Genomic DNA, 41,681 nt, shown 5'->3' with positions numbered 1-41,681 from the left:
CTGCGGAGGGACCGTAAGTCCTGCCGCCTAGCGGAAGGCACGTCCCTGTGAAACAGGAACCCACCGGAGAGCCGCAAGGTTCAGGAGGAATCCCGACCCTTCAAGGTCGGGAGGATGTCAAGCGGGAGACGCTCGCGCAGTGGGTGGCTGCGGGATATGCGGTGGCGCAGACCGATTATCAGGGGCTCGGGACGCCGGTGGCGATGGGGCATTCGCAGGGCGGTCAGGCGGCGGTGTTCGCGAATGCGCGGGCGCAGCAATGGGTTCCGCAGTTGGAGTTGCTGGGGTCGGTGGCGTTGGCGCCCGCTTCGCATCTGGGACTAGTTGTGCAGGCGGGGGTTGTCAGCAAACGAACCGGCCTGGGCGCGAAGGTCGCGCCCGCGGGGTCGTTGTCGTTCATGCCGTTGTTCGTGCGTGGTGCCCAAACCGTCGCCGACATCGATCCGACGAAATTCCTTGCGCCCGAAGCAGCTTCGAAGATCGACCAGGCCGACGACCGCTGCATCGGCCAGCTGCGTGCCAAAGACTCCTGGGGTGATATCGGCGCGAACGAAGCCTTCTCCGCCGACGCCGATCCCAGCGCCCTGATCCGAGTCCTCGACGACAACGACCCCACCGGGCTGACCTTCACCGCCCCGCTGCTGGTGCTACAGGGCAAGGCAGACGTCGTGGTGATGCCGACCGGCACCGACGCCATGGTCGCCCAGCAACAGTTGACCGGTCGGCCCGTGGAATACCGCACCTATCCTGGTGTCGACCACCGCGGCGTGCTCGCGGCGGGCAACAACGACGCCCTCACCTGGGTGAACGCCCGATTCGGACGCTGATCAGTCGATCCCGTCGGGTCGGTCGACCTGGCGGGTATCGAGGTCGTGAATTATCGGGGTGCGAGATATCGCGCTGTTCGTGACTCGATCGACGGTCCCGCCACTGTCGGGTGCATTCATGAATGCCGAGACCACGTGGTCGCTGAGGTATTGACGTAATTCCAAACGCCATTCGATGGGGAGATCTCGGGGCACCATGTCGAGGGCGTCCTCGACCTCTTCCCATATTCGCGGAAACGGAATTCCGTCGCGTGAGCAGGATTCCACCGCGGTCATCAGTTGCACTGTCAGACAATCCAAATGGACGGTCGTTGTCACACTGAGTCCCGTGTCGTGGAGCAGGTCCAGATCGTCCATTGTTTTCCCCTTACCAGTTCGCACCCCTGCTGATGCGCTCAAGGTACTTGCGGATCGGGGGCACGGGAAATCGTGCAGGGGTTACTGGAGGTTCAGATATGTTTCGGCGGCTCGGTTGTGATCGGCACTGATCGGCCGGGTAGGTTGCAGCGATGATCTCCACGGCCCTGTACTGCGGCACGCGCTGGGACGAGCAGGGTCGATGGTGGTACGAGCTGCTGCGCGAAGACGGGACCACCGAGCGGCTGCCGGGCATCGGCACGCGGCTGGCGTTCCGGATCACCGATTCCCGGCGATACTGCCTGGGGTACAACGGGTTCGGGTCCGCCGGTCGCGGTCGTATCGCTTGCCCGCGCGGGGCTGCGGTCGACAGTGGACGGCAGTGCGAGCAGTGTCGGGTCAAGGAGGGCTGGTCGGTGGTGCACAGCCACCGCGGCCCGCTGTCGGCGCTGCCCGAACAGGTCCGCGACTACATGGCGCAACCGCATCACCTGTACATCGCGTATTTCGGTGACGGCATGACCAAGGTCGGCACGGCGTCGGCGTCGCGGCGGCATCGCCGGCTGTTCGAACAGGGTGCGCTGGTGGCGCGGTTCATCACCGATTCGCCCGACGGGCTGCATGTTCGGGATCTGGAACGCACGGTCACCGAGCGGGCCGGGATCGGGCAGATGGTCGCGGGTGTCACCAAGACCCGAATTCTGACCAAACCCTTGCGGCCGTGGGTGGCGCTGGAATCCGCGGTCGCCGACGCGGCCGAGCACGCGGCGAGCACGTTGCCCGCGGACATTACGCGCACCGACGTCGCGTGGTCGGGCGGGCGCGACTTCTACGCCACCATCCTCGAGCACGGCCGTTTCCCGGTCGCCACCGAAATCGCCGGGGAGCCAGGCGAATACATCATCGACGCGGTCACCGCGCACGGGCATACGATCGCGTGCCGTGACACCGCGGGCGCCAGTGAACTGGTGTTGGTCAACGACACTCGCCTGGTCGGCCGTCGCATCGAACTGGACTCCTCGATCGATGCCGTGGCCGAACCCGCGCAGACCAGCCTGTTCTGATCGGCGCGGGTCGGCGTGCTGTGTTCAGCAGCGGGTCGGGGCCGGTTCGTTGCGGAATCGGGCTTCGATGAAGTTCCAGGCTTCGGGCAGGCCCGCCACCGCGGTGGTCATGTGTTCGGCGATCTGGTAGCGGGAGAACGTGATCGGTGCGCCCGCCTCGCAGTAGCGGGCGGCGACGTCGGCGACGGCATCGTAGGGCGTGAGACCGTCGAAGACGCCCTGCCACAGCATGGTCGGGGTTTCGGGGATGCCGGGGTAGTGCCGCAAGCTGTTCTCCCGCAACACCGCTCGCGCTTCGGGGTTGTCCATCAGGGACTTGGTCGCCGCGAGCTGTTCGGCGCTGCGGACGATGCCGTGGAACAGCAGGAAGCGGCGGCATTCGTCGGCGGTGAAGTCCCGGTACCACAGTCCTTCGCTGTTGAGCTGCTCGGAAATGGGTAGGCGCTGCGGGTATTCGCGTTCCAGGCCCATGGCCGCTGCCCACGCGAGGCCGAAGCCGGGGTGGTGGCCGAAGCCGATGCCGAGGGCCATCTGTTCGAGGTCGGCGGGGATGCCGCCCGCCGCCACGCCCGCCAGCTTCAATTCGGGGGCGTAGGTGGGTTGCATGGCCGCGGCCCATGCGGTGGCCAGTCCGCCGCCGGAGTAGCCGGCCAACGCGATCTGGGACTGGCCCAGACCGAGTTCGGTGGCGCGTTGCAACGCTCGCACACTGTCGAGGGTGACCATGCCGCTGAGCTTGGCCGCGCCATAGGCGACGTTGGGGCCCAGGTAGTCGGGCAGGGCGACCGCCCAGCCGCGGCCCAGCGGCAGGACCGCGCCGAACGCGTCGGGGGTTTCGTCACTGAGCAGTGAATGGGACGGATTGCACTTGGTCCCAAGGGAATTGATCAGCGCCTGATACGACACCAGCGGCGGGTTGGCCACCCCCGCGGGGATCATGACCGTGGTCACGCCCATGATCGGGTCGCCGGCGGAATTGGTGGAGCGGAAGGCGACGTGCCAGATGTCGGTGCCCTGGTAGGGGCCGAGGTTGAACTTGCGTTTGCGGACTACATCACCGGGGGCGAAGTCGCCGATGTCGGCCGGTGCGGCGAAGAACGGGTCGGGATCGGGGGTCGGGTACTGCGGTTCGGAAGTTGCTGCGGGAGCGAACATTCCGACACTGATGGTGCATAACAGCACCGTCAGCGCGGCGGTCCAGATGCGGCGCATGGTGGATCCTTACTGGGGGAGGGTCAGCAGTTGCTCGGCGCGGGCTCGCCGCGGAAGCGGGCATCCAGCCACGCGACGGCAGACGGAAAACCCATGACCGCGGTGGCCAGGTGATCGGGGCTGGGATACAGCTCGGACTGCACCGGCGTCCCGGCCCGGCAGTAGCGCTGGTTGGTGCGCTCGACCGCGTCGACGGGGATGAGCGGGTCGATGGGCGTGTGCCATTCGAAGATCGGCATCGTGGGAACGGGTTCGAACAGTTCGAGGCTGTTCAAGTCGCCCACCTCCCACGCGCGCGGGTCGTCGATGAGCGAGACGGTAGAGGCGAGATCGGAGGCACTGTGCATGGCACCCGCGGCGATGAGTTCAACGGTGCAGCCGTTGGACATCGCGTCTCGCACGGCCAAGCCGGTGTTGTTGAGCTGCCCGGTGATCGGCAGGCGGTCGGGGTACTCGCGTTCGAGCCCGAGCGCCGCGGCCATGGCCAGCCCGAACATGGGATGCGGGGCGAAGCCGAGGGCGCGCGCCATGGTGGTGATGTTCATCGGCACACCGCCCTGCGCGGCCCCGACCAGCCGCAGTTCGGGCGCGTACTGCGGGGCCAGCGCGGCGGCCCAGCCGGTCGCCATGCCGCCGCCGGAGTAGCCGAGCATGGCCGACGGGCTGTCGGCGAGTCCCAGTTCCGCGACCCTGGTGGCGGCGCGGATGCCGTCGAGGGTGATCTGCCCGCCGAGTTTGGCCGCACCGTAGGCGGCGTTCGGGCCGAGGTGATCGGGCAGGGCGATGCTCCAACCGCGCAGCAGCATCGTATTCAGCAGTGGCACAGCACGATAGAGCAGATTCGGGTCGTAGGCGTAGAGGGCACGCGAGACCGCGCACTGGGTGCCGAGGCCGTTGATGATGTGCTGGTACGACAGCAGTGGCGCGCCGGGGCGGTGGTCTTTGGGGGTGAGGATCGTGGTGGTCGCTGCGATCGGGCGACCCTGGGAGTCGTTGGACCGGAACTTCACCAAAGTGACTGTGGCGGTGGGGAAGTAGGGCAGCGGTTCCTGCACGCGGACGGCGAGCACGGCGCCGGGTTCGTGCGCGGCGAGGTCGGCGGGCGCGGCGTAGAAGGGGTCGGGGTCCGGTGCGGGATAGACCGGGGACGCCGTGGCCGGCTGGGGGCCCGTGGCGGCGAGTAGCCCGACCATGACGGCGCAGGCGAGGGTGCGCAGACTAGTTCTCATGCATCACCGCCGCGGCGGGAAAGCGGACGCCGGTGGCGCGTTCGGACGCGGTCCACAACTGTTGCCACAGCGCCCGGTCCTGCGACAATGCGCTCGAGGGGCAGGCGCCGAGCGGGCCGCGGGTGTTGAACAGCTTGGTCGGACCCCAATAGGTGTCGGGGTCCGCGTCCGGTGCGGTGGCGGCGAACAAGATGGATTGTGCTGCGGCGGTGCGTGATTGGCCGATCAAACGGATGAACGGCTCGGAGACCCAGTCCAGTGGGGTCTGCGTCTTGGCGACGAGCCCGGTCGGTGCGACGCCGGGATGCACGGTGTAGGACCGCAGCGACGACCCTGAACCGTGCAGCCTGCGCTGGAGTTCGCGGCCGAACATCAGGGTTGCCAGTTTTGATTCCGGATAGGCGCTGTGTCGACTGTATCGACGTTTCTCGAAACGCAGATCGTCCAGCGGCAGCGTTTTCGTCCAGCCGTGCGAAATGCTCGACACCGAGATGACGCGATCCCTGATCCGGTCCAGGAGCAGGCCGGTCAGGGCGAAATGGCCGAGATGGTTGACACCGAATTGTGTTTCGAATCCGTCGACGGTGCGCGCGAACGGCACATTCATCAACCCGGCATTGTTGATGAGCACATCGAATTCGCCACAGGTTTGCGCGAATCGCCGCACAGCGGACAGATCGGCAAGATCCAGCGCCGCCACCGAAATATCGCCGGTGAGTCGATCGGCGACGGCCTGCCCGCGTTGCGGGTCGCGGCACGCCATGATCACTGTCGCGCCATGGGCGGCGAGGGTGCGGGTCACTTCCTCGCCCAGGCCGCCGTTGGCACCGGTGATAACGAATCGTCGGCCGTGCTGATCCGGTAGCGGATCGGGAGTCCTTGCCATGGCGCATGACCTTACGAATCGCGGCAACCCGGTGGCAATGCGTTTGGAAATTGTCAGGGACACCGCCGCGACGATTGGTCGTTTCCCAAACCGGTCCCGCCCGCACCGAATTCTGCGGTGCGCTGTCGTAGCGTGACGCCCATCAGTGTTGTCGAGTAGACCGTCGGGGCGAATACCCGACCCCGCCCCACTGCTCGCCTCCCCTTCGATTACCGCTGATGCAGGAGATGTTTGCCCTATGGCTCGCGAAGACGAACTACGCACTTACATGAAGAAGGCGATCCGGGAATTGCAGACCACCCGGGCACGTCTCGACGATGTGGAGGCGCGGGCCACCGAGCCCATCGCGATCGTCGGCATGGCATGCCGGTATCCGGGCGGGGTCACCTCGCCCGAGGAACTGTGGCAGGCGGCGGTGGACGGGCGCAGTCTGGTGTCGGAGTGGCCGGCCGATCGTGGCTGGGATATCGAGGGCCTGTTCGATCCGGAACCTGGTGTGCCCGGCAAGTCGTATGTGCGCACGGGCGGCTTTCTCGACGGCGCCACCCAGTTCGACGCGAACTTCTTCGGGATCAGTCCTCGCGAGGCGCAGGCGATGGATTCGCAGCAGCGGCTGGTGCTCGAGACCGCCTGGGAGGCGTTCGAGCGCGCGGGCATCGACCCCACGACCGTACGCGGCAGTGCCACCGGTGTTTTCGTCGGTTTGATGCCGGACTCCGAGGCTCCGTCCTCGCGTGATCTCGACGATCGGGTGCGCGAGACGATCGAGCACTTCCTGATGACCGGTCAGGCATCCAGCGTCGCCTCGGGGCGGGTGTCGTATGTGCTGGGTCTGGAAGGGCCGTCGGTCACCGTGGACACCGCGTGCTCGTCGTCGCTGGTCGCGATCCATCAGGCGGTGCGGTCGTTGCGCTCCGGCGAGTCGACCTTGGCGCTGGCCGGCGGTGTCACCGTGATGGCGACGCCCGCCGCGTTCGTCGCGTTCTCCACCCAGCGGGCCCTGGCGGCCGACGGTCGGTGCAAGTCCTTCGCCGCCGGCGCTGACGGCACCGCGTGGGGCGAAGGCGTGGGCATGTTGCTGCTCGAGCGCGTTTCCGAGGCTCGGCGCAACGGGCACAAGATCCTGGGTCTGGTGCGTGGGACCGCGGTGAACTCCGATGGGGCGTCCAACGGTTTGACCGCGCCGAACGGGCGGTCGCAGCAGCGCGTCATTCGGACCGCGCTGGCGGATGCCGGGTTGACCACGACCGATGTGGACGTGGTCGAGGCGCACGGCACCGGAACCCGGCTCGGTGATCCCATCGAGGCCCAGGCGCTGCTCGCGACCTATGGTGCCGAGCGCGACGGTGCGCAGGCGCTGCTGTTGGGGTCGCTCAAGTCGAATATGGGGCACACGCAGGCGGCCGCCGGGGTCGGTGGGCTGATCAAGATGGTGATGGCGATGCGGCACGGGGTGGTGCCGCCGACGCTGAATGTCGATGAGCCCACGCCGCATGTGGACTGGTCCGCGGGCACGGTTCGGTTGGTGACCCAGGCGCAGCCGTGGCCCGAGACCGGGCGTGCGCGGCGTGCGGCGGTGTCGTCGTTCGGGATCAGCGGCACGAACTCGCATGTTGTTGTCGAGCGGGGGGACGACGTGCCCGCGGATCGGCCCGAAGTTGTTGCGCCGGCGGTTATTCCGTGGGTGGTGACCGCTCGCTCCGCTGACTCGGTGACTGCTCAGGCCAGTGCCCTGCTCGACCGGGTCGATGCGGATCGTGAGGTCGAAGCGGTCGATATCGGTGCGTCCTTGTTGGAGACTCGCGCCCGGTTCGATCACCGTGCGGTGATCGTCGGGCACGATCTCGAGGAGCTGACCGAGGGGTTGCGTGCACTGGTGCAGGGGCGGTCGGTGCCGAATGTGGTGCGCGGCACCGTGACTGCGGCGGTGACGGCGGTGATGTTCCCCGGCCAGGGTGCGCAACGCGTCGGCATGGGGCGCGAACTGTACGACGGCTTTCCGGTGTATCGGGCAGCGTTCGACGAGATCTGCGCGGAGTTCGATCAGCACCTCGAAATCCCTTTGCGTGAACTGGTTTTCGCCGACGATCCGAGCGGGGATCTCGATCGCACCGAAATCACCCAGGTTGCTCTGTTCGCGACGGAGGTGGCGCTGTACCGGCTGGCCGAATCATGGGGCCTGCGACCGGCATTCGTGATGGGGCACTCGATCGGTGAGATCGTGGCGGCCCATGTGGCGGGGGTGTGGTCGCTCGCCGACGCGTGCACCCTGGTCGCGGCGCGTGGCCGGCTGATGCAGTCCGCGCCCGCCGGTGGTGCGATGGTCGCGGTCGCCACCGACGCGGCGACCGTCGCCGATCTGATCCGCCTCTACGACGATGTCAGCATCGCGGCCGTGAACGGGCCTGCGTCCGTGGTCATCTCGGGTGCGGCGAGTTCGGTCGAGGCCATCGCCGAGCAGTTGACGGCCGACGGCGTGCGGACCACCCGGTTGCGGGTGAGTCACGCCTTCCATTCGCCGCGGATGGACGCGGTGCTGACGGAATTCGGTGCCGTGTGCCGCGGTCTGACCTATCGCCCGCCGACGCTGCCGGTGATCTCGGCGCTCACCGGCAAGGTGGCCGAGGCGGCGCAACTGTGTTCGCCGGAGTACTGGGTGAGTCACCTGCGCGAACCTGTTCGCTACCTGGATGCGGTGCGGTGGGCGCGTGAACAGGGCGGGGTGACCTGCTTCGCCGAGATGGGGCCCGGTGCCGCGCTGACGGCGATGGTGCACGAAATCGCCGACGACGGTGAGGCTTTGACCGCTGCCGCGCTGCAGCGACCCGGCATCGCGGGTGACCTCGCGTTCGTGGCGGGACTGTCGGCGCTGTACTCGAGCGGGGCCGCGCTGGATCTGTCCGTGCTGTTCGAAGGGTCCGGCGCGCAGTCGGTCGAGCTGCCGACGTACGCCTTCCAGCGTGACCGGTACTGGCTCGCGGTGTCCGAGGGCAGCAATGTGCGTGGCGCCGGGCTCGATGCCGCCGAGCACCCGCTGCTCGGTGCGAAGATCGGCCTCGCTCAGGACGGCGGGCTGCTGCTGACGGGACGACTGTCGTTGCACTCGCATCCGTGGCTGGCCGGGCACCGCATCGGTGACGCCGTGCTGCTGCCCGGCACGGCGTTCATCGAACTCGCTTGGCACGCAGGACAACTGGTGGACTGCCCGGTCGTGGGTGAACTCGTGCTGGAATCGCCGCTCGTGGTGCCCGAGAGCGGCGCGGTGGAGCTGCAGGTGATCGTCGGTCCGGCGCAGGAGTCAGGGCACCGGACGGTCGGGGTGTATTCACGTGTGCAGACTGCTTCCGGCGAAGAACTGCCGTGGATCGGACATGCCACCGGCACGTTGCAACCGGCGGCGGAGATCGCGATGGTTCCGGCCGATGGGGGTGCGTGGCCGCCGGTGGGCGCTGTCGCGGTGGCGGTGGGGGAGCCGTATGAGGCGATGGCGGCTGTCGGGTATCACTACGGGTCCGCCTTCCGCGGTCTCGGGCAGATCTGGCGTCATGGCGAGGACGTGCTGGCCGAAGTGGCTCTGCCCGAGTCGGATGCGGCGGAGGCCGCCGACTTCGGGCTGCATCCCGCGCTGCTCGATGCCGCACTGCACGCGATGATCGCGACAGGCACGGTCGGGCCGACCGAATCGGGCAAGATCCGTCTCCCGTTCGCGTGGGAAGGTGTGTCGCTGCACGCGGTCGGTGCGACGTCGCTGCGTGTTCGTCTCACGCCCGCGGGCACGGACCGGATCCGGCTGGAACTCAGCGATTCGGCGGGCCGACTTGTCGCTAGCGCGGAATCCCTTGCGCTGCGCGAGATCTCGCTGGAGGCCTTGGGGCAGCGGCCGTCGACCTCGGATGGCGGGCTGTACGAGATGAACTGGGTGGGGGTTCCGGGGGTCGAACCTGTTGGGGGACAGGGCGAATGGACCCAGCTGGAGTCTGCGGCCGAGTGCGTCTCGGTGGAGTATTGCGAACGAACCGACAGGAACCTCGTTGTCGTGCGCGTTCTCGGCGATGCCATCGCGCCCGGCTCTACGGTCGATCGCGCCACCGATGTCGAGTCGACCAGTCGGCTCCGCCCGGATGCCTTGCGCGAGTCCGTCATTGCCGTGCAGACGGTGGTGCAGGAACTACTGGCCGATGACCGGTTCACCAAGGCACTGATCGTTTTCGTGACCAACGGCGCGGTGGCGGTACACGGTGCCGAAGATGTCGCCGATCTGGCCGGTGCCGCCGTGAACGGGCTGCTGCGTACCGCGCAGAACGAGCATCCGGGGCGCATCGCGCTGCTCGATCTCGATGGTCGCGGCGACTACCGGGAGGCGGTGTCGATCGCCGCCGCGCACCCCACAGAGCCGCAGTTGGCGATCCGACACGGTGAAACGCACGCGCCACGCCTGGTCCGCGCTGGGGCGGACACAGTCGGATCGGCCGAACTGCTCACCGGCGGCGACTGGCAACTGGTCGACCACGGCCGGGGAACTCTCCACGGCGACAACATGATTCTGACCCCGCAGCCCGAAGTGGAGCCGCTGGGACCGGGGCAGGTACGGATCGCTGTCCGGGCGGCGGGTGTCAACTTCCGTGACGTGCTGATCGTGCTCGGGATGTACCCGATCCCCGACACCGCCATCGGTGGCGAAGGTGCGGGCGTGATCGTCGACATCGCCCCTGACGTCACCGATTTCACGGTGGGCGACCGGGTGATGGGCATCTTCACCGGCGTCAGCGCCACCGTCGTGGCCGATCAGCGGACCGTCATCGAGATCCCGGCGGGCTGGTCCTTCGAGGACGCGGCCGCCGCGCCGATCGTGTTCGCCACCGCCTACTACTCCCTGGTCGACCTGGCTCAGGTGCGGGCGGGGGAGTCGTTGCTGATCCACGCCGCCACCGGCGGTGTCGGCATGGCCGCGGTGCAACTGGCTCGACACCTCGGCTTGGACCTGTACGTCACCGCCAGTCCGGGCAAGTGGGATGTGTTGCGCGCGAACGGCTTCGCCGACGAACGGATCGGCAACACCCGGACGACCGACTTCAAGGACAAGTTCCTCGAGGTCACCGCCGGTCGCGGTGTCGACGTCGTGCTCGATTCGCTGGCGGGCGACAAGGTCGACGCGTCGCTGGACCTGCTCCCGCGCGGCGGTCGGTTCATCGAGATGGGCCTGACCGACCTGCGCGACGCCGACGAGATCGCACAGACCCATCCCGGCGTGCGCTACCAGAACTTCATCCTGATGGAGGCGGGGCCGGACCGCTTGCACGAGATCCTGACCGAGTTGCGCACCCTGTTCGAATCCGGTGTGCTGCAACCGCTTCCGGTGACCAGGTGGGATGTTCGACGGGCACCCGAGGCTTTCCGGCAGTTGAGTCAGGCCCGGCACGTCGGCAAGTACGTGCTGACCGTGCCGACCCCGCTGAATCCCGCCGGCACCGTCCTGGTGACCGGCGGCACCGGCGGGCTCGGCGCACTGGCCGCCCGCCACCTGGTGACCGCCTACGGTGCCCGGCGCCTGCTGCTTACCAGCCGCCGCGGACCCGCAGCCGACGGTGCGGGCGAACTCGCGGCCGAACTGTCCGCGCTCGGCGCCCAGGTCGACATCGCCGCCTGCGATGTCAGCGACCGCGACGCCCTCACCGCCCTGATCGCGGCGATCCCCGCCGCACACCCGCTGACCGCGGTGGTCCACACCGCCGGCGTCGTCGAGGACGCCCTGTTCACCAAGCACACCCCCGAACACATCTCAAAGGTGTTCCGCCCCAAGGCCGATGCCGCCTGGCACCTGCACGAAGTCACCAGCGGGCACGCCCTGTCGATGTTCGTCCTGTACTCCTCGATCGCGGGCCTGCTCGGCAACCCCGGCCAGGCCAACTACTCCGCCGCCAACGGTTTCCTCGACGCGCTGGCCCACCACCGCAGGCACCGCGGACTGCCCGCGACCGCCATGGCGTGGGGTCTGTGGGAGCGCGGCACCGGCATCACCGGCCACCTCACCGAGCGTGACCTGCAGCGGATGCGCCGCGAAGGCCTGATCCCGCTCACCGACGACGACGGCATGGCCCTGTTCGATGCCGCGCTGACGACCGGCAGGCCGCTCGCGGTCCCCGCCCGCCTGGACCTCACCGCGCTGAGCTCGCTGGGCGACGTGGACGACATGCCCGCGATGCTGCGGTCGTTGCTGCGCGGTGGTCCACGCCGGGCGGCCGGGAGCGGCAGCGACGAGTCGGTGAAACTGCTGTCGAGCCTGATCGGGCAGGAACCCGCGGAACAGGAGCGGATCATTCTCGGCGTCATCCGCTCACACGCGGCCGCGGTCCTCGGCCACGCGTCCGCAGAGGCCGTGCCCGCCGAAACCGCGTTCACCGACCTGGGTTTCGACTCGCTGGGCGCCGTGGAGTTCCGCAACCGACTCGAGGCCGCGACCGGCGCGAAACTGCGCACCACGATCGTGTTCGACTACCCCAACGCGGCGGCACTGGCCAACTACCTGCGCACCGAGATCGCCCCCGTGGACGATCCGGGAGCGCGGATCGTCGGACAGCTCGACGCACTCGCCGCCGGTTGCGTCGGCGTGGAACTGCCGCCGGAGCGGGTCGACGAGCTGATGGTGCGGATCAACGACCTCGTGCGCACCCTGCGCGGCGGCGCGAACAGTGAGCTCGTGGACAACATCGACGGTGCCGATGACGACGCGCTGTTCGACCTGATCGACCAGGTCCGTTCGGTCTGAGTGAGAAAGCGAGAATCGAATGGCCACTGAAACGGAATTGCGCGCCTATCTCAAACGCGCCACCCGGCAGCTGCAGGAAACCCGGCAGCAGCTCGGTGACGAGCAGGCACGCGCACGGGAACCGATCGCGGTCGTGGGCATGTCGTGCCGGTTCCCCGGCGGGATCACCTCACCGGAACACCTGTGGGAGGCGCTGATCCAGGGGCGTGACCTGATCACCGAGTTCCCGGCCGATCGCGGCTGGGACGTCGACGGGTTCTACGATCCCGACCCGGACAAATTCGCGAAATCCTATGTGCGCGAAGGTGGTTTCCTCGACGGTGCCGGTGAGTTCGATGCCGGGTTCTTCGGGATCAGCCCGCGCGAAGCCGAGGCGATGGACCCGCAGCAGCGGCTGTTGCTCGAGCTCGCTTGGGAATCGGTCGAGCAGGCGCGGGTGGACCCGATGACGTTGCGCGGCAGCGACACCGGTGTGTTCGTCGGGTTCAGCGATCAGGGTTACGGGTTCGGCGCCACGCAGGCCTGGGACGGTGCGGAGACGTACTACTTCACCGGCAATCACGCCTCGATGGCGGCGGGTCGGGTCGCGTATCTGCTCGGGCTCGAGGGTCCGGCGGTCACCGTCGACACTGCCTGCTCGTCGTCGCTGGTGGCCGTGCATCAGGCGATGCAGTCGCTGCGGCTGCGGGAGTGCGGGATGGCACTGGCCGGGGGTGTCACGGTGATGTCCACGCCGATGCCGTTCGCGCTGTTCTCGCGTCAACGTGCGCTGGCGCCCAACGGGCGGTGCAAGTCGTATGCGGCGGGCGCGGACGGGACCGCGTGGGGTGAAGGGGTCGGATTCGTTCTGTTGGAACGGCTTTCGGACGCCCAGCGCAATGGACACCGGGTGCTCGCGGTGCTGCGCGGGTCCGCGGTCAACAGCGACGGTGCGTCCAACGGGCTCACCGCGCCGCGCGGACCGGCGCAGCAGCGGGTGATCGGGTCGGCGCTGGCCAATGCCGGGCTGCGGGCGGCCGATGTCGATGTGGTGGAGGGGCACGGCACCGGCACCGTGCTGGGCGATCCGGTGGAAGCGCAGGCCCTGCTCGCCACCTACGGGCAGCGCGAGGGCGGGCCGCCGTTGCTGCTCGGTTCGGTGAAATCCAATATGGGACATACACAGTCGGCCGCGGGGATCGCCGGGCTGATCAAGATGGTGCAGGCGATTCGCCACGAGATGGTTCCGCCCACCCTGCACGTGGACGCCCCGACCTCGCACGCGGACTGGTCGGGAAATCGTATCCAGCTCGCCTTGCGGCCACAGTCGTGGCCCACGACCGGGCACGAGCGCCGAGCGGGGGTGTCCTCGTTCGGCATCAGCGGCACCAATGCTCACTTGATCGTCGAACAAGCGCCGGAACCTACAGAGCCCGAGCACGATTCGGCCGACGAGCGGTCGACACCGAGGCATACGTCTACGCCGAGGCCGATGGCCGCGCAGGTGCCCGCGCTGACTCGACAGCCGCTGCTCCAACAGGAGACGACGCACCCACCCCTTCCATGGCTGTTGTCGGCGCGCAACGCAGCCGCACTGTGTGACCAGGCGGATCGTTTGCGCGCGGCTGTGATGGATTCGGCGCATGACCTCACCGACATCGCCCACTCCCTGGCAACCACGCGAACACGTTTCGACCACCGTGCCGTGGTGGTGGCGAACACGCGCAAGGAGTTCCTGGACGGGCTCGATGCCGTCGCCGAAGAGCACACCGCCGCCTCGGTCGTCCTGTCACGCCGAGGCGCCGGCGGCAAACTGGCGATGATGTTCCCCGGTCAGGGCGGACAACTCGCGGGCATCGGCAGCGGGCTGTACGACACGTACCCGGTGTTCGCCGAGGCCATCGACAAGCTCTGCGCCGCGTTCGACGCCCACCTCGAAAACCCGCTGCGCGCAGTGATGTTCGACGACGGGGAGCTGCTCGCACGCACCGACTACACCCAGCCCGCTGTTTTCGCACTGCAAGTCGCGCTGTTCCGCCTGCTCGAATCTTGGGGAACGACACCGGATTTCGTCGTCGGCCACTCGGTCGGCGAACTCTCCGCCGCGCACGTGGCGGGTGTGTTGTCCCTCGAAGACGCGGTCACCGTGGTGGCCGCGCGCGGTCGGTTGATGCAGCGCATGGCGGCGGGGGCGATGATCTCGGTGCGGGCCTCGCTCGCCGACGTCACCGCCTCGCTCGCCGGGCACGAGGCGCAGGTATCGGTCGCCGCGGCCAACGGGCCGAACGCCACCGTGATCGCCGGCGATACCGCCGCCGTCGGCGAACTCGCACGGCATTGGCGCGACCGCGGCCGCCGAGTCGCGCGGCTCGGCGTCGACCGTGGCTTCCACTCCCCACACGTGGACGCGATCGCCGACGAGTTCCGCGCGGTCGTGGCGTCCGTGCGGCTCGAGGAACCGAGGATCCGCATGATCTCCACCGTGACGGGCACGGAACCGGCACCGGGGCAGCTGACTTCGATCGAACACTGGGTGCGCCAAGCCCGCGAACCGGTGCTGTTCCACGACAGTGTGCTGCGATTGCACGAAGCAGGCGTTGCCACCTACCTCGAACTCGGCGCGGGCGACACGCTGTCCGGCCTGGTCTACGAAACGCTCGCCGACACCGGCAGCACCGCCATCCCGGTTTTGCGGCCGGGCGCCGACGAAGCGACATCGGCGGTGAAAGCCGTTGCGGGAGCATGGGTTGCCGGTGCCGAGGTCGACTGGTCGGCGCTGTGCTCCGACGAGACGACCAGGACCGTGGACCTGCCCACCTATCCGTTCCAACACCGCCGCTACTGGGTCCACACCGACAGTGCCGTGTTGGAGAGCATGATCGGCGCGGCCGGCGCCGAACTCGCCGGTGACGGATCCGGCAACCAACGCCACGGGATGGTCAGGGAGCTGCGGACCGTGCGCCCCGACTTCCAGGCGGTCCCACAGGACCAACGCGCCGAAGTCGCCGTGCGCCTGGTCGTGGCCCAGATCCGGGAAATTCTCATCGACCTACCCGAGGACGAGATCGACCTCGACGCAACAGTTCTCGCGATCGGCCTGACCTCCCTGTCCGCGCTGGAACTGCGCAGCAGAATCAATGTCGCCGCGGGAACCCACCTTTCGCTGGAAGACCTGTTCACCCACCCCACGCCCCGCGCGCTGGGTGCCGTACTCGCCACCCGTATCTGGAGCGACGCGTCGACCCATGAGGCGGTGCTCGCATGACCGGCCTGTCGGCGGTGCGCGGCACCCTCACCTTCGACCAACTGGTACCGGCCGCGCTGGCCCATCGGCGCGGCCTGGCCGAGGTCTACGTCGCCGACACCGCGATCGTGGGCAGCTCGGAATTCGTAGTCGCAGTGCAGGTTCCGCGGGCGCACTCGCTGTGGTTCGATCGGCTGGTCGGCTACCACGACCCGTTCTCCGCGCTCGAGGCCGTGCGCCAAGCCCTGCTGGTGGTCGGTCAACGCCACCTCGGTGTTCCCGCCGACGCGCCGGCGAGCCTGCAGCGGATGTCGTTCGCGGTGGAGGACCTGAGCGTGTTCCGCGACAGCGAACGAGACCCCTTCGAGGGGATCGTGCGCCTGCGTCCGGGGGCTGCGGGCACCGGGCGCGGTTACTACCACGACGTGTCCTTCGATGCCACGCTCACCGTGCGCGGCGCGCTGGCAATGACCGTGCGCGGCAGCGGGATCACGTTCCCGCGCGAGGCATACGACGAGTTCCGTGCCCTGCAGCAGGGCAAGCGCGCCGGCCTCGCCCCGGTCGCCGCCCGGCCTGCACGGCGACTACCTCCTGAACTGGTCGGACGTCGCGATCCCCGTAACGTCGTGCTCGCCCGCAACACCGCGCAGGAGATGGTCGTGGTGGTCGACCGGGCGCATCCGAGCTTCTTCGACCACCAGTACGACCACGTTCCCGGCCCGCTGCTGCTCGAGGTGTTCCGGCAGGCGGCGGTCGTGGCTGCCACCGACGCCGGGTTGCTCGAATCCCCGGTCGCCGCGGTGATAGACGTCGAGGCGCAGTTCACCGACTTCGCCGAGTTCGACGCCGAGATCACCTGCACCACAGCCGCTGTGGGCGACCTCGACCTCGACGAGATCACCGTCGAAGTCGCCCTGCACCAGTACGGCAACCGCATCGCCCTCGCGCACGTCGAGCTGGCGCACTATCCCGTGTCGCGGGAAGCAGAGGAGAACGCATGAGCACCCCACCGTCAGGCGCGCGGTTCGCGGTGATCGGTGGTGGCCTGTCCGGCATCGGCGCCGCGTTCGCCCTGCACCGGGCCGGCCACACCGTGGAACTGTTCGAGCAGGACTCGGTGCTCGGTGGTCGCTGCGGGTTCGACACCCTCGGCGGCAGGCCGATCATGATGGGCGGCAAGAACATCGGGCGCCACTACGAGCAGTTGCGCGAGTTCATCGCCGCCTCGGGACATCGCGCGTTCGAGGAGTTCGGGATCAACAGCTCGCAACTGATCAACGAGCAACTGGTGACCCTGGACAACCCCGGCGTCGCGGGCTTCGTCCGCCACCTGCTGCGGATGGGCTCGCCGGTCGACGCGGCCCGGATGCTGTATTACGGTGCGCGCGTGCGGTTCGACGAACGCCACCGCTTCCTCGGCTCGGACTACTTCGGTGCTGGGGGCAACGACGACGTGGCACTCGGCGCGCACTTCGGCGCTGACTTTGGGCGTAATGTCCTGCGGCCGTTAACAGTTCGGCTGAATGCTGCCGAGCCCGATGAGGTGTATCTCGGCGCGTTCGGGGTGAGCCTGGGCATGGTGCAGGACCGGTACGACCAACTCGTCGACGGGATGCAACCGGTGCTGGACTGGTTCGCCGGGCAGGTACCGGTGCGGCTCAACACCCGCGTGGATCGCCTCGTGGTGCGAGACGGCCGGGTAGCAGGGCTGGACGCGTCGGAAAACGGCGGGCCCACAACGTTTTCCGAGTACGACGGCGTGGTCGTCGCGATCCCGGCCTACGCGGCCGCGACCCTGCTGGAACCGGTGATCCCCGCACTGAGCAAGGCGCTGAGCGAGGTGGCCTACTACCCGTCCACCGTGGCGGTGGTGCAGTACGAGAAGCCGTTCTTCGGCAGCACCGTTCGGTCGATCGCGTTCGATTCCGGCCCGTGCAGTGCCGCCGGCGTCTACGGCATCAACGACCTGGACATCGTCCGCTACACCTTCAGCGGGCGCGAGGCTCGGCCACTGCCCGACGCGCAGCAGCTGGCGCGGTGGATCGACGAGGCCGAAACGAAAGTGCGCAATCACCTCGGCGGACCGCCGGTGGCTCGGGTGCGCACCGAGACACGCAGCTGGGCCGCAGCACACTGCGCTTACCTCCCTGACCACGCCGGGTTCCGCACGGTGGTGCGTGACCAGACCGAATCCGTTGCGGGACTGCAACTCGCGGGCGACTACCTGCTCGGCGCGCAACTGGAAGCCTGCTACCGATCCGGCGTCGCCGCCGCGCGCGCACTGGTCGCCTGACATGGGCGGCGTCGCGGGAAAGCTACGCGGCGCCCCTGGTGTGCACCAGATCGTCAGCCAGCAAGGCGATGCGGGCCCGCAGAATGCCTTCCGCGGTGGTCAGATCGAGGTCGGTCAGACCGCTGACCCGCCGCAACCGGTAGTCGATGGTGTTGGGGTGCACGTGAAGTCGGCTGCCGGTGGCTTTGCGGTTCAGGCCCGTGGCCATGTAGGTGCGCAGTGTTTCCAACAGCTCGGGGTGGTCGCCCAGCGGGGCGATGACACCGGCGAGGTGTTTGCGCGCCGGGCCGGGCCGGGTCAGCTGGTATTCGATCGCCACATCCGAGAGTTGGTACAGCCCCGGCGGTTTCGCGATGCCACGCACCAGATCGAGCAGTTCGTGTGCCTCCTCGGTGGCCGTGGGGATCCGCTCGGTCGAGGCGGGCACCAGGGTCGCGGTGAGCCGCACACCCGAGGTCGCGCTGATCGTGCCCAGCACCGCATCGGTCAGCTGCGGCATGTCCGGTTCGTCGCTGGGAATCAGCAGGGTGCCGCCGTTGGTGCTCAGCAGTGCCAGCGACCGCGAGGCGAACGCGTCGGCCAGCGCCGCCTGCACCCGCCGCAGCTTGCGACGCGCGACCACCTGGGCATCGACACGGGGATCGAGCTCCTCGGGAAGTTCCGGAATCATCAGTGCCACAACCTGATACGACTGCGCCACCCTGATCCCGGTCTGCCGGGTCAGCGCGCCGACCCCGTGCCCGCTCAGCAATGCCGACACCATCGTCTGCGCGCCGGTTTGATGTTCCTTGGCGACCTGGCGCTGCTCGTCGAGGTAAGCACTGGTCACCGTCGCGTTGATCACCTCGAGCGTGCGCAGCAGCAGCCGGGTGCCCGCCACGACCTCGGCCAGATCATCGGCGGTCACCTGGCCGACGACGAGTTCGAACCCGATCCGGAACCCCTCGGCGTACGCGCGCAACAGCGTCCCGACGGGCACACCTTCGCGCGCGTGCTGCGCCGACGCGGCCCGCAACGCCACCAACTGCTGCTCGGACGGGGTGGTGCGTTTGTCGAGCATTTCCATCGCCAGCATCAAACAGCGGCGGGTGAACTCGGTGATGTCGCCGCGCATCGCCTCGCTGGGCAGCGCCTGGCACGGCATGACGTTCTCGGCGAAGTAGGTGACCAGGTGCGACACCAGCTCGTCGGCATTGCCGAGAAAGCTCGACACGGATCGGCCGTCCGCGGTGGTGATCGGGTGCGGGACCCGGTCGATAGCTGAGAAAGTCATCGAGTTCACTCCGTTGTGCAGGCAGCGAGGGGGGCTCAGGTGCGTCCTGTGTGAATCGCAACATAGCCACAATCGGAGTCGTAGTTGCCCCTCCCATCACATCGCCTGGTGGGCTCACGAGACCTCGAGAGCCCGATTGTGTGGACTCACAAGCGGGGGTGCGGGGCGGCGAGTTGCTCGCGCAGGGTGTCCAAGCCCATGCCGCCCAGTCGCAAGGCGCGGGTGTGGAAGTCCTTCACGTCGAATGCCGCGCCCGCGCGTTCGCGGGCCTCCTCGCGGGCCGTGAGCCACATGCGTTCGCCGAGTTTGTAGGCAGGCGCCTGACCCGGCCAGCCCAGGTAGCGGTCGATTTCGTCGCGGGCGGTGGTTTCGTCGACCAGTGTTCGGGTCAGGAGGAATTCCAGACCGAGATCGGGAGTCCACCGCTCTCCCGCGTGAAAGTCGTTGCCCGCGGGGATCTCCCACTCGAGATGCATCCCGATGTCCACGATCACGCGCGCGGCACGGAACAGCTGCTGGGCCAACATCCCGAACAGGTCGCCGTCCTCGGTGAGATAGCCCAGTTCCTGCATGAGACGCTCCGCGTACAGCGCCCAACCCTCGCCGTGCCCGGAGGTGAACGACATCATCCGCTGGTACTTGTTCAGCGAATCCGCCTCGCGCACCGCGGTCGCGATCTGCAGGTGATGGCCGGGCACGCCCTCGTGGTAGACCGTGCTGGCCTCGCGCCAGGTCTGGAAATCCTGTTTGCCCTGCTCCACGGACCAGGTCATGCGGCCGGGACGGCTGAAATCCGCGCTCGGGCCGATGTAGTACGCGCCGACCACGCCGCCCGGCGGTGCGATGGTGCACTCCAGAGTCATGAGTTCGTCGGGGATCTCGAAGTGCTTGTCGCGCAACGACTCCAGCGCCTGGTCGGACGTCTGCTGCATCCAGTCCCGGAGCTCGTCCTGTCCTGTCAGGGTGTACTTCGGGTCGGCGTCGAGCAGGGTGGCAGTTTCCGACAGTGACGCCCCCGGTGCGATGCGGTCCGCGATCGCCGCCATCTCGGCTTCGAGCCGCGCGAACTCCGCCCAACCCCACGCATAGGCCTCCTGCAGGTCCAGGTCGGCGCCGGTGAAGTAGCGCGACCACAGGCGGTAGGTCTGCTCGCCGACGGCGTCGGTGACCGGCGCGATCGGCACCAGCTCCGAACGCAGGAAGTCGGCCAGCTCGGCGTAAGCCCGTTCCGCTGCCAGGGCGCCCTGTCGCAGGTCGGTCAGCGGAGCACCGTCTAGTTCTTCCGCGGCGGCCACGAAGGTGCTGAAGAACCCTTCCTTTCCGGCCGAACCCGCCCACGTATCGGCCTGTTCGGCCACCTTCACGACCTGCCGCAGCGCGCAGATCTGTCCGCGCCGCACCCCGACCAGCAGCGAGGCCCGCACGCCGGCCAGCGCCTCGGGCACTCCCGCGAGTCGCCGCGCGATCACCGTCCAGTCCGCGGCGGTGTCGGTGGGCATCACGTCGAACACCATCCGAATGTTCTGCACCGGACTCTCGATCACATTGAGCGAGGTCAGCGGCAGTCCGGCGTCGTGGATTTCCACTTCGAGCCCGATTCGTTCGATGAACACGGCTTTGGCCACGCGTTCGCTGTCATCGGTGGGTTCGGCGGACTGGATGGCGCGCAATGCCTTTCGTGCCAGCTCGGCTCGAACAGCATGTCCCGCGGGCGAATAGTCTGTCAGCGCGTCGTCGTGCCCGGGCAGGCCGAACATGGTCGCCAACACCGGATCGGCGGCCGCGGCCTCGTCGACGTACCGATCACAGATTTCGTGCACACTCTCAACCATGTAGACACGCTAACGGTCTTCGGGCGCTGGCGCGTCGGCCGCGTGCTCGGCCCGGAGTCGGTGAGACTGATTCGCTATGGATCAGTTGGTGCTAGTGCTGGCGATATTGCTGGTGGCGATCATCGCGGAGTCGGTGTCCGACCGGATCGGGGTCGCGTCGTCGATCCTGATGACCGTGTTCGGCTGCGTGCTCGCGCTGATCCCCGCTGTTCCCCAGCTCGAGATTCCACCGGACGTGATCCTGCCGCTGGTGTTGCCGCCGCTGCTGTACGCCGCGGCCAGACGCACCTCCTGGCGTCAGTTCGCCGAGAACTGGCAGGTCATCACGCTGCGGGCGTTCGGGCTGGTGTTGGTGACCGCGGCTGCGGTGGCCACGGTCTTCCACGCCTGGAACCCGGCGACCCCGATCGCGGTCGCGGTGGTGCTCGGTGCGTTGGTGGCGCCGCCCGATCCCGTGGCGGCCATGGCGATGGCGGGCAAGCTCGGGTTGCCGCGCCGGTTGATCGTGCCGCTGGGCGGAGAGGGTCTGTTCAACGACGTGACCGCGATCGTCATCTACTCGGTGAGTGTGCAAGCGGTGGTCACCGGGCTGTTCTCGCCATGGCACGCCCTGCGCGACTTCCTGATCGCCGCGGTCGTGGGTGGGCTCGCGGGGCTGGTCTTCGGCTGGTTCGGCGCGAAACTGACCAGCTGGCTCAGCACCGTCACCTGCGAAATCTCGCTCAGCCTGCTGCTGCCGTTCATGGCCTACGCCACGGCCGAGCACTGGGAAGGGTCGGGCGTGCTCGCGGTGCTGGTGTGCGCGCTGTACCTCACCGACGCGCTCACCAAGACCGTGGACCGCAGCTACCGGCTGGTCGCGGACTATTTCTGGGACATCATCGAAATGCTGATCACCGGGTTCGCTTTCGCCCTGATCGGCCTCGAACTGCAGGTGGTGCTCGAAACCGCGGGCAGCGACTGGCGGCAGCTGGCGGGGGTCACGGTCGTGGTGGTCGCGGTGGTGGTGCTGGTACGGCTGGTCTGGTTGCTGGCGACCTGGTGGCTGATGCTGCGGTACTCCAAGAAATACGCCGAACGCGCACCCCTGAGCTGGCAGGAGGTGGTCGTCACCTGGTGGGCGGGCATGCGCGGCGTGGCCACGGTCGCGCTGGCGCTGGCGATCCCGTTCACCATCGAGTCCGGCGCCGACTTCCCCGCCCGGTCACAGGTGCTGTTCATCGCGTTCGCGCTGGTGCTGTTCACACTGCTCGTGCAGGGCCCGACCCTGCCGTGGCTGGTCCGCGTCACCGGCGTGCACGCCGACACCCAGCAGGAACGCGCCTACGAACGCGACCTGTGGACCAGAGTCGTGCGCGCCGAACTCGACACCCTCAAAGCCATCGCGGTCCGCGACGACCTGCCCGAAGACCTCTACGACAACATCAAAGACAACCTGCGCCGCTTCACCGCCAAAGCCGACCCCGAAGCAGCCTCCGACGACGCCAAAGCCACGGCGGCCCTGGAACGAGTACGCGAACGCCGCGACACCGTGCGCGCAGTCCGCGCCGAGGTCAACGAGGCCGGCCGCACCGTGGCATTGGAAGCTCGCCGCGAACCCGGTATGCCACCCGAAGTCGTCGACCGGGTGATCCGCCGCCTCGACCTGGGACCGAGTTAGGACCGCCGGCGCACCATTTCGTGTTATGCCTCGGGCGTGCGGGACAGCACCGCCACCAGAAAATCGGAGCCGTCGGTGAAGGGGCGTAGATCCCAGGTCGACAGCAGCAGATCGGGTGTGAGACCGGCGGATTCGGCGTCGGCGAGGAACTCCGTGAACTCGTAACCGCGGTCCGCCCCGAACCCGATGACGGCTCGGCCGGTCGGCGCGAGATGGCGGGCGAAATTGGTCAGTACCGCGGACCGGGTGGACGGCGCCAGGAACGTCACCACGTTGCCCGCGCACACGATCGCGTCGAAGTCGCCGGGCACATCGAGTTCGGCCAGATCCCCGACCAACCACGTCGGGCCGGGATAGTCCGCCCGCGCCGCCTCGATCAGCACCGGGTCCACATCGACACCCGTCACCACGTGCCCGGCACTGTGCAGATACCCACCAACGCGCCCCGGCCCACACCCGGCGTCGAGCACCCGACCACCACGCCCCAGCAGCGCATCGATCAACCGCGCCTCGCCGACAATGTCCTCACCTTTGGCAGCCAGGTCCCGAAATCGCTGCACATACCAGCTCGAATGCGCCGGATCAGCGGCAACGAGCTCCTCCCAGCCGCTGGGCGTGCGCTTGCTCGACGCGTCCATGATCGCTGCCTTCCGCCGCGGACAATCTGTCAGGGGCTTGCGGACCAACCGTATCGGGTTGCCGTGCTCGTGCCCCAGCGCCTCGGCCGGGCATGGCGGGTACACCCGCGCGGACACTTACCGCTGATACTCCCGGACATAGTCCGTGTCGACTCCCACCGCGCCCACGACAGTCGCGCCACCCGGGTGACCCAGCGGAGCCGCGCGCCCCGGCAAGGGCTCGCTGAAGAAGCGGGCGTTCTCGACGACGAATTGTTCCTGCCCCGAAGGGATATCGTCCTCGTAGTGAATCGCCTCCACCGGGCAGACCGGTTCACACGCGGCGCAGTCGACGCACACGTCGGGCTGGATGTAGGCCATCCGCTCGCCGATGAAAATGCAGTCGAGAGGGCATTCCTCGATGCAGGCACGATCCAGGACATCGACGCAGTCGGCACCGATCACAAACGTCACGTTGCGCTCCTTCGGTTCTCGCCCGCGACGCGGGGTGGCCCCGATCCTGGTCCGCATCGGCCCGCCCGGGTAGGGGTGCACTGCCTATCACCACATAAGCGGCACTTATGCGCGCCGAAAATTGCCATATGCGCCGATTCGGATTCGTTGGCACGATCGGGGGGTCGAAACAACCGAGACGTAGGGGAAACGATGACGATTCTGGTTACTGGGGCAACGGCGAATATCGGTCGGATGGTGGTGGATCAGTTGATTGCGGGCGGGGCGCGGGATGTTCGCGCGTTGACCATCGATCCGGAGAAGGCGGCGTTGCCCGCGGGGGTGGAGGTGGTGCGGGGGCATCTGGGGCGGCCGGAGAGGTTGGGGGCGGCGTTCGAGGGGGTGGATCGGATGTATTTGGCGCCTTCGCAGGGCGACGTCTCCGAGGTGCTCGAGGTGGCGCGTGCGGCGGGGGTGCGGCAGGTGGTGGATCTGTCGGGGGAGCCCGAAAGTTGGTGGGGCAGTGTGTGTACCGCTGTCGAGGGCAGTGGGATCGAATGGACGCATCTGTGGCCGGCCGACTTCATGGAGAACACGCTGTCGTGGTCCCAGCAGATCCGTGCGGCCGGGTCGGTCCGGGAACCGCACCCGGAGACCGCGAGCGCGCCCATCGCGATGAGCGACATCGCCGCGGTGGCCGCCACCGCACTGCTGACCGACGGTCACCTGGGCCGCGCCTACTCGCTCGGCGGACCGGAAATCCTCACTCGCGCTGAGCTTGTCGCGCAGCTGGCCGATGCCCTCGACCGCGACATTCCCTTCGTGCGGTCCAGCCGGGAGGAGACCATCGCTGCCCTGACACCGACCATGGGCGACACCACCGGCTGGTACGTCGACAACGTCCTGCTCGGCTTCGCGCCACCTCCGGAATCGCTGCCGATCACCAGCGTGGAAGACATCACCGGGCGCCCGGCCACCACCTTCGCCGCGTGGGCGCGCGCCAATGCCGCCCGCTTCGCCGAGGGCTGATATACCGCAGCGGAACTCATTGCCCAGCGACAGGAAATGTTGTGTGAAACAAGGAACAGGCGCCCACTGAGGGAATTCGACTAAACCTTGTGCACGCGGGGGCAGGTGTAGCGCATCGGGTGTCACGATGTGGCGATTCGCGTGTTTTCTCAGGGTTCGGCGGTGGGGCAGTGGCAAGGATATGGGTGCCGATAGGGCGTCTGGTCGCGGCGGTCGTTTTGATTGTCGCGACCATTGTCGCGCTGCACGGAAGTTTACCTGGGACTGTTGATCCCGGTAATTCTGGCGTGAATTCGCCGATCGCGGTCGCGTTGATGCCGGTGTTGCTGTTGGTGTCGGTGGTGATCCTGCTGGCCGGGGTGTTGGTGAGTCAGCACCGGTTGCCACTGGCGATGCCGACTTCGGAGACGAATCTGCGGGTTCGGTTGTCGTTCAAGCGGTTTGCGGTGCTGCTTCCGGTCGCGCTCAGTGCGGTCGCGTTGACGTTCGCGGTGGGGATCACGATGTTGTTCGTGTTGCCCGGTGCCACCCGCACCCCGCGCGCGGTGACAGCGGCGGAAGAAGGGGCGCCGCCGCTCGAGCCTGCCGCGGCCGAGGGGCAGATCGTGGATTCCGTGGTCGATTCGTCGGGGCTGAACGGGACCGCCTTGGTGATGACAGTGGGGTTGGCGGTCGCGCTGATCGGCGTCGCGCTGCTCGGACTGGTCGGCGTCACTGTGGCGACGCGGCGCGAGTCCACCGATGGGATGCCGGAAACGGCCGAGGAGACAGTGGCCAACACCGTCGATTCGCTGACCAGAGCCGCGGAGATGGGATTGGCCGCGATGAACGCGCCCGGCCAGGATCCGCGCACCGCGGTGATCGCCTGCTATGTGGCGATGGAGGCGGGGTTGGCCGCGGATCGTGCTGCGGCGCCCCTGATTTCGGACACGCCCTACGAGGTGCTGCAGCGCGCGTTCGACAGTGGAGTGCTGCACGACGACGGCGCGCACGAGCTGGTCGCCCTGTTCGAAGAGGCCAGGTTCAGCCCGCACGCGACGCTGTCGTGGCAGCGCATCCGCGCCGAACAACTGCTGCGCCTGGTCCTGGCCGACCTGCAAGCCCGCACCGAAGTCGCCGCGTAACCGCTGCTGTCAGCGAACCCCCGCGCCCGCATGTGACCGAGCACAGGGGTGGTGGTGAGTACACACAGATCGATGTCGGGCGCGCTGTGGCGTTCCGGTCCGGTGGTGAGAATTCACGTATCGACCGCTGGCGCAGGAGGGTCCATGGCAGACAGGCAGATTCCGACGGGGCGGCTGGCGCGTGGTGCCAAGTTGGGTCGGTTGGCGGCCGGGCAGGCGGCGCGCGGGGTCGGCACCCGGCTGGCGATGGTGGGGCGCACCGAGCAGGCGCGGCAGGTGATGGCCGCGCGATCCACGCTGCAGGCCGCGCAGCAGATCGTCACGGTGCTGGGCGGGATGAAAGGCGCGGCGATGAAGCTGGGCCAGATGGCGTCGGTACTGGATCTGGACCTGATCCCGGAAGACTATCGGGAGATGTTCCGCACGAAACTGGCCGCGCTGCTCGACAGCGCACCCGAGGTGCCGTTCACGGACATGATGGCGGTGGCGCAGCGCGACCTCGGCGATCTGGGTCGGATATTCGCCGATATCGACCCCGAACCCGTGGCGGCGGCATCGATCGGGCAGGTGTATCGCGCGCAATTGCACGACGGTCGGCTGGTGGCGGTGAAGGTGAAATACCCCGGCGTGGACCGCGCCGTGCACGCGGACATGCGCAACATGCAATTCTTCAGCGGGCTGTGGAAGGCGTTTCTGCCCTCGGCGGGCGATACGAAAGTGCTCGACGAAATCGCGCAACATATCGTCGCGGAGCTGGATTATCGGCAGGAGGCCCGCAATCAGCATCGCGTGGCCGGCCGTTATCGCGGCCATCCCTACATCACCGTGCCCGACAGTATCGGCGAATTCTGCACCGACAATGTGCTGGTCACCGAATTCTTCGAGGGCAGGCCGTTCCAGGACATTCGCGAACTGCCCGCGCAGCTGCGCGATCACGTCGGTGAACTGGTGTACCGGTTCTACGTCACCGGCATGTACGCCGACGGCGAGTATTGCGCCGACCCGCATCCGGGCAATGTGTTGGTCGCGCGGGACGGGCGCGTGGGTTTCGTCGACTTCGGGTTGTACACCACGATCGAAAGGGAACACCTCGAGTTGGAGCGGCAGGTGATGTGCGCGGCCGAGCAGTTCCGGGGCGACGAGGTGTATCGACTGTGGGCGCAGCGTGGCATCGTCGAGCCCGGTTCGGTGGTCACCCCACACGATTGCCTCGAATACGTGTGGTCGGTCGCGGGCTGGCACCTGCTCGACGAGAAGATCACCGTGACCCCCGAACTCGCCACCAGCGCCGTGGTCCTCGCGGCGGACCCGCGCGCCGCCGAACACCGCAGCGTGCGAAACCTGCTGCTGCCACCGGAACATGTATTCTCCCGGCGCGCAGACCTTTTCACGCTGACCGCGCTGGGCCGGATCGAGGCGACCCACAACTGGCATCGCCTGGCCAGGGAATGGCTGCACCACGAAGCCCCGACCACCGACATCGGTCGCGTGATCGAGGCGTGGCGTCGCGCCGAGATCAGAGCGCGGCAGTGACGAAATCCGCTGCGGCGCCGGCATGGCGGGCATAGCTGGTGTGGGCGTTCCAATCGCTGCCGTCGGGGTCGCAGACGGGGTCGTTGTCGTTGCAGATATCGAGGGTGCGCTCGGCGTAGGGGCCGGTGATCTCCTTGCCGATGCCGCGAATCGGGTTGCCGAACAACAGAATCACGGCAATGCGGGACTCGACCTGCTGCGGCAGGGTGGCCACGATCGGGCCGCCCACCTTGGCGCCTTCACTGCTGATGCCGATCGCGTTGTCCACCACATTGGCCCCCTGCGAGTACCCGACCAGCACGAAACGCTGGTCCGGGCAGGCCGCGGCCTGCTTCACCACATGGTCGACCAGGTCCGTATTGCCTTTCTGCACCGAGGCGGGCTGATCGAAGTTCGCCGGGTACGCGACTCGGTACGCGTCGACAGTGCCGGGCAGCGCGTCGTTGATCGCGGCGTACACCGGGTTGCCCACGACGACCCCGAGGTGATACTTGCTCCACATCCCGCCGGGTTCGTTGCTGCCACGCGCCGAAACCACGTGTACATCAGCACAATTGGGTGCCGCCGCGGCGGTTCCGGTGGTCAGTGCGGTCGCCGTGGCGGCCGCGATGCCCGCGGCTGCGGCCAGAGCTACCGCGCGGCGAGATCGTTGAATTGTCATGGGCGAAGGGTAGAGAGCGTGCGCCGGATTACGATGCCGCGTGGTTCGTTATTTGAGTCGGATCATCAAGGATCGCGAGGGGTCATGCGTTTCCCCCACAACAAACCTCCGTTCGCGAATCGAATTCCCGGCGCGGACCTACGTTGAGCCGATGCTCTCAGCTCGGCTCGGCGTTCGCACCCGCATTCTGGCGATCGCGCTCATCCCCAGTCTCACCCTGCTCGTGCTCGGAATGCTGACGGCGGGAAATCTGGTCCGTGACAGTTACCGCGTCCAGAACTGGGTCGATGATCTCGAACGAATACGACCGGCCGCCACCGAAGCGCTCGCGGCCACCCAATCGGAGCGGTTGCTGTCGCTGCGGCAGCTGACCGGCAGCGAGCCGATCTCCGGACTGGCCGCGGCGCGGATACGCGTGGATCGGGCCTTCGAGCAGCTGGTCGAAGCCGACGCCACCCGCCACCAACGCTCAGCCGAACTGCCTGCCCAGCGGGCGAAATTCGGGCAGGCCCTTGCCGCGTTGCGGGTCGGGGTCGACACCGGCAAGGTCTCGGTCGCCGACGCCTACACCTTCTTCAACGCGCCGTACGCGATGTTCGGTGACGGGTTCCGCCGGGCCCAGCAGGCCGCGCCGGACTCGATTCTGGCCACCAGAGTGTCCGAGGCGCTGCGGTTGTTGAGCGCCACCGAGGCGATGTCGCGCAGCAATGCCGTTGCCCTTGCCCTGGTCAGTTCGCAGGGCCGGGCGTTTCCGCTCGAGGAATTCACCACGCAGGTCGGTTTCTATCATGCCGAGATCAAGAATTTGGCGGCCGAAGTCGGTTCGCCGCACAATCGCCTATTGCTCGATCTCGTGAACAGCGATTCCTGGCGACGGCTGTCGGCGATGGAAACGGCGGTCAATCACCGTTTCGCCGCGCGCACGACGTCGGTCGATGCCGAAATGCCGATGGCGATTCTGGAATGGCAGCAGACCGCCGACAATGTTGTCGGTAGTCTGTTCGACGCATATGCCGGTCAGCACGAATACGCCCGCGTCAGCGCCGAGCAGGTCGCGCACCGCGCGGAACGGTCGGGTCTGGTGACCGGGGGCATTGTGCTGTTGGGCAGCGTGGTGGCGTTGTCGATCGCGGTGGTGCTGGCCGACCGGATCATCCGGCGGCTGCGGCGATTGCGGGCCGCGACCCTGGTGATCGCCGACGAACAGCTGCCCAGCGCGATCCGCCTGGCGACACAACATTCCGAGATCGACGACACCGCGCCGACGCTGGACTTCGGACGCGATGAAATAGGCGAGGTGGCACAGGCTTTCGAACATGCCGCCGCGGTCGCGCTCACTGCCGCGGTCGACGAAGCGCGGCTGCGCGACAGCGTGGAAACAGTGTTCGTCAACATCGCCCACCGCAGCCAGGTCCTGGCGCACCGCCAGCTCGAGATCCTCGACGAGGCCGAACGCACACAACAGGACCCCGCCCTGCTCGAGGTCTTCTTCCGCCTCGACCATCTGGCCACCCGGGAGCGGCGCAATGCCGAGAACCTGCTGATTCTGGGTGGCAGCAGGCCCGGACGGCAATGGCGCCAACCGATTCCGATGGTCGACGTCGTGCGCAGCGCGGTGGGGGAGACCACCGAATACACCAGGGTCCGCGTCGCCCGAATGCCCGACATCGCGGTGATTGGCGCGGTGGTGGCCGACCTGATCCACCTGATCGCCGAACTGGTGGACAACGCGACCGCGTTCTCCCCGCCGGACGCGAAAGTGGAGATCAGCGGCGCGATCGTGGGCAAGGGCACGGTGGTCGAAGTCAGCGACCAGGGGATCGGGCTGACCGCCGCGGAGTTCGACAGCTACAACGACATGCTCGCCACCCCGACCGGATCCGGGCTCACCGCCTTGGCGCGGGACTCGCGGATGGGTTTGTTCGTGGTCGCGCGGCTGGCCGACGCGCATGGCATCTCGGTCCGGCTGAACGAATCCGACTTCGGCGGGGTTCGCGCCATCGTGCTCGTTCCCTCCGCGCTACTCGCGGAGACCGCCGCGACCGGGGTGACCGCTTCCGATGGCAAGGGCAGCAACCACGAGGCCTCCCGCTGACACGTACTGCGACGAGCGCTACTCGTCCGACATCGCGAGCGAGTCCGAGCAGAGATACGCAGTTCTACCGATGCCCGCACACCGGGGCTCGCGGCACGCTGAACACGCGGTGCGAAACGCGTGAGGAGCGTCCAATGTCCGAAAGTCAACAGTCCGGTATCGCCCTGCTGACCAGGCCGGAAACGGCCTGCGTTGGGCGGGAGTCCGAGCTAGATCGGGTGGTGCGGCTGGCCGGGTCCGCCGACCGCTGGCTCGGCACGGTGCGGCGCCAGGTGATCCGGTCGATAGCCGCCCTGTGCCTGGAATTGGTCGACGAACAGACCGCGGATGCGGCGATCGGGCAGTTCGACCACCGCGCGGTGGAGTGGGCGCGCGACGGCATTTCCGTGGAAACCATTCTCGACACCGTGCACCGGTGTATGCGGATTATCCTCGAACCCGCGGGCGATATCGGCCCGCTCGAGGTCGTGGACCTGCTCGGCAAGGCCTCCGCGGCCATCGCGGGCGCGTACCTGCGCTGTGCGCTGGAACTGTCCGGGCACAACGGTCACGCCAGAGACACGCTCGCCGAACAGTTGATCATGGGCAGTCGCTCCCGCAGCGCGGCCCGCGATTGCGGAGTCGCGCTCGCCGCCGAGTACTGGGTGCTGGCGATTGACATCGGCGACGAAACGCGGCCCGACGGCACCGACGGGCTCGACGAGCGGGTGCGGTCCCGGCGCGCGGTCAACCGGGTGCGGCTCGAGCTGAATCGGTGCTGCGACGGTGACGCACTCGCGGCGCTGTCCGGACAGGGCGGCACCGTGTTGATCCCGACCACGGACCGCCCCGAAGAGCACGTCGACCAGGTCACCGCCGCGCTGTCGCGTGCCGCGGGCCGCCCACTGACGGTGACGGTGGTCCGTGCGGCGCGCGACGACATCCCCGCCGCGGCGGAATGCGCGCACGAACTGCTCGAGATTGTGCGGCGAATAGGCCGCCAGGGCGAGGTGAACCGATTCAGCGATTTCGCCCTCGAATATCAACTCAGCCGCCCCGGCCCGGCCCGGGAATATCTGCGCACCCTGCTCGCGCCGCTGCATGATCATCCCGAATTGTTGGAAACCCTGCGCTGCCATATCGCCAATGATCTGAACCGACGCAAAACCGCACGCATGCTGCACCTGCACACCAATACCGTGGATTACCGCATTCGGCGCATCGCGGACCTGACGGGTCTGGACGCCAAGCGATGCCCCGACCTGTGGTACCTGCGCTCCGCGCTGGTCGTGGCGGACATGCCGGTCGAAGGAAAACAGCAGTGAGGCAAGATATCTCGCCGAATGTTTTCCTGTGCGCGCCCATGGGGGTTTGTTCGCATCGTTGGTGAGGTTTCCACACCTGCCCGAAAGTGATTTCCGCGCCGCTATTCCCGGCTTATGTTCGGTGCGGCTGAAGAGCCGAATTCTTTTTCGCTTTCGGAAAGGCAGACCCTGCATGACCATAACTCGTGGCCGCGCGCGCTCAGTGCGTGCGGCAATACTGATGGGCGCCAGTATTATCGCTGTCGCCCTCTCGGGGACGGGGGCGGCGGCCGACCCGCACACCGAACCCACCGAACAGGCGCTGGCCGAGATCATCTACCAGGGCCGCGATGTCGCGTGGGGCACCGACGGCGGGCTGGGCGGCACGGGTTCGGCCTGTACCTCCGGAAGCGGCGCGGGCTCGGGCAACGGCTCCGGCGACTGCCTGGGCGGCTCGGGTTCCAGCTCGGGTTCCTCGGGCGGCTACTCGTCGGATCCCGGCGCGATCGGGCCCGCGTCCACGGCGTTCCTGCCCGCGTTCGGTTACGGCCTGATCAACCCCGACGCGGGTGCCCCCGGCACCAACGACTGGGGTTGCAAGCCCACCGACGCGCACCCCCGCCCGGTGGTGCTGTTGCACGGCACCTGGATGAACGCCTACAACGGTTACGCCTACATGGGTCAGCCGATCAAGGACGCCGGCTACTGCACGTTCACGTTCAACTACGGCCGTTCGGGCATGATGGAAGGCGGCGGCCTCGGGTCGTTCCTGCCCGGTGTCATGGGCACCGGCTACATCGAGGATTCGGCGAAGCAGACCGCGGCGTTCGTGGACCGGGTTCTCGCGGCCACCGGCGCTGACGAGGTCGACATCATCGCGCACTCGCAGGGCGGGTCGATGGCCAACCACTACACGAAGTTCGTGGGTGGCGCGGCCAAGGTGAAGAACCTGATCACCTTCGGTGCCACGCATCACGGCACCAGCCTCGACGGCATCGGCGCGCTGGGCCGCATGGTCAACAACCTGGGTATCGATGTCCTGGGTCCGGTCGAGATCTTCGTCGGGCACGCGGGTATCCAGCAGACTGTCGGTTCGGATTTCGTCAAGAACCTCAACGCCAACGGTGACACCGTGCCCGGCATCGACTACACCATTGTCGGTACCCGGTACGACGAGGTCACCAACCCCTACGAGCTGACGTTCCTGGATCAGGGCCCCGGCTCCACGGTCGACAACATCGTGCTACAGGAAGGCTGCGAGCAGGACATCTCCGATCACCTGACGATGATGTACTCCCCGCGTGCGCTGTCGATCGCACTGCGGGCGCTGGACCCGGTGCAGAACCCGCAGCTGACCTGCACGTTCAACCCGTGGCTGATCGGAGGTGGTGGCTCACTGTAAGCGATAGCGGAAGGGACCGACATCGGGTGCGTCGCGACAGGCTTGGCCGCGACGCACCCGATTTTCGTGTGTCTAGCCCGCGAGCAGTGCGGCGACCCGGTCCCAGTAGGTGTGCATGTCCTGCTCCCAGTAACCCCAGGAATGCGTGCCCGCCGGGCGAAAGTTGAAGGTGGCCGGGATGTTCAGCGCGGCGAGGCGGTCGCGCAGCAACGCGGTGCACACCACGGTGATCCCGTCGAGGATGCCGCCGATGAGCATCTGATCGAGCAGCTTGATCGGACTGCCGTCGATGTCGGGGCCGCTCAGGGTATCCAGGGGGCCCGGTAGACCGTTGCCGGTGCTGACGTAAACGCCTACCCCGCGCAGCTTTTCGGCGTTGAGGGCCGCGTCGTTCGTGATCCAGGCGGGATCGGTGGGTGGTCCCCACATGTTCAGCGGGTTGCCGCGCCGCGCGGTGACGATCGAGGCCACCATCGCCTGGCCCGCCGGATTGCTGGTCTGGATGCAACCGCTGAACGAGCCGACCATCCGAAACCGTTGCGGCGCTTCCTGAGCCATGCGGAACACCGCCGCGCTGGCCATCGACAGGCCGGCCACGGCGTCGCGGCCGGTGCCGTGGAACGCGGAGTCGATGATGGGCGGGAGTTCGGTGGTGAGGAAGGTCAGCCAGCGGTTGCGCCCGGTGCCGGGGTCGTCGACCTGCCAGTCGGTGTAGAAGGTGCCCGCACCGCCGATCGGCATCACGATGTTGGCCTGTTTCCCGACGAAGAAGTCCACGGCATCGGTTTTGGTGAACCAGTTGCTGCCCTCGCGCCAGTCAGGGGTGTCGGTGCCGCCGTCGACCCCGTTGATCAGGTACAGCGAACCCGCGGGCGCGTCGGGGTTCGCGGCGGGAATGACCGCGACGGTGATGGGGCGGTTCATCGCCGCGGAGTGCACGGTCAGGTCGATCACCTTGCCGGGACCGTTCGCGGCCGCCGCGACCGCGAACGAGCCGTTGGGTGCGGGGACTGCCGCGGCCATGGCCTGGGCGGCGACCAGGTCGGGGGCCGCGTGCGCCGTCGCGACGACGGGTAGGCCGGTGGCGGCCAGCGTCATCGTGAGCGCCAGCCGCCGCACCATCGAATTCACCACTGTGTGTCTCCGTTCAGGGTTATCGCCCATGGCGGCTCGTCCCGTCGACGAGTCGCAGTTCCATCGCCTCGGGCCACAGCACCGACCACGGTTGCCTCGGTTCGCTGCACAGCCACACCGCCACACCGCGATTCACGCCGGGGAAGCCGAGCGGTTCGTCGATGTCGGTGAGCAGGGTCGTGTGGGCGAAGCGGGTGCGCAGCGCGGTGTCGGGGTCGTCGACGCCGACGTACAGCACGGTGGTCGCGGTGTCGGGTGGTGTGCCGAAGTAGGCGTAGCCGCGGTTGGGGCTGAACACCGCGGGCAGATCGGTGTTGCGTGCGAAGTCGTCGAGAGCCGCTGCCTGCCAATAGTTCTGGGTCACGATCACCAGACCTTCGCGCCGCTGTGCTGGTAGACGGTGGTAGGTGTCGGACACGATGTTGACCAGGTTGTCCCAGCCGCTGGGTCCGAAAAGCACGCTGCGGGAATGGATTTGCGAGTAGTCGTCGGTGGGTTGTCGCAGGTCCGATTCGGGCAGCGGGAGAACGACGACGACGCCGACGCAGATCGCGGTCGTGAGTGCGGCCAAGCCACCACCGAGGACCGCGGTAAGCCGGGTGATCTCCCGGTCGGCCAGATACACCGCGCCCGCGGCGAACAGGCCGGGAAACGCCCCGGCGACGAAGTAGGGACGCAAACCGAACAGCACGACCGCGCCGAGTCCGAGCGCGATCATCGGGATCAGGAAGTAGTAGGGGCGGAGCCGCTCAGCGCGCAAGCCCGCCCACATGCCGACGAGCAACAGCAGACCGCCGGCCCCGGTGACCTGAATCATCGTCCACGGCGCGGAAAGCACTGCGGCGGTGGCGATTTGCTCCTCGCGCACGACCGCGCCCATGGCCAGTTGTGGCCAGCCGTGGGTGTGCTGCCACCACAGAATCGGGACAGCGGAGCCGGCCAGCAGTCCAGCGCCGAGCCACCAGGCGGGCCGTCGCAGCATCTCGCGCGGACCGAACACGGCCACACCGAGGGCGAGCACCGCGCAGATGATCGGAATCAGCCATTTGACCTGGAAGTCAACGGCGGCAACGAAACCCGCGGCGATCAAGAGGGAGTCCGTGCGCGTGCGCACCCAGCGGATCAGCAGCCACGCGAGCACCGCGGTCAAGGTGATGTCGACGGCGAAGGTGCTCAGCATGGCCGACTGCATCACCGCCATCGGCGTGGTCGCGTAGGCGATGGCGGCGACGGTCTGGGGGAGTCGACCGCCACCGAACTCCCTGGCCATCACCGCGCTGAGCACGATCGCGACCACGGTGAACAGCAGTGCGGGAAGCCGCAGTGCGACAAGGGATCCCGGCGCGAGGAAGTCCGACAGGGCCGCCAGCAACGGCACCAGCGGACCCTGATCGGCATAGCTGACCGACGGATGTCGCCCTGCCGCAAGGAAATACAGCTCATCGCCGCCGATGCGATAGCGGTCGATCCTGGCCAGGAACAGTGCCCCGGCCACCGCCGCGACAAGGGACACCTCCCGCCACGCGAAGGCGGGCAGCGCCGTGGTGGGGGTGGTGGGCACGGTGACGGTGCCGCTGCGGACATTCATGGTGATACTCCGCGATTTCAGGTCCGGTCGCCGCGCGCCGGCGTCGGTACGGCTTCGGAAGGTGTTGAAGGGGAAGGGGTGTCGCGCTTCATCCACTGCGGTGCCCACCAGCAGGCGTCCCCGAGCAGCTTCATGGAGGCGGGCACCAGCAGCATCCGCAGAATGGTGGCGTCGATGAACAAAGCAGTGACCATGCCGAAGGCGATGTACTGCATCATCAGCAGATCCGACAGCGCGAACGCCCCGGTGACTACGAGCAGGATCAGCGCCGCCGCGGTGATGATGCGGCCCGTGCGCGCGATGCCCGTCTGCACGGCCTCGGTGGTGGAGGCGCCCGCGGCCCTGGCTTCGACGATGCGTGACAGCAGGAAGACCTCATAATCGGTCGACAGGCCGTAGACCACCGACACGATCACCACCAGCACCAGCGACATGATCGGTTGCGGGGTGAAGCCGAACACTCCCGCGCCGTGCCCGTCGATGAACACCCAGGTGAGCACGCCGAGTGTGGCGCCGAGGCCGAGCAGGTTCAACACCGCGGCCTTGAGCGGCAGTACCAGCGAACCGAACGTGAGCGCCATCAGCAGCGTGCTGGCGAGGAAGACGAACAGGATCATCAACGGCATTCGCTCGACCAGCGCGTCGATACTGTCCTTCTCTACCGCGGGCATACCGCCGACCATCAGTGTCGTGCCCGACGGCAGCGGCATCGAACGCAGATAGTCGATGGTCGCCTCGGCACTGTCGGAGCTGTCGAGCACGGTGTGAGTGGTCAGCACCTGCGGTTGGAACGGTGACTGCATCGGTTCGGCGAAAGGCGCGGCCAGGCCGGGAGCGTGGTTGGCGTCGGCGCGCACGGCATCGGCGGTCTCGGGGTCGAACGTGACGATGACCAGGTCGATCGGATCGATCTGACGCAGCGGGAACAGTTCGTCGAAGTGCTGTTGCGCCATGCGCGTTGGATGATCCGGCGGCAGGAAACGCTCGTTGATGGAACCGAAGGCCAGATTCTGGATCGGGACGATGAGCAGCAGCAGTCCGGCGCAGATCGGAATCGCCACCATCAGTGGACGTTTCATGACCCGTGCGGCGAACCGACCCCAAATGTTCTCGGGGACACGGTCACTGGCGACGGGTTTGCGAAACCAGTCGACTCCGAGCCAATCCACGCGCCTGCCCAATACGGCCAGCATCGCGGGCAGCAGCGTGATCGAGGTGAAGGCGGCCAGCGAAATGGTGATGATGGCGCCATAGGCGAACGAGCGCAGGAAACCCTGCGGGAACACCAGAATGCCCGCCGCCGCGACCACCACGATCAGGGCCGAGAACAACACCGTGCGCCCCGCCGTGGTCACCGACCGCCGCACCGCGTCGTCGACGGAACGCCCGTCGGCCAGCTCCTCACGGAAGCGACTGAGCACGAACAGCCCGTAGTCGATCGCCAAGCCGAGCCCGATCATCGAAACAACTGGGGAGACAAAGGAGTTCACTTCGGTGACGGCGGTGAGGCACCGCAGCAACCCCCACGCGCCCAGCATGGTGAGCCCGCCGACGATCAACGGCAGCGCCGCGGCGACCACGCCACCGAACAGGAAGAACAACAGCACCGCGACCACGGGGATCGCGAACAGCTCCACGCGCCGCTGATCCTGAACCATGGTGTCGCTCAACGCCAATGCCACCGGTTGCCCGCCGGCCAGCTCGACCTCGACCCCCGGAATCACCAACTGCGCGGCGATCTTTCGGTAGTTGCGGCCCTGCTCGGTGGGATCCACACCGCTGACCGCCACCGACGCGAAGGCGTAATCCTTGTCGGGCGAACCGAACACCTCGGGCAGCGCCACACCGGTATCGGTGGGCCAGTACGCGCCGTTGACGCGGTCGATCTGGTCCGGGAACCGCTGCGGCAGGCTGTTCAGCCCCGCCACCACTTTGTCGGCGAAGACCGGATCGTCGATGGTGGTGCCGTCGGGCGCGCGGACCAGCAGGATCACATCACTGCTGTGATCGCGTCCGAACGCGTTGTCGCGCACGTGCGCCGCGCGCACCGATTCCGACGACGGATCGTCGAATCCCTTCGAACTCAGATCCGCACCCAGGCCCAGACCGTAGGCACCCAGTGTCAGCAACCCGGCCACCATCACCACGATGACCGCGTAACGACGCCGCACCACGGTGTCGGCCCACTGGTTCAACTCGGCGAACACATTCGCCTCCCAACTACTCGCGATGGGGTCGAACCTGTCACTGTCAGCAGTCTTTTCGGTCGCGATAACGCAATGTTGCACCCGGTCACAACGCGCACCGGAATTCTGTTGTGAGTCGTGACTTCGCGCGCTGGGTCCGATCACAGGGGTTCGCGCGATTACCCGTCCGAAATTCCAGAGGTCGGTAATCGGCCGATCGACACGCTGGTGGGCTCCTTACGTTGACATCACACGGTCGAAGGACAACAGACCGGTCGAGCCGGAGGAAATTGCGTGTCGGATATTGCCATTGTCGGAATCGGATGTCGGTTCGCGGGCGGAATCGATTCCCCGGAATCGTTCTGGGACTTTATCGTCGACAAACGCGACGGCGTCGTGGAGATGCCCGCCGATCGCTGGGATTGGCGCCGCTACTACGACCCCGAACCCCGCACACCGGGGCGCAGCTACACCAAACACGGTGCGTTCATGACCACCGACCCGTGGTCGTTCGACCCCGACTTCTTCGGGATCTCACCCCGCGAGGCCACGGTGCTCGACCCGCAGCAGCGGCTGATGCTCGAGGTGACCTGGGAGGCCCTCGACGACGCCGGGATCGCGGGTCAGGCGGCCGGTGCGCAGGTGGGCGTGTATGTGGGCGGGTTCGTGGTGGACCAGTCGGTGATCGGCGTGGTCGGGCCCGCGCTGTTCCACACCGACATGCACACCCCCGCCAGCGCCTCGTACACGATGCTGTCCAACCGCATCGCCTACGCGCTGAACCTGGTCGGCCCCGCGATCACCGTCGACACCGCCTGCTCGTCGTCGCTGGTCGCGTTGCATCTGGCCTGCCAGGCGCTGGACAACGACGACTGCAAGGTGGCGCTGGCGGGCGGTGTCAATGTGATGCTGCAGCCGGAAACGTTCGTGCTCATGTGCAAGGGCGGGTTCCTGGCCGCCGACGGGCGCTGCAAGTCCTTCGACGCCTCCGCCGACGGTTACGGCCGCGGTGAGGGCGCGGGCATGATCGTGCTGAAGAAGCTGGCCGACGCGCAGGCGGACGGCGATCGCATCTACGCGGTGATCAAGGCGACCGGATCGAACCAGGACGGCCGCACGACCGCGATCACCGTGCCCAATGTCGATTCGCAGGAGGCCCTTGCCCGCACCGTGTGCGAGCGTTCGGGCATCCCCGCCGACGAGATCACCTACCTGGAAGCGCACGGCACCGGAACTCTGGTCGGCGATCCGGTTGAATTGCGCGCTCTCGGAAGGGTGTTCGGCTCGCCGTCCGGTCGAACCGGCACCATCGGCGTCGGCTCGGTGAAGGCCACCATCGGCCACACCGAAGCCGCCGCGGGCGTGGCCAGCGTGATCAAAGCCGCACTGGCACTGCAACATCGCACGCTGCCGCCGCAGGGTTGGCTCAACAACCCCAACCCTGACATCCCCTTCGACGAGCTGGGCCTGCACGTACAGACCGAAGCGCAACCGCTACCCGCTGACGCGGCCCCGATGTCGGTGGCGGTCAACGGTTTCGGCTACGGCGGCACCAACGCCCACGCCATCCTGCAGGAATTCCGCGCTCCCGCGCCGGCTTCCGAGGCTCCCCGACACCTGGGCATCCTGCCGCTGTCCGCGCGCAGCACCGGCGCCGCACGGGCGCTGGCAGGCCGGTTCGCCGACCTGATCACCGCCGGTGCCGACCCGGACCGGCTGGCCGAGGCGGCCTGGACCCGGATGGCGCACCACCCGTTCCGCACCGGCGTGCTCGTGGACGGCTCCACCGACGACCTGGTGCGCGAACTGCACGAATACGCCGCGGGGACCGGCCGCGACGCCACCCGCACGATCACCTCCGGCACCACCGAACCGGTGTTCGTGTTCTCGGGCATGGGACCGCAGCATTGGAAGATGGCGCGCGACCTGCTCACCGCCGGTGGGGTTTTCGCGGAGACGGCTCAAGAGATCGACGCGGAGTTCCAGGCGATCGCGGGCTGGTCCATCATCGAGGAATTGCTGAAGCCCGAAGGCGAATCACGCGTCACCCGAACCGAAGTCGCCCAACCCGCCAACTTCCTTGTCCAGGTGGGTCTGGTGCGCGAGCTGGCCGAATACGGCATCGTGCCCGCGGCCATCCTCGGGCACAGCGTGGGCGAGGTGTCCGCGGCGTACGTCAGCGGGATGCTGTCGCTGCGTGACGCGGTGCGCGTGGCCTATCACCGGGCGCGCCTGCAGGCCACGACCGCGGGCACCGGCGGGATGCTCGCCATCGGCATGAGCAGAGAGCAGGCCGACGCGCTCATCGTCGACGATCCTCGGGTCGATATCGCCGCGATCAACAGCCCCACCTCCCTGACGCTGTCGGGTGATGTCGATCGGCTCGACGAGATCGCCGAAAAGCTCACCGAGGACGGTATTTTCGCGCGTCGTCTGCGGGTGGAGGTGCCGTATCACAGTCGTCTGATGGCGCCGATTCGCGACGAATTGCTCACGGCGCTGGCCGATCTGACGCCTGAGGCGCCCTCGGTGCCGCTGTACTCCTCGGTGACCGGCGCGCTGGTCACCGAAGGGGACTGGAACGCCGAATACTGGTGGTCCAATGTCCGTGAGCCCGTGCGCTTCTTCGACGCCGTGGTCAACCTGATCGGCGCCGGCAACCGCGTCTACCTCGAGGTCGGCCCGCACCCGGTGCTGTCGGGCAATATTCGCGAAGCACTGGTCGACGCGGACGTGCACGGCACCACCGTGGCCACCCTCGACCGCGAACAGTCCGACTCACACAGCCTGCGCCGCACCCTGATCGGCCTGCACGCCGCCGGCGTGCTCGACCGCGACCTGCTGTTCCCACAGCGCACCGCCGCGCACGTGCCGTTGCCGCGCTACCCCTGGCAGCGCACCCACCTGCACTCCGCACTGCCCCTGTTCGAACAGGCACGGCTCGGCACCCCCGACGGCTACGCCATGCTCGGCGACCCCGATGTGGAAGGACGCCCGGAATGGCTGCTGCAGGTGGGCACGCAGCTGCTGCCGTGGCTGGCCGACCACGTCGTGAACGGGGTCAAGATCATGCCGGGCGCGGCCTACCTGGACGCCGCGCTCAGTGCCACCGCACAGCGGATCGGCAGCAAACAGGTTGCGCTGGAAGGGGTTCGGTTCGTCGCGCCGTTGATCATGGGCGCACCCGATGTGCCGCTGGTCGCGATGAGCGTGGAGGAGGCCAGCGGCCGGTTCCTGATCCGGTCGCGCAGCGCCACGGGCACGGCGTGGACGGTGCACTCCTCGGGGCGCACGCTGACCGGAAGTCACGAGCAGACCGAGGTCGAACTGCCCACCATCGAGGTGGGTGTCGATGTCGACCCGGCGATGTTCTACGCGGGGCTCGCAGCAGCCGGCCTGCAGTACGGGCCGACGTTCCAGCGGGTCACCTCGGTGCGCGTGGGGCGCGATGTGGTGCTGGCCACGGTCGACGGAACCATCGCCACGGACTCGCGGCATCTCGCACACCCTGCCGTCGTTGACGCAGCGATGCAATGTGCCGCAATGCTTTTCACTGACGAGCGGATCAACGAGGGCGTCATGGTGCCCGTCGGGGTGACCGCGGTGCGTCTGCTGGCCGAACTCCCGGCCGAGATCACCGTCATCGCCCGCCGCGACCCCAACGCCCGCCTGCGCGCCGACGTGGACCTGCTCGATCAGGACCGAAAGCTGGTCGCGCGCTTGACCGGCCTGCAGATCGGCGCGCTCAAGCCCGGCGACAGCCCGCTGCACCGGATGGCCGACTTCTACTACACCGAAACCCTCGAACAGCGCGACCCCATCGATCCCGCCGAACTCGCCGACGCGGGAACGGTTTCCACGCTGATCGTCGAGCTCGGCGACAGCCCTCGGATCAAGCAACTGGCCACCGCGTTGCCCGGATCCCGTGTCTATCGCGCCGATCCCTCCGACGAC

Annotated in this window: 26 protein-coding genes (1 of these 26 only partly in view); 14 read left to right on the top strand and 12 right to left on the bottom strand. The window is 67.6% G+C overall.

Annotated features, from left to right (window positions below; all coding sequences use genetic code 11):
* The first annotated feature begins 161 nt into the window (after positions 1-161).
* Complete coding sequence (locus tag ACFWU5_RS21110; protein ID WP_379268357.1) at positions 162-827, top strand: lipase family protein; 666 nt, start codon at positions 162-164, stop codon at positions 825-827.
* On the opposite strand, the gene ACFWU5_RS21105 is transcribed toward ACFWU5_RS21110, so the two are convergent.
* The gene (locus ACFWU5_RS21105) at positions 828-1,184 is read right to left on the bottom strand and encodes a hypothetical protein (RefSeq protein ID WP_379245626.1); all 357 of its coding nucleotides are present in this window, start codon (positions 1,182-1,184) and stop codon (positions 828-830) included.
* A 152-nt stretch (positions 1,185-1,336) separates the two neighbouring features.
* Between ACFWU5_RS21105 and ACFWU5_RS21100 the strand changes: the two genes are divergently transcribed.
* Positions 1,337-2,248, top strand: coding sequence for a hypothetical protein (locus ACFWU5_RS21100; RefSeq protein ID WP_379245624.1), 912 nt, complete (start codon positions 1,337-1,339; stop codon positions 2,246-2,248).
* 24 nt (positions 2,249-2,272) lie between these two features.
* Here ACFWU5_RS21100 and ACFWU5_RS21095 read toward each other — a convergent pair whose 3' ends face one another.
* Genes ACFWU5_RS21095 through ACFWU5_RS21085 form a run of 3 tightly spaced genes read right to left on the bottom strand, consistent with a single transcriptional unit; the run spans position 2,273 to position 5,575 of the window.
* On the bottom strand, positions 2,273-3,460 hold the full coding sequence (locus ACFWU5_RS21095; RefSeq protein WP_379245622.1) for a lipase family protein: 1,188 nt from the start codon (positions 3,458-3,460) through the stop codon (positions 2,273-2,275).
* A 23-nt stretch (positions 3,461-3,483) separates the two neighbouring features.
* Positions 3,484-4,689, bottom strand: coding sequence for a lipase family protein (locus ACFWU5_RS21090; protein ID WP_379245620.1), 1,206 nt, complete (start codon positions 4,687-4,689; stop codon positions 3,484-3,486).
* Positions 4,679-5,575: an SDR family NAD(P)-dependent oxidoreductase gene (locus tag ACFWU5_RS21085; protein WP_379268356.1), complete on the bottom strand. Its 897-nt coding sequence runs from the start codon at positions 5,573-5,575 to the stop codon at positions 4,679-4,681. Before ACFWU5_RS21085 ends, ACFWU5_RS21090 begins: the two co-directional genes overlap by 11 nt.
* A 238-nt stretch (positions 5,576-5,813) precedes the next feature.
* Here ACFWU5_RS21085 and ACFWU5_RS21080 point away from each other — a divergent pair, with 238 nt between their 5' ends.
* Genes ACFWU5_RS21080 through ACFWU5_RS21065 form a run of 4 tightly spaced genes read left to right on the top strand, consistent with a single transcriptional unit; the run spans position 5,814 to position 17,857 of the window.
* The gene (locus tag ACFWU5_RS21080; RefSeq protein ID WP_379268355.1) at positions 5,814-12,341 is read left to right on the top strand and encodes a type I polyketide synthase; all 6,528 of its coding nucleotides are present in this window, start codon (positions 5,814-5,816) and stop codon (positions 12,339-12,341) included.
* A 19-nt stretch (positions 12,342-12,360) separates the two neighbouring features.
* On the top strand, positions 12,361-15,585 hold the full coding sequence (locus ACFWU5_RS21075; protein WP_379268354.1) for a type I polyketide synthase: 3,225 nt from the start codon (positions 12,361-12,363) through the stop codon (positions 15,583-15,585).
* Positions 15,582-16,565 (top strand): AfsA-related hotdog domain-containing protein, encoded by a 984-nt coding sequence (locus ACFWU5_RS21070; protein WP_379268353.1) that lies wholly within the window; start codon positions 15,582-15,584, stop codon positions 16,563-16,565. Before ACFWU5_RS21075 ends, ACFWU5_RS21070 begins: the two co-directional genes overlap by 4 nt.
* Entirely contained in the window at positions 16,562-17,857 is a 1,296-nt protein-coding gene (locus ACFWU5_RS21065; RefSeq protein WP_379268352.1) for an FAD-dependent oxidoreductase, read from the top strand. Before ACFWU5_RS21070 ends, ACFWU5_RS21065 begins: the two co-directional genes overlap by 4 nt.
* A gap of 22 nt (positions 17,858-17,879) precedes the next feature.
* Here the strand turns inward: ACFWU5_RS21065 and ACFWU5_RS21060 are convergent, their stop codons facing one another.
* Both ACFWU5_RS21060 and ACFWU5_RS21055 read right to left on the bottom strand, forming a co-directional pair.
* On the bottom strand, positions 17,880-19,130 hold the full coding sequence (locus ACFWU5_RS21060) for a PucR family transcriptional regulator (RefSeq protein ID WP_379268351.1): 1,251 nt from the start codon (positions 19,128-19,130) through the stop codon (positions 17,880-17,882).
* 146 nt (positions 19,131-19,276) lie between these two features.
* Complete coding sequence (locus ACFWU5_RS21055; RefSeq protein ID WP_379268350.1) at positions 19,277-20,962, bottom strand: DUF885 domain-containing protein; 1,686 nt, start codon at positions 20,960-20,962, stop codon at positions 19,277-19,279.
* Between the two features lie 76 nt (positions 20,963-21,038).
* Between ACFWU5_RS21055 and ACFWU5_RS21050 the strand changes: the two genes are divergently transcribed.
* Complete coding sequence (locus ACFWU5_RS21050) at positions 21,039-22,622, top strand: Na+/H+ antiporter (RefSeq protein ID WP_379268349.1); 1,584 nt, start codon at positions 21,039-21,041, stop codon at positions 22,620-22,622.
* 23 nt (positions 22,623-22,645) lie between these two features.
* Here ACFWU5_RS21050 and ACFWU5_RS21045 read toward each other — a convergent pair whose 3' ends face one another.
* Together ACFWU5_RS21045 and fdxA are read right to left on the bottom strand one after the other, a co-directional pair.
* On the bottom strand, positions 22,646-23,260 hold the full coding sequence (locus ACFWU5_RS21045) for a class I SAM-dependent methyltransferase (RefSeq protein ID WP_379268348.1): 615 nt from the start codon (positions 23,258-23,260) through the stop codon (positions 22,646-22,648).
* A 117-nt stretch (positions 23,261-23,377) separates the two neighbouring features.
* Positions 23,378-23,713, bottom strand: a complete 336-nt coding sequence (fdxA, locus tag ACFWU5_RS21040) for a ferredoxin (RefSeq protein WP_379268347.1) — start codon at positions 23,711-23,713, stop codon at positions 23,378-23,380.
* A gap of 192 nt (positions 23,714-23,905) precedes the next feature.
* Between fdxA and ACFWU5_RS21035 the strand changes: the two genes are divergently transcribed.
* The 3 genes from ACFWU5_RS21035 (at position 23,906) to ACFWU5_RS21025 (ending at position 27,378) form a co-directional block, all read left to right on the top strand.
* Positions 23,906-24,721: an NAD(P)H-binding protein gene (locus tag ACFWU5_RS21035; RefSeq protein WP_379268346.1), complete on the top strand. Its 816-nt coding sequence runs from the start codon at positions 23,906-23,908 to the stop codon at positions 24,719-24,721.
* A gap of 287 nt (positions 24,722-25,008) precedes the next feature.
* On the top strand, positions 25,009-25,845 hold the full coding sequence (locus ACFWU5_RS21030) for a DUF4129 domain-containing protein (protein WP_379268345.1): 837 nt from the start codon (positions 25,009-25,011) through the stop codon (positions 25,843-25,845).
* Between the two features lie 144 nt (positions 25,846-25,989).
* Positions 25,990-27,378: an ABC1 kinase family protein gene (locus tag ACFWU5_RS21025; protein ID WP_379268344.1), complete on the top strand. Its 1,389-nt coding sequence runs from the start codon at positions 25,990-25,992 to the stop codon at positions 27,376-27,378.
* On the opposite strand, the gene ACFWU5_RS21020 is transcribed toward ACFWU5_RS21025, so the two are convergent.
* Positions 27,362-28,039, bottom strand: coding sequence for a cutinase family protein (locus tag ACFWU5_RS21020; protein WP_379268343.1), 678 nt, complete (start codon positions 28,037-28,039; stop codon positions 27,362-27,364). The genes ACFWU5_RS21025 and ACFWU5_RS21020 overlap by 17 nt on opposite strands.
* Positions 28,040-28,190: 151 nt before the next feature.
* Between ACFWU5_RS21020 and ACFWU5_RS21015 the strand changes: the two genes are divergently transcribed.
* From ACFWU5_RS21015 to ACFWU5_RS21005, 3 genes are all read left to right on the top strand, one after another.
* Entirely contained in the window at positions 28,191-30,134 is a 1,944-nt protein-coding gene (locus tag ACFWU5_RS21015) for a nitrate- and nitrite sensing domain-containing protein (RefSeq protein WP_379268342.1), read from the top strand.
* A gap of 134 nt (positions 30,135-30,268) precedes the next feature.
* Positions 30,269-31,438: a PucR family transcriptional regulator gene (locus ACFWU5_RS21010; protein ID WP_379268341.1), complete on the top strand. Its 1,170-nt coding sequence runs from the start codon at positions 30,269-30,271 to the stop codon at positions 31,436-31,438.
* Positions 31,439-31,658: 220 nt separating this feature from the next.
* Positions 31,659-32,819, top strand: a complete 1,161-nt coding sequence (locus tag ACFWU5_RS21005; protein ID WP_379268340.1) for an esterase/lipase family protein — start codon at positions 31,659-31,661, stop codon at positions 32,817-32,819.
* Positions 32,820-32,891: 72 nt separating this feature from the next.
* Here ACFWU5_RS21005 and ACFWU5_RS21000 read toward each other — a convergent pair whose 3' ends face one another.
* From ACFWU5_RS21000 to ACFWU5_RS20990, 3 genes are read right to left on the bottom strand one after another with little or no spacing between them, the layout of a single operon-like run.
* Positions 32,892-33,953 carry an alpha/beta hydrolase gene (locus tag ACFWU5_RS21000; protein ID WP_379268339.1) on the bottom strand — a complete coding sequence of 354 codons (1,062 nt, stop codon included), beginning with the start codon at positions 33,951-33,953 and terminating at the stop codon, positions 32,892-32,894.
* 19 nt (positions 33,954-33,972) lie between these two features.
* A complete protein-coding gene (locus ACFWU5_RS20995) occupies positions 33,973-35,541 on the bottom strand; it encodes an ArnT family glycosyltransferase (protein WP_379268338.1) in 1,569 nt (522 codons plus the stop codon).
* Positions 35,542-35,558: 17 nt separating this feature from the next.
* The gene (locus ACFWU5_RS20990; protein ID WP_379268337.1) at positions 35,559-37,748 is read right to left on the bottom strand and encodes an MMPL family transporter; all 2,190 of its coding nucleotides are present in this window, start codon (positions 37,746-37,748) and stop codon (positions 35,559-35,561) included.
* Between the two features lie 273 nt (positions 37,749-38,021).
* On the opposite strand from ACFWU5_RS20990, the gene ACFWU5_RS20985 reads away from it, so the two are divergent.
* Positions 38,022-41,681 carry the 5' portion of a type I polyketide synthase gene (locus ACFWU5_RS20985; RefSeq protein WP_379268336.1) on the top strand. The gene runs 2,745 nt beyond the window's last position, so 3,660 of the gene's 6,405 nt are visible here — the first part of the coding sequence; the start codon lies at positions 38,022-38,024; its stop codon lies beyond the right edge, outside the window.

Source organism: Nocardia sp. NPDC058640 (assembly GCF_042716995.1).
Lineage (GTDB): Bacteria > Actinomycetota > Actinomycetes > Mycobacteriales > Mycobacteriaceae > Nocardia.
Note: the sequence above shows the minus strand (reverse complement) of the source record. Positions and strands in the feature narration are given on the sequence as shown.

What these genes read in the sequence shown, in the direction of transcription:
- ACFWU5_RS21105 (WP_379245626.1), bottom strand. Translation starts at nt 1,184, where the DNA reads ATGGACGATCTGGACCTGCTCCACGACACGGGACTCAGTGTGACAACG.
- ACFWU5_RS21100 (WP_379245624.1), top strand. Translation starts at nt 1,337, where the DNA reads ATGATCTCCACGGCCCTGTACTGCGGCACGCGCTGGGACGAGCAGGGT.
- ACFWU5_RS21095 (WP_379245622.1), bottom strand. Translation starts at nt 3,460, where the DNA reads ATGCGCCGCATCTGGACCGCCGCGCTGACGGTGCTGTTATGCACCATC.
- ACFWU5_RS21090 (WP_379245620.1), bottom strand. Translation starts at nt 4,689, where the DNA reads ATGAGAACTAGTCTGCGCACCCTCGCCTGCGCCGTCATGGTCGGGCTA.
- ACFWU5_RS21085 (WP_379268356.1), bottom strand. Translation starts at nt 5,575, where the DNA reads ATGGCAAGGACTCCCGATCCGCTACCGGATCAGCACGGCCGACGATTC.
- ACFWU5_RS21080 (WP_379268355.1), top strand. Translation starts at nt 5,814, where the DNA reads ATGGCTCGCGAAGACGAACTACGCACTTACATGAAGAAGGCGATCCGG.
- ACFWU5_RS21075 (WP_379268354.1), top strand. Translation starts at nt 12,361, where the DNA reads ATGGCCACTGAAACGGAATTGCGCGCCTATCTCAAACGCGCCACCCGG.
- ACFWU5_RS21070 (WP_379268353.1), top strand. Translation starts at nt 15,582, where the DNA reads ATGACCGGCCTGTCGGCGGTGCGCGGCACCCTCACCTTCGACCAACTG.
- ACFWU5_RS21065 (WP_379268352.1), top strand. Translation starts at nt 16,562, where the DNA reads ATGAGCACCCCACCGTCAGGCGCGCGGTTCGCGGTGATCGGTGGTGGC.
- ACFWU5_RS21060 (WP_379268351.1), bottom strand. Translation starts at nt 19,130, where the DNA reads ATGACTTTCTCAGCTATCGACCGGGTCCCGCACCCGATCACCACCGCG.
- ACFWU5_RS21055 (WP_379268350.1), bottom strand. Translation starts at nt 20,962, where the DNA reads ATGGTTGAGAGTGTGCACGAAATCTGTGATCGGTACGTCGACGAGGCC.
- ACFWU5_RS21050 (WP_379268349.1), top strand. Translation starts at nt 21,039, where the DNA reads ATGGATCAGTTGGTGCTAGTGCTGGCGATATTGCTGGTGGCGATCATC.
- ACFWU5_RS21045 (WP_379268348.1), bottom strand. Translation starts at nt 23,260, where the DNA reads ATGGACGCGTCGAGCAAGCGCACGCCCAGCGGCTGGGAGGAGCTCGTT.
- ACFWU5_RS21035 (WP_379268346.1), top strand. Translation starts at nt 23,906, where the DNA reads ATGACGATTCTGGTTACTGGGGCAACGGCGAATATCGGTCGGATGGTG.
- ACFWU5_RS21025 (WP_379268344.1), top strand. Translation starts at nt 25,990, where the DNA reads ATGGCAGACAGGCAGATTCCGACGGGGCGGCTGGCGCGTGGTGCCAAG.
- ACFWU5_RS21020 (WP_379268343.1), bottom strand. Translation starts at nt 28,039, where the DNA reads ATGACAATTCAACGATCTCGCCGCGCGGTAGCTCTGGCCGCAGCCGCG.
- ACFWU5_RS21015 (WP_379268342.1), top strand. Translation starts at nt 28,191, where the DNA reads ATGCTCTCAGCTCGGCTCGGCGTTCGCACCCGCATTCTGGCGATCGCG.
- ACFWU5_RS21010 (WP_379268341.1), top strand. Translation starts at nt 30,269, where the DNA reads ATGTCCGAAAGTCAACAGTCCGGTATCGCCCTGCTGACCAGGCCGGAA.
- ACFWU5_RS21005 (WP_379268340.1), top strand. Translation starts at nt 31,659, where the DNA reads ATGGGCGCCAGTATTATCGCTGTCGCCCTCTCGGGGACGGGGGCGGCG.
- ACFWU5_RS20995 (WP_379268338.1), bottom strand. Translation starts at nt 35,541, where the DNA reads ATGAATGTCCGCAGCGGCACCGTCACCGTGCCCACCACCCCCACCACG.